The organism is Vallitalea maricola, from assembly GCF_036985595.1.
Taxonomy (GTDB): domain Bacteria; phylum Bacillota; class Clostridia; order Lachnospirales; family Vallitaleaceae; genus Vallitalea; species Vallitalea maricola.
Map to the genome: position 1 here is coordinate 1 of NZ_BTPU01000059.1, position 44,178 is coordinate 44,178.

A 44,178-nucleotide genomic window follows, 5' to 3' on the forward strand; every position below is an offset into this window, starting at 1 on the left:
ATATACAAAGGAGTGGAAAATATTTTTCTGTTTTTTTAGTGGTGTTTTGAGAGGGCTTTGGGGAGAAAATGGGTATATGAAAAGGCCTGCTGTTTTTATTTGTATTTTTTATCTTACAGGAATCCTAACAGGGTATTATGTAAAAGATTTATTATTGGTTATATTATTACTTGGTATAACAATCATATTATCTATCATTCTATATAAAACATATTCATGGAAGGGTGTATTTGTTTTTCCGTTGATATGCTTTTTGGCGTACATAAATATTTGTAATTATATACAATCAAGTAATAATGCAATAGATAAGATATTTGATGATGCGGTATCTTGTGTTGCAGAAGGATATATAGATAATATTACCAGCAAGGGAGATAAGACTCAACTAAATATTATTACCAAGAAAATTATTATAGAGGATAAAACCTATACAGATAAAGTTAATATCAAGGTTTATGGTACAGGTATTGATAATATAGATATAGGTTCATATATTAATATAAGTGGAGAGTTAAATAAACTGAGTAAACCGACCAATCAGGGGCAATTTGACGAAGTAAAATATTATAGGATAAGGGGAATAAAATATAAATTATTCTTGAAAGAATATAAAATAATAGATAATGAAAAAATGAATATTTTATCTAAGATTAAGTATTCTATGAATAAGAGATTATCATTTATTAGAAATAAATGGGTCAAGGTGTATGATAGTATTCTACCAGAAAATCAAGCAAACCTAATGAAAGCCATGATCTTAGGAGAAAAAACTTATTTATCTATTGATACAAAGAATAAGTATTCCGAATCTGGTATTTCTCATATTTTAGCTATATCAGGTTTGCATATAGCAATCCTTGGGTATGGTTTCTTTAGTTTGATATGTTTATTGATATCTAAAAAGAAGGGTGTAATATTCACTATATGCTTTTTGGTATTCTACTTAATTTTAACTGGAGCCAGTGTTTCCACAATTAGAGCTGTAATTATGCTTTCAATAATATTATTAGCATACTTCTTTGGAAGGACATATGATATATACTCATCTATCTGTACTGCTGCAATAATAATACTTATGATTAATCCTTATAATTTGTGGGATGCAGGGTTTCTATTATCTTTCTCAGCAGTTATAGGTATAATAGCAATAAAGCCAGCACTTGATGAATTATATAATAAAAGAGGTAATAAGATATTAGCAACCTTTAATGTTAGTTTAGCGGCTACACTTGGTACTATGCCTGTTATGCTTCTAACCTTTTATGAATTGCATATATATTCTGTGTTGGTCAACATCTTGGTAGTACCTCTTATGTCAATAATTGTTTTATTTGGATTTATTGGACTTGTTGTTGGTTCTATATCCATTTATTTTGGTAAATTAATTTCTGGAATCATATTTTATATACTTAACTTTTACGACTTGTGCTGTGAATCTGCAGGAAGTCTTCCATTTAGCACTATCACAATTGGAAAGCCCAAGCTTATTAATCTTATCTTGTTTATTATAATATTGATACTGATATCAATGTTAGCTTATGAAAAAGTAAATAAACAAGCATTTAAGAAGCGTATTACAATAGTTGCTTGTCTATTGGTAATATTGAATTTTGTGTTTTATATTAGTCCTAAACCCCTTAAAATAGTACATTTGGACATAGGGCAAGGAGATAGTGCAGTTGTAATTTCACCTGAGAGGAAAGTGTATGTTATTGATGGAGGAGGAAATCTCAAAAAGAAAACTACAGATAGAGACACAGGTTATTATATCATAAGACCTTATCTGAAATATAATGGTATAAGCAAAATTGACTGCCTAATAATGACTCATAGTGATAGAGATCATGTTGGAGGTTTAATTGAGTTAATAGATTATTTTGAGATAGATAACATTGTATTGCCGTATGCTTATAAAAACAAAGAGGAAAAAGATATTCTGCTAAAAGAGCTGATTGATAGGGCTACTAAGGAAAATATCAATATAGTATACCTGAATGAGAAAAATGTAATAAGGGACAAATATATTTCATTTGAAACTATATATCCTCTTAGAGAGACAACTGAGTTTCATAATAATAATGCTTATTCATTGGTATTAAAGCTAAAATATAAAGCTTATAATGAAATTTTTACTGGTGATATAGAGAAACAAGAAGAAGAAAAAATTAACAATAAATATACAGATTATTTAAACAGTGATATAATTAAAGTACCCCATCATGGTTCTAACAGTTCATCAACAAAGGAATTCATTGAATATGTTATGCCAAGATTAGCTGTAATAAGTTCTGGTAGGAACAATAGATTTGGACATCCTCATAAGGAAGTACTAGAGCGGTATTTGGACTATGATATACCCATATTCAATACATCAACAGATGGAGCGATTACCATTAAAACAGACGGGTATAATATGGGTATCAGTACATATTACAGTAAGAAACAGATTTTTTTGGGAATAAAATGAGTTTAGGAGCAAAAGATGAAAGGTTTAAAAAAACAACTACAAAACAATGAATATAACAATGTATATCTATTTTATGGAGAAGAAAAATATCTGTTAGATATATATCTAAAAAAGTTAATTGATGGGTTGTTGGCTGATACTGACCCTACTATGAATTATGATTATTTTGACAAAAGTAATATGAGTGTTGATAAGTTATTTGATGCAATTGAGACTTTGCCTTTTTTTGCAGAGAGAAGAGTTATTGTTGTCAGCTATGCTAAATTATTTAAAGGGAAGAACAATAATTCAAATACCATTGCTGATAGGATTTCAGATATACCAGAATCAACAACAGTAATCTTTTTGGAAGAGGAAATAGATAAAAGAAGTAAGTTATATAAACTAATAAATAAAAACGGTTATGTGGCTAGTTTTACTAAGATGTCTGAAAATGATTTGGTAAAATGGGTTGGACAGAAGTTGCATGGTTCAGGGAAAAAAATTGAAAAAAGTGTAGCTTTACATTTCCTAAAGACAGTTGGAACTGATATGGCTAGTATTAATAATGAATTAGAAAAAGTTGTTATGTACTGTAAAGATAAAGATATAGTGACAAAGGAAGTCATTGATGAAATATGTACAAGGAGTATAGAGAATAAGATTTTTGAATTGGTAAGTGCTATGGGGCAGAATAAAAGAGAAAGAGCAGTATTGTTATATCATGATATGATAATTGCCAAAGAGCCTCCAGGAAGAATATTATTTATGCTCATACGTCAATTCAGATTAATTCTACAAAGTAAGTTGTTGCAGGAAAAAGGATTGAGTGAGAGGGATATAGGGAGCAGGATTAAGCTTGCTCCGTTTATTGTTAGAGAATGTTTGAGACAGGGTAGAAATTTGACGGTAGATAATTTGAAAGAAGCTTTGAAGGATTGTTTGGAGACGGATAGTAATATTAAGATAGGTAAAATTGATGCTAGGATTGGTGTGGAAGTTGTTATAATGAAGTATAGCTGATTGGTTTTTAGCTTTATGGAGGAATGATGATTTATATCCGAAAAAGAGAGCGAAATTTAATTATTTCTGCTCTCTTTTTCGTTGCGGGGTTTTTTATTTTCCGATAGTCCTTTTTAAATGATAAATGAATATACTCATTTGTATTACCATATTTGACAATATTCTTCTCTAAAGACACCCTGTTCAACATTAGAATATTATGATAAAATATACATTATTCTGTAATAATATTAAAACTATAAGCGAATAGTGCAAAACAATAAAGGAGGCTAGCATGAAGGAGAAATTTGAAAATTTTATAGAAAAACATTGGAGAGCTGTAGTTATAGGGGTTGCTCTCATATATATTGGTACAGGCTTATTTCAGATTGTTACGGAGATAGAACTTGATCAAACCAAGACACGAAGTGTTGAAAGTGTTTTGATGGTAACTGCAATCGCTGCATTTTTTTATGGGAAACGTAAAGAGAAAGAACGTCTGGAAAATGAGAAACAAAAGCTTGAAGAAGATAATGAAGTAATAATTGTAGAAGATACAAGAGATGAGGATAGCAACTAGTTTTCTATCACAGGAAATATGTACTGCATAGAAAGCACTATTTCTTTAACATGCAAGGGGTTGTTGCATAATACTTTTTTGACAGCTCCTTTTATTTTCTTATGGGAAAGTTCTCTGAATTTAGCATATGATGGATAATTTTAATGATGTATAGATAGGAGGGTATTATGAATATATTTAAGAGTATTCGTACCAAACTTATTTTAGGGTGTATATGTCTAAGTATTATTCCGATATTTCTAATAACAAGTATGTTGTATCTACGATCTGTCAAAATTATTAATAAAACTACTGCTAATTCCACTCTACTTAACTTAAAAAGAAATAGTGAAAAAGTGGATGAGCTCTTTATGAACACTTATTATAATCTAGTCAATTTTACATTTAATAATCAGTTAAGAGAAGCTATTGGAGAAAAGGATGATGAAAAAATAAAGAAATTGTTACATAATCATGCTTTATTGGATACTTTTTTGGATAGTGTTTATTTATATTTACCTGATGAAAAGAAATTAATCTCTTCTTTTGATGAGCAAAGAAGTATATATATTGATAGTCTAGACAAGCTAGGAACACCACTTCCTAAGGTTGCTCAAAATAACTGGATTGAAACATTTGAATATAAAAATAATATTATAGAAAAAGATAAAAACTTATTTACTATTAAGAAGAAAATATATGATCCAAATGAAGATGAAGTCATTGGCATTGTCATAGCCAATGTGGACGAACGAAAAATATACTTTAGTTTATTAAATGATTTGAGTGCCCATCTTGAAGATGATGTATTATTATTAAATAGTGATAATATTATTGTGTCCACTAAGAAAAAAGATGAAATCGGTGAACACTTTACATTGGAAAAAAGTATGTTAGAAACATACAGTACAAAAGGTTTCAATATAATCGATGTAAATGGGGAAAATACGCTTATAGCCTATTATGTCAGTCGATTAACAAAATACAAAATGGTATATATGGTTCCTCAAAAAATAATTATATCCGATATAAAAGATATCAAATACGTTGCTCTCATCTCAACACTTATTGTGTTAGTCGCTGTAGGTGTATTATGGTATATACTTACTATGGATATTTATCGACCCATCTACAAAATGAAAAAATTAATGAAGGAAGTTGGACAAGGTAATTTTGATGTTCAAATACCTTCAGAGAGGAAGGATGAGTTGGGTGTTCTTATAAAAGGCTTTAATAGCATGACGGAACAAGTTAATCATCTATTCAATGAGGTCTATAAAACAAAATATCAAAAAAAGGAAGCAGAACTGAAAGCATTACAATCTCAGATAACACCTCATTTTTTATATAATACATTGACTTCAATACGTTGTGTAGCTATAATTCAAAGTTCAAAAACTGTAAGTAATATGCTAGGCTCCCTTATCGAATTACTTCAAGCCACAGCAGGTAAAAGAAATGTCTACGTAACATTAGATGAAGAGATTCATCAAGTTAATAATTATATCAAATTACAGCAGTTTCGATATAATGATGCCTTTATGATGGAATATGAAATTGATGAGGATGTAAAAGCATGTCTATTGCCAAAATTAATTTTACAACCTCTTGTAGAAAATAGTTTGCAGCATGGACTTGATTTGCGTCATAAACAAGGCAAAATTACTGTAAGAGCATATACTGAAGATCACGATCTTTTTGTTTATGTGATTGATAATGGAAGAGGGATAGCAAAGGAAACCGTTGAGAAAATTTTCACTGGAGAAATTGATAAATCTAGAAAATTCAGTGGTATCGGCGTTAATAATGTGGATGAAAGAATCAAACTGTATTTTGGAGAAGGTTATGGGTTAACGTATATATTAGACGAAAAACATGGTACGAAAGCTATGATTAAATTACCTCTGTTCAAGTCAGAAGAAGAATTGGAATAAGGGAGGGATAAGGATTGTATAAGGTTTTGCTGGTAGATGATGATTTTCCTGTAAGAGTCTTACTAAAGCAAATGATTAATTGGGAAGAAGCAGGTTTAGAGATTGTTGGTGAGGCAATTGATGGAGAAGAAGCTTTAGAGAAAATAAATGAATTAAACCCGGACATAGCTATAGTAGATATTGGTATGCCCATCAAAAATGGTGTGGATCTTATTAAAGAATTAAAAGAACAAAATAGTCGCTGTAAGGTCATTGTTTTAAGCTGTCATGATGATTTTCAATATGTGAAAGAAGCCTTAAAGTTTGGTGCTAAGGAATATATACTGAAGAATCTTGTCACCGAAGAGCGGTTACTAGTGGTATTGAATCAAATGAAAGTTGAGATAGACAAAGAAAAGGTTGAAATACAAGAAAGCCAACAGTTAAAAAGATGGGCAAATAGGGGAATGTGGGAGTTGAAGCAGGAATACCTTCAGCAGATACTTAGAGGTATCATCATTAATAAAAATAAAATTGAACAATTAATCGACGAATTATCCATTAATATTTCCCGGTATTCCAATGTCTTATTATTAGTTGAGATTGATAATTATGAAGATGTCATTAATAAAATAGCAGATAGACATAATAAAAAACTATTCAACTTTTCTGTTAGAAATGTCTTAGAAGAAGTTTTGTTGGGTATAGCCGAGGGTGAAGTTGTGGATTTAGGTGGTAAGCATATAGCCATTATTGTTAGTTTTGAAAATGAGAAAAGTGAGCTTGTTATAATCGAAAAGCTTAATACTCTTTCTCATAAAATAAGAGATAGTATTAATCGCTATTTTGATGTAAACATAAGTACTGTTATTACTGAAAAAACAAATAAGCTATTAGATTTATTTAATCTTTACGAAAAAGCCCTTATTACGATTCTTATTAAGTTTTATAATGGGGGTAATAAAATCTACTGGACAAGTGACAGTAAAACGATCACTAATAACAGTCAGTCAATCAATGTAAAAAACTTAGAAAAACTTATACGTAAGTATGTAAAAGAAAGCAATATGTTAAAGCTTGAAGAGCTTATCGATGGTATATTAGCCCAAGCTAAAACTAAAAGGATTTCTCCTAATAAAGTTATTAAATTTTGGCTAAAAATTCACATTATTTTAGAAAAAATATGTGAGAATTATGATATTGAAATGAAACAACTAACAGATGGATCTTTGACTAAAAAAATACAAAAAAGTGAAACGATCTTTGAACTAAAAGAGATAATCATGGTTGTTGTAAAAGACATTGCCCATTATTTTAAGTCAGAAACAAAAGAAACAACCATTTCTCATGAAATTGTTAAAGAAATTATAAATTATGTAAGTTGCAATTATATGAAGGACATTACCCTAAGTATGGTGGCAGAACGTGTGAATATGAACATGGCATACATTAGTCATCTTTTTAAACAAGAAGTAGGGGAATCTTTTGTGGACTTCTTAAAAACAACCCGTATCAAAAAAGCAAAATACTTACTAGAGCATACAGATGAAACAGTCAACAGCATAGCAAATAAAGTAGGCTTTACCGATAGAAAGTATTTTTCTAAAATATTTAAAAAAGTAGAAGGGGTAAATCCAACAGAATATAAAAAACGTATAGTTTAGCATACGTTGGCAGCGTACATGATTTTCTGTTCAGTGGTATCCAAGAAATGCAATAGCATAATAACGAGGGGGAAATTTTTTTGACCACAACATAAAAAATTTACCCCCTGTCTAAAAAATTAACCCCTTAAAATGGGGTTAATTTTACGGCATAATTTAACTAAACCATGAAAGAAGTGTTCCAAATGAGGATACTAAATTTATGTAAAAAAAGGGAGGTTTTATATTTATGAAAAAAATATTAACAATGGTGATTATTGGAGTTATGGTACTTAGTTCATTAGCTTTTGCAGGATGTGCTAAGAAAGAGAAAAAAATGACTATTGGTGTTTCTATTGCAAATTTTGATGATACGTTCTTAACTTACATGATGGATGGTATGAAAGAGTATGCTAAGAAGTTACAAGAAGATGGTATTGCACTTGAAGTTGAATATACAGATGCAAAAGAAGATATGGCAAAACAAATGGATCAAGTTGAAAACTTTGTTGTTCAGCAAAAAGATGCTATCGTAATTGTACCTGTTGATACAAGTGCTGCTGATCCACTTACTCAAGCAGCATTACAAGCTGAAATTCCAATTGTATATGTAAATAGAAATCCTGGAAACTTACCAGAAGGTGCTTACTATGTTGGTTCAGAAGAAATTAAAGCTGGTTTTATGCAAATGGAGCATTTAGCTGAGAAATTAGGCGGAAATGGAAAAATCGCTATCTTAATGGGTAAATTAGACAACGAAGGTGCTCTTAAGAGAACTGAAGGTGTTGAAGAAATAGCGGCTAAATATGATGGGATTGAAATTGTTGATAAACAAACCGGTTTATGGCAACGTAATGAAGGTATGATGAAGACTGAAGACTGGTTAAATCGCTTTGGTGCAGACCTTAAAGCTATTGCTTCTAATAATGATGATATGGCTCTAGGTGCTGTTCAAGCTCTTAAAGATGCTGGTAGAGATGATATCCTTGTAGTTGGTGTTGATGCAACACCTGATGGATTAAATGCTTTGAAAAATGGTGACTTATCCGCTACAGTATTCCAAGATGCTTCTGGTCAAGGTGGTGGATCTATAGAATTAGCTTATTCAGCTGCTAAAGGCGATAAACCAGAACAAGAAAAATGGATTCCTTTCAAATTAGTTACACCAGAGAATATAGATGAGTTTATTAAATAAACTTAATGTAAATGGAAGTGATTTAATTAGAGTGTCTTTATGATAGATACTCTAATTGAGTCCTGATTTGGAAAAAATAGATTGAATATTAGGTCTATTTAAATTATAAAAAGCAATAAATATTAGATTAAACTGACAAAATAAACACTAAGGGGGTAGTCATGTGAGTAAATATGTTTTGGAAATGAAGAATATCGTTAAAATATTTCCAGGTGTCAAAGCGTTGGCTGGTGTTGATTTTAAATTAAAACCGGGTCGTGTACATGCATTAATGGGCGAAAATGGCGCGGGAAAGTCAACTTTAATGAAATGTCTTATTGGAATTCACCCACCAACATCAGGTGAGATCGTATATAAAGGTAAAAAAGCAAATATCACAAATACCAATACTGCTCTTAATATGGGAATATCCATGATTCATCAAGAGTTAAGTCCAGTATTGCATCGAACAGTCATGGAAAACATTTGGTTAGGTAGAGAGCCTAAAAAAGGAATTTTCGTTGATCATAATAAAATGTACGAATTAACCAAAGATCTTTTGAACGATTTAGAACTAGAGCTAGATCCTAAAGAAAAGATGGTTAATCTAACCGTTGCAAAGATGCAGATGATTGAAATTGCAAAGGCTGTTTCATATAAGGCTGAAGTCGTTATTATGGATGAGCCTACATCTGCTTTAACAGATAGAGAAGTTGAACAATTATTTAAAATAATGGCGAAATTAAAAGATGAGGGAGCGGCAATTGTCTATATATCTCATAAGATGGATGAAATATTTAGAGTGTCTGATGATATTACTATTTTAAGAGATGGACAATACGTAGCAACTCATGAAGCAAAAGATCTTGATACAAATAAGCTGATAAGTTTAATGGTTGGTCGAGAGTTAGATAAAATGTTTCCTAAGATAAAATGTGAAATAAGTGAAGAAAAATTAAGAGTTGAAGGACTAACCGTAGAAGGAGTGTTTAATGATGTTTCCTTCAGTATAAGAAAAGGTGAAATTCTTGGAATCGCAGGTCTAGTAGGAGCAGGAAGAACAGAAGTTATTGAAACCATATTTGGTATTAGGAAAAAAACGTCTGGTCAAATATTCATCGATGGAAAAGAAGTTGATATTAAATCGCCTGAAGTAGCTATTGAAAATAAATTAGCACTTTTAACGGAAGATCGACGACAGACAGGAATTTTCCCTATGTTAAGTGTTAAGGATAATATGGTTATTGCTAATATGGATGACTATCTTTCACCTTTAAAATTCATACAACATAAAAAAATCGTTTGTGAATGTAAAGATTACAAAGAGAAAATTCGTATTAAAACACCTAACTTAAATCAACAGATTCAGAACCTTTCAGGTGGTAATCAACAAAAAGTACTAGTTGCAAGATGGCTATTAACTCAGCCAGAAATACTAATACTTGATGAGCCAACTAGAGGGATTGATGTTGGAGCTAAATCAGAAATTCACAGTTTGATTACACAGTTAGCAGGTCAAGGAAAATCTATTATTATGATTAGTTCCGAGTTACCAGAAATATTAGGTATGAGCGATAACATTGTTGTTATGCATGAAGGTAAAGTTACTGGAACAATTAATAGAGAAGATGCAGATCAAGAAAAAATAATGCAATATGCTACGGATAGTGTAGGGTAATAGAAGCACTAACTTATGTTATTAAGAAAGATTATATAGAGGGAGGACTTTTTATGCTTAAGAAGCAGAAAACAGAAACAGCACCAGGAAATGTTATTAATATTACAAAAAAGTCGACGAGTAATAAAAGTGTTGCAAAAGAGTTATTAGGAAAATACGGTATAGTTCTTGTGCTCGTATTGATGGTTATTATGATGAGCTTTTTATCACCAGTATTTTTAACGTCTAAGAACTTATTTAATGTTGTTCGTCAAATTTCAGTTATAGGTCTTATATCATTAGGTGTTACATTAGTTATTATATCAAAAGGTATTGACTTATCTTCAGGTTCTATATTGGCCGTTGCAGCTGTAGTAGCAGCTAGTTTAGGTCAAAGAGGTGATTGGCAAGCTAAGATGTTTCCTAATCTTCCTGAAATGAATGTAATCGTACCTATAGTTGCAGCATTATTAGTTGGTCTTATTGCAGGTATCATTAATGGAACGTTAATAGCTAAGACAGGAATACCACCATTTATAGCAACACTTGGTATGATGGTTTCAGCTAGAGGATTTGCTCAAATATACTCCAATGGTAGACCGGTATCTACTTTGACAGATGCTTACCAATGGTTTGGTCAAGAATATGTCTTCTCAATTGGAGGGTTTAGGGGAATTCCGGTTCCTGTAATTATCTATATCATCATGGTTATATTCACTTTTGTTATGCTGAATCATACACGTTTTGGTAAAAATATATTTGCCATTGGCGGAAATGTTCATGCGGCGGAAGTTTCAGGTATCAATGTAGATAGAAACTTAATTAAAATATATGCTTATGCAGGTTTACTAGCTGGTCTTGCAGGTTTTGTGCTTTCAGCAAGAGTTAACACGGGTCAGCCAGGTATGGGTGTATCCTATGAGCTTGATGCAATCGCAGCGACCACTATCGGTGGAACCTCTCACTCAGGTGGTATCGGTACAATATGGGGAGCTGTAGTTGGTGCATTGATACTGGGTATCTTGAATAACGGACTGAACCTGTTAGGTGTTAGTGGTTATTATCAACAGGTCTTAAAGGGTGTTATCATCGTTGGAGCCGTTGTCATCGATATGCGTAAAAATAAAAAGAAAAAATAATTATAGAAATATAAAATACGTTTGCATTAAGAATTAACTTAATATCAATCGTTATAATTTAAGGAGGTGAAAGTTGTTACGGTTAGGGCGATGTAAAAGATAATTTCTAGTAGTTTATAAATTAAGTAGAAATGAATATTTAAGCCGTACCCTACGTAACAGCATAGATGATGGAAAAAATAAAAATTGGAGCAATTGGTTTAGGAAGATTAGGTTATCAGCATGCAGAGAATATCGCTTTTAAAATTCCAGGTGCAGAACTTATAGCACTTTGTGACAAAAATGAAGAAAAATTAAATGAAACAGTAAAAGCATGGGGCATACCATATAGCTATACTGATTATGATGAAATGATTAAAAATGAAGAATTAGATGCGGTTGTGATTACATCTCCTTCCGCTCTTCATACAACTCAAATTGCAAATGCATTAGAAGCAGGATTACATGTATTTTCAGAAAAACCTCTAGGTACTTCTGTTGAAGAATGTAAAGTTGCTGAAGCAGCTGTTGAAAAGTATCCTGATTTAGTATTCATGCTTGGATTCATGAGACGTTATGACCCTTCTTATGCTTATGCAAGAGAGAAAATTAAAAATGGCGAAATTGGAAAAGTTGTGTTATTCAGAGGATATAGCCAAGATCCAGAGAGCTGTATTGAAGGTGCTATAGCTTATGCTGGTCACAGTGGTGGACAATTTATTGATATGGCAGTTCATGATATTGATTTAGCGCGTTGGATGCTTGATTCAGAGCCAAAGACTATTCATGCTATTGGTGGTTGCTATGCTCATGAAGAGTTTGGTAAATATAAGGATGGAGATAACGTTTCAGCTCTTATGCAAATGGAGAATGACGCTATGGTATTCTTATTTGCTGGAAGAACAGCACCTCATGGCTATAATGTTGAAACTGAAATAGTTGGAACTAAAGCAACACTTAGGATAGCAAGTGTACCACAGAAAAACATGGTTGAAATATTAGATGAACATGGTGTAAGAAGAGAGTGTTCACAAGATTTCTTAGAGAGATTTGAACAAGCGTATATTGAAGAAATCAATGAGTTTATAAGCTGTATTAGAGAAAACAGAAAACCAGAAGTAACTGTATACGATGGAACGAAAACAACTGAAATTGCATATCAGTGTAAGCAAGCTTTTGAAACAAACGAATTAATAAGACCATAGTATAAAACAATGCTACATCTAGTGCTAATTAACTGATTGAAATTACTTTCAACATGTCCTTAGTATTAATATGCAGCATTTCTATTCTACTTATTTATTGGTATATAAGGGTTTGATGCTGGATTTAATGTTTTCACGTCCTTTAACAAATTCGTAATTTCTATATCTATGTTGCAAGATAAAATAAATAGAAGGTTATATCAATGTTCTAAGCGACTATATTATACCTATTGATTCTTATCCACAGCAACTGCATGCTGCAACGATCTAATGGCTATTGGGGCTCTTGAGAAGTTAGAAGATATTAATATAAAGGTGCCAGAAGATATATCTGTAGCTGGTCTTGATAATATTATTTTTGAACCTAGTCTGATTATTAGAGATTCAGTAGCAAAAACCCAGTAATGGGTATTTTTTTGGGCGAGAGAAAACGTTTAACCATTATTGGTTTATGAGATAGATTAGTAGATTAACATAATTAGCAGCCATTAAATAGGTGAAAAGGAGAGAAGAAATTATGAATAACTTAGTTTTTCAAAAGGATAGGGAACTGGATTTAATTGCTGTGGGTCGTCTTGGTGTTGACCTTAATGCAAATGAAATTCATCGTCCAATGGAAGAAACTCTTACATTTACAAAATACTTAGGGGGTTCGCCAGCAAACATTGCAGTTGCTATATCAAGACTTGGGTTAAAAGCGGGTTTTATTGGGAGAGTAGCTGATGATCAGTTAGGACGTTTCATTACCAATTATCTTAAAGATAATAATATTGATTCATCAAGCGTTGTTATAGATAAGTCAGGAGCTAAGACAGGACTTGCTTTTACAGAGATTAAGTCTCCAACTGATTGCAGCATCTTAATGTACCGATCTGATGCAGTGGACTTAAGATTAGAAGTTGGTGATATCAAGGAAGAATATATCAAGAATTCCAAAGCCATACTTATTTCAGGTACAGCTCTTGCAGCTAGTCCATCTAGAGAAGCTTGTTTTGCAGCCGTAGAACTTGCTAGAAAGAATAAAACAGTTGTATTCTTTGATATTGATTACCGTCCGTACACATGGAAATCTGTTGAAGAGACAGCTATCTATTATAGTTTATTAGCAGAGAAATGTGATGTTATCATTGGTACTCGTGAAGAGTTTGATATGTTAGAAATGTTCTCAAATCCTGGTAATAAAGATGATTTTGTAACGGCTAAAAAATGGTTTGATTTTAATGCCAAGATCATGGTTATCAAACATGGAAAAGAAGGTTCTTATGCTTATACCCTAGAAAGGGATAAATTCACTGGTTCAGTATTCCCAGTTATTCCAGTTAAGACTTTTGGAGCAGGAGATTCTTATGCAGGTGGTTTTATCTATGGATTAATGCAAGGATACGATCCCGGAAAAGCTATGGAAATTGGAGCTGCCTCAGCATCCATCGTTGTTTCAAGCCACAGTTGTTCAGATGCTATGCCAGGTATTGATAAAATTAGGAGATTTATTGATCAATATGATGGTGAAAAAGCTTATGATGTAGAGAATATATAAGAATCGGCTTAAATATTAATTTGATGTTTTTTGCAAGATATCCCATTGGGTAAGGATTTAGCAAATGAATTACATGGATTTCTAATCAATTTAAAATAGGGAGGAATTAGATATGTCAGATGCAAAAACAATGGTAAGTGAATTTATTACTCGTGCTCGAGCAGCACAGGAAATAGCAGAAGGTTATTCACAAGAACGTGTCGATGAGTTAGTAAGAGCAATAGCTTGGGAGATTGTTCAACCAGATAAGGCGAAAGAAGTAGCAGCTTTAGCAATTGAAGAATCACAACTTGGTAATTACGAAGGTAAATACGGCAAATTAATGAAAAAAGTTCGTGGTGCTCTTAGAGATATGAAAGATTGTAAATCAGTTGGTGTCATTGAAAGAGTTCCAGAAAAAGGCCTTATCAAGTTTGCTAAACCAGTTGGTGTCATTGGAGCATTAGTACCTTGTACTAACCCAGAAGCTACACCAGTTATCAAAGCAATGAACGCTATCAAAGGAAGAAATGCAATCGTATTTGCACCACATCCTCGTACAAAGAAAACAAATAAATTAATTATTGATACAATGAGAGCAACCCTTAAAAAATATGATGCTCCAGAAGATTTAATCATTACAATCGAAGAACCATCACTTGATCTTAGTAACGAGCTTATGAAGCAATGTGATTTAGTTGTGGCTACAGGTGGTTCAGGAATGGTTAAAGCAGCTTATTCATCTGGTACTCCAGCATATGGTGTTGGAGCTGGTAACGCTGTAGTTATCGTTGATGAAACTGCTAATTTGAAAGATGCAGCACATAAAATCAAATTAAGTAAGACTTTTGATTTTGCAACAAGCTGTTCAGCTGAGAATGCATTAGTTATTGTAGAAAGCGTATACGATGAATTAGTAGCTAATTTAAAAGCAGAAGGTGGACACCTAGCATTAGGTGAAGAGAAAGAAAAATTACAAAATGCTATGTGGGAAGATGGACATTTAAGCCGCCATATCGTTGCTCAGCCTGCTAATAAAATAGCTGATCTTGCAGGTATTACAATTGAAGAAAATGAAGTATTCTTAATGGTTGAAGAAGAAGGGGTTGGACCTGACCACCCATTTTCAGGTGAGAAAATGTCCGTTGTTGTAACCTTATATAAAGTAAAAGATTTTGATGAAGCAGTAGCTAAAGTTAATGACATTACTGGAAACCAAGGTGCAGGACATTCATGCGGAATTCATACAACAGATGAAAGACGTGTTGAGGTATTAGGTAATAAAGTAAAGGTAAGCCGTATTATGGTAAGACAACCACAATGCTATGCCAATAGTGGTAACTGGGATAATGGTATGCCATTTACACTAACACTTGGTTGTGGTACTTGGGGCGGCAACGTAGCTTCTGAAAATATTACATGGAAACATTTCATCAATGTAACTTGGGTATCTTCACCAATCGCGGAAGTTATTCCTACAGATGAAGAGTTATTTGGAGATTTAGCTAAATAAAGAATAGTTGAATGATAGATATCTTGTAGTAGTAAATCGAAAATAACTTAAAGGTAGAAGGAGTGACAACATGCTAGTCAATATGGTAGAAATGGTGAAAGAAGCAGCTGGCGCCAAAAAAGCTATTCCAGGATTTAATGTTTTTGGTTATGAAGATGCTAAGATGGTCATTGAAATAGCTGAAGAATTAAATGCACCTGCTATCCTAATGTCCAATAAAGATGCAGTTGCCCATATGGATTTAAAATATCAAGCTGCTTTATATAGAGCTATGGGAGAAGATACACATGTACCTGTATGTATACATCTTGACCATGGTAAAGATTATGAATTATGTGCTAAAGCTATAAGTGCTGGGTATACGTCCGTTATGTATGACGGTTCCCAATTACCATTGGAAGAAAATATAGCCAATACCAAAGAAGTTGTACGTCTAGCTCATGCATGGAATGTATCAGTTGAAGCAGAAATAGGATCTGTAGGGTATAATGATCCAACAATTAAAGCAAAGGCAATTTATACAGAACCAAGTGAAGCGGAGAAGTTTGCTCGAGAAACCGGTGTAGATGCTTTAGCAGTTGCTGTTGGTACATTGCATAGAATGCAGATTCAAGATGCTAAGATTCAGTATGATCGTTTGGAAGCTATTCAAAATGTAACAGATGTACCTTTGGTTATACATGGTTCAACAGGACTTACTGATGAAGATTTAACAAAATTATCCACTTATCGTATAGGTAAGGTTAATATAGGAACAGCTCTTAGAATGGCATATGGTTATACATTACGTAATGAAATGAATGCTCATACAGAAGAGTTTGACAGAATTAAATTTTTCAAAAAGCCTATGGAAGAAATAAAAAAAGTTATTCGTGAGAAATATAAGCTTTTGGGATGGTAGGCTATTCTTAATGAAGGGAATGGATTAAATGGTAGTTCATCAAAATGAAGAATTTGAATACGGTTATAATTCAATTACTGAGTTAGATGGTAAGCACAGCGATATGGAGCTGGATGTTGGAATTATACGTGTAAGAGATGGTTTGGTATATGAGAATAAGGAGTCCAAAGAAAGAGCTATTTTACTTATTGAAGGTGAAGTAACTTTTGAATGGGCTGGAGAAAAGGAAACGGTTAAAAGAGAGAGCTGCTTTGATGAAAATCCAGTTTGTTTACATCTTCCAAAAGATGAAAAAGTAACGATTACTGGATTAGCAGAATCAGAGTTATGCTATGAGGCAGTATATAATGATAATGCTTTTGAAGCTAAGCTTTATAAGCAAGAAGATTGTGTAAGTGATGTGTTTGGAAAAGATGTAATGGATAATACATCCATGAGAACAGTAAGAACGATTATAGATGATGATATTGCTCCTTATTCCAATTTGGTAATTGGAGAGGTGATTAATCATCCTGGTAAATGGTCTTCCTATCCTCCTCATTACCATATACAACCAGAGGTATATCATTATCGTTTCTTACCAGAAACAGGTTTTGGTGTTAGTGTTATTGGGGAAGAAGCTTATAAAGTTCATCATAAGAGCACATCCTGTATAACAAGTGATGTGGTACATCCACAGTGTTCAGCACCAGGTTATGCTATGTATTATGTTTGGATGATTCCCCATATTAAAGTAAAACGTTGGTTAAAAGACCGTACTTTTGAGTCTAAGCATGAATGGTTGTTGGATGAGAATGCAGAGGTTTGGTCACAGAAATAATAAGTTTAGATATTAGCAGTTCTCGGAAGACATGTAAAAAAATGTTTTTTGAAAAAGAAGGTTAAGGAGGTAAGTGTAAATGGAAACAATCCGTTTAACCATGGCTCAGGCGTTAGTTAAGTTCCTTGATAATCAGTATGTAGAGTTTGATGGGAAAGAGCAAAAGTTTGTAAAGGGTATTTTTACAATATTTGGGCATGGTAATGTTGTTGGCCTAGGTCAGGCATTGGAGCAAGATAGTGGGGGTTTAATTGTCCATCAAGGACGTAATGAGCAGGGTATGGCACATGCAGCAATTGGTTATGCAAAACAGAAGCATAGAAAGCAGATATATGCGTGTACTTCATCAGTTGGGCCAGGTGCTGCTAACATGGTGACTGCAGCAGCTACAGCTACAGCTAATAGAATACCAGTTTTATTATTGCCTGGTGATACCTTTGCTACGAGACAACCTGATCCAGTGCTTCAACAGGTTGAGCAATTTAATGATTTAACATTGACAACTAATGATGCATATAGAGCGGTAAGCAAGTATTGGGACCGTATTAGTCGACCAGAGCAGTTAATGTTCTCTATGATTAATGCAATGCGTGTTCTTACAGATCCAGCTGAGACAGGGGCAGTTACAATAGCGCTTCCACAAGATGTTCAAGGTGAAGTTTATGATTATCCAGTAAGCTTTTTCAAGAAACGTGTGCATCGTATAGAAAGAAGAGTACCAACACGAGCCATGATTGATGATGCTGTAAATGTTATGAAAGGTAAGAAGAAGCCTTTCATCGTATGTGGTGGAGGTGTAAGATACTCCGAGGCAGCAGAAGCGTTAAAATCTTTTGCTGAGAAATTCAACATACCATTTGGTGAGACTCAAGCAGGAAAAAGTGCTGTCGTATGGGATCATGAACTAAATATGGGTGGTATTGGAACAACAGGTAACCTAGCATCCAATATTTTAGCGAAAGATGCAGATGTTGTTATTGGAATAGGTACCAGATACACTGATTTTACTACTGCTTCAAAATGGTTATTCCAAAATCCTGAAGTTGATTTTGTTAATATTAATGTAGCTTCCTTTGATGCTTATAAGTTAGATGCTGTTAAAGTTGTTGCAGATGCAAAAGCAACTTTAGAAGCTTTAGAAAGCCGATTAGAAGCCGAAGGCTACAAGTCAGCTTATAATAATGAAATTGCAGATGCAAAAGATAAGTGGAAAGCGGAACTTAATCGTTTGTTTAATATTAAGTATAATAATGATTTTGTACCAGAAGTAGCAGGTCATCTAGATGATAAAATGGAAGAATACAAAGAAATGTTGGGTTCTAGCTTAACACAAACAAGAGTTATAGGAATGCTTGATGAGTTATTGGATGACAGTGCTGTTGTTGTTGGAGCTTCTGGAAGTTTACCAGGTGACCTGCAAAGAGTATGGTGTCCAAAAGAGCCTAACACCTATCATATGGAATATGGATATTCCTGTATGGGTTATGAAGTGAATGCTGCTCTTGGTGTTAAATTAGCAGAACCAAAGAGAGAAGTCTATGCTATGGTTGGAGACGGTTCTTATATGATGCTTCACTCAGAGCTTGTAACTTCTATTCAAGAAAGGGCTAAGATTAACATTATCTTATTAGATAACATGGAGTTTGGTTGTATCAACAATCTTCAAATGGGTCATGGAATGGGAAGCTTTGGTACAGAAATGCGTCATCGAAACCCTAAGACAGGTCTTTTAGATGATAATCTTGTCAAAATTGATTTTGCAATGAATGCAGCAGCTTATGGATGTAAGACATACTCTGTAAGAACAGAGGAAGAGTTAGCAGCAGCTATTGCAGATGCTAAGAAGCAAGAGGTTTCCACTTTAATTGATATCAAAGTATTACCAAAAACAATGACCAATGGTTATGAGTCCTGGTGGCGTGTAGGCAATGCGGAGGTAGCAGAAAAAGAAAGTGTTGTAAACGCTACAAAAGAGCTTAAGGCTGAACTTGATAAGGCAAGAAGATATTAAAAAGATATATATGGAATTTACTAAACTAAACAGCGAAATGATTCAATTATAAACGCTTTTTAAAGGGAATAATTCTTAGAAAAAGTGATTTGGTCTTAAAAGTTTACAGGAAGATAGAAAGCAAGACTTTCTTATATCCTTAACATTATAATATAAACAAAATAATTGGAGAGAAGGTTGAAAGAAATGTTAGATAAGAACAAAGTCAAATTAGGTATTGCTCCTATTGCATGGACAAATGATGATTTACCAGAATTAGGTGGAGAAAACACTTTTGAACAATGTATTAGTGAGATGGCTTTATCAGGATTTACAGGAAGTGAAGTTGGAAATAAATATCCTAAAGATCCAGAAGTATTAAAACGTTACTTAGATCTTAGAGGTGTTCAGATTTGTAACGCATGGTTCTCTACACTTTTTACTTCAGAGCCAGAAGAAGTAACCATTGAAAACTTTATTAAGCACAGAGACTTCTTACATGCTGTAGGTTCTAAGATGATTGGCTGTTCTGAGCAAGGAAACAGTATTCAAGGTACAATGAAACCAGTGTTTGATGAAAAACCTGTTTACACCGAAGAAGAGTGGGTAAAAGTAACACAAGGTATGAACAAATTAGCAAAATTAGCTGCTGAAAAAGGTATGAAAGTATCTTTCCACCATCATATGGGAACAGGTGTACAAACACCAGAAGAAGTGGATAAATTCATGGAAATGACTAATGATGATGTTTACTTATTATTCGACTCTGGTCACTTAGCTTACTCAGAAGGTAATGCTGAAGTTGCTTATGAAGTTTTAAGAAAACATATTGACCGTGTTGCTCACGTTCATTTAAAAGATATTCGTCTTGATGTTGTGAATAAAGTTAAAGAAGATAAATTAAGCTTCTTAGAAGGCGTAAAAATGGGTGCATTTACAATCCCTGGCGATGGACTTATTGATTTCAAACCTATCTTCAAAATATTAGAAGATGCTAACTATGAAGGTTGGATGGTAGTAGAAGCTGAACAAGATCCAGCCATTGCAAATCCATTTGAATATGCATTAAAAGCAAGAGCTTATATTAGAGAAAATACAGGTCTTTAAGAACCACAGAGTTAACACAAAAGTTAAAACAAGCAGGAAATAGTAATATAATTCAAGCTATAGTAATTTTATTATAACTAGCACCTACCGAGGGATAATTCCACGGTAGGTGTACATAACACAACTATATGAATGTGTATAGAGGAGGAAAAATATTATGAAGAAAATGAACGTTGGTATTATCGGTGCGGGACGTATCGGACGTGTTCATGCACAAAGTATTTCTTATCATATTCCTAACGCAACAATCAAGGCAGTATCAGATGTTCGCTTAGATGGTGTAGAAGAGTGGGCAAAAGGATTAGGAATTGAGAATGTATATTCTCATTATCACAAAATCTTAGAAGATAAAGACATTGATGCAGTTCTTGTTTGTTCATCAACAGATACACATGCACAGATTTCTATTGAAGCTGCTGAAGCAGGAAAGCACATTTTCTGTGAAAAACCAATTGACTATGATTTAGATAGAATTAATAAAGTATTAGAAGCTGTAGAAAAAGCTGGTATTAAATTCCAAGTAGGATTTAACAGAAGATTTGACCACAACTTTAACAGAATTAACCAAGTAACAAAAGCTGGTGTTATTGGTGATCCACATATCATCAAAATTACATCTAGAGACCCAGAGCCACCACCAATTGAGTATGTAAAAGTATCTGGTGGAATCTTCTTTGATATGACTATCCATGATTTTGATATGGCTAGATTCCAAGCTGGTTGTGAGGCAACAGAAGTCTACGCAGTAGGTGATAGCCTTGTTGATCCAGAGATTGGCAAAGCTGGAGACGTTGATACAGCTGTTATTACCATTAAATTTGAAAATGGAGCTATTGTTGTTATCGATAATAGTAGAAAAGCAGCTTACGGATACGATCAAAGAGTTGAAGTATTTGGTTCAAAAGGGTCTATTGAAGCTAAAAATGATACTGAAACAAATACTATTCTTAGAACTGAAGAATCTGTAAAATTTGACAAACCACTTTATTTCTTTTTAGAGCGTTACATGGGCTCATTTGTAGAAGAAATGAAGCAATTCTTTGCAGCAATTGAAAACGATACTGAAACACCAGTTAAAGGTATTGATGGCTTAAATGCTGTTATTATAGCTATGGCTGCTAAGAAATCTCTTGATGAAGGAAGACCAGTTAAAATATCTGAAATTGGATAAGACATGAATTTTAATTTCTATATGATTTCAACTTTAATATATTGAACTTGATCTTTTAGTCAACTACATGGAGTGAGGATTAAATTAAGTTCGATATATTACCCTAATTTTATCAATTAAATTGCTAAAAAGATCACTTTATTATAGTTAAATTTAATCCAACGTATATTGGATTAGCCTATAATAAAAATATTTCCATTTCATTTATCGTAAAACATAATTACCTTGTAATTTTCACCAAAAGTTGGTAAATCTTTTATTACAAATGAATAAGTATTTTATATTTATAGAGTTAGGGAAACGTGTGCATAACATATAATATGTAAAAATACAAGAAATCATATAACGTGTAACTTGATATTTACTGCCAGGGAGGTGAAACAATGTCAAACATTAATAAGAGTATACAGGATATGTATGAACGTAAAAATAAATTATTACAAGGCGGCGGACAGGCAAGAATTGATCGACAGCATGCAGCAGGTAAAATGACAGCAAGAGAAAGGATTGATATGCTGCTTGATCCTAACAGTTTCGTTGAAGTAGGAGCCTATATGAAACATCGTTCAACGGATTTTGGACTTGATAAAGTAGAAGCCCCTGGAGATGGTGTTGTTACTGGATATGGTACTATTGATGGAAGCCTTGTATATGTTTATGCTCAAGATTTTACTGTAATGGGAGGTTCACTTGGTGAAATACATGCACAGAAAATATGTAAGGTAATGGACATGGCTATGAAAACCGGTGCCCCTATTATTGGAATCAACGATTCAGGTGGAGCCAGAGTACAAGAAGGTATTGATGCTCTTAGTGGCTTCGGTGAGATATTCTATCGTAATACAAAAGCTTCAGGAATTATTCCTCAGATATCAGTGATTATGGGACCTTGTGCAGGAGGGGCCGTTTATTCACCAGCCATTACAGACTTTATATTCATGGTGGATAATACCAGTCAAATGTTTATTACTGGACCTGAAGTTATCAAAACAGTTACTGGTGAAGAGATCACCAAAGAAGAATTAGGTGGCGCTTATGTCCATGCAAGTAAAAGTGGTGTAGCTCACTTCAATTATACAGATGAAGCAGAGTGTATAAAGGAAGTAAGAAGACTCATTAATTACTTACCATCTAATTATTTAGAAGAACCAATGGAGCTTGATATGCAAGATGACCCCAATAGAAAATCCTCAAGACTTGTAGACATCATGCCTGACACACCAAGTAAAGCCTATGATATGAGAAAAGTTATTAATGAGATAATTGATGCAAATAGCTTTATTGAAGTACATAAAGCCTATGCGCAAAATATCATTGTTGGTTTAGCTAAGATGAATAATGATACTGTTGGTATAGTTGCGAATCAACCTCAATTCTTAGCAGGTGCACTTGATGTTAATGCTTCTGATAAAGCTGCAAGATTTGTTCGATTCTGTGATAGTTTTAATATTCCTATTGTTACATTAACAGACGTACCAGGATACTTCCCTGGCGTAACCCAAGAGCACTCAGGAATCATTAGACATGGTGCAAAGCTCTTATATGCTTACTGTGAAGCAACAGTACCTAAGATCAATGTTATCCTAAGAAAAGCCTATGGTGGAGCCTATATCGCCATGAGTAGTAAACATCTTGGCTCTGATATAGTACTTGCTTGGCCTACTGCTGAGATTGCCGTAATGGGTGCACAAGGTGCAGCAAATATTATCTTTAGCAAAGATATTAAAAATGCTGATGACCCAGTTGCTATGCGTGAACAGAAAGTGAAAGAATACAGAGATAATTTCGCTAATCCATACGTTGCAGCAAGCAGAGGTTATGTGGATGTGGTTATAGAACCCATGATGACAAGACCATATATCATCTCAGCTCTACAATCTCTTAAAAGTAAGCGTGAGGAAGGTCCAAGTAAGAAGCATGGTAATATACCATTATAATAAGAATAGTGTTTGCTTATAGATTACAAGCTGATAAATACATCAGCTTTTTCTTTATGTTCCCCCAGCATGGACGTAGTCTAACAGGTTAAAGTCCTGAACATAGCCTAAGACAAGACATGCTAATTTGTCAAGTTATAGATTAAGAAAGTTTGATTATCTAATCCATAATTGGCGATTCTAATAGCATCTTTACGTTCAGCCTTTAGTTAAGAAGCATATTTTACATACAAGTGTTAGGATAAAAGAATTAATAGCCAACAGTGGATACTGCAGTGAAGCAGACTTTAAGGTATTTAGCTAGCGAAAACATAGAGCCGTATATTAAGCTACAGGAACATGAGAAGCAAATAGGAGCTATGAAAAAATAGAAAAAGAGCTGATGATTTATATAATGGCAAGGAATATCAACAAACTTGATCGATTTATACATCAAAAAATAGTATGAGTCATATTGCAGCGTCATAGATGAAAAGAAAAAGACTACTTAATGGATTATTTTCCAATTAAGTGGTCTTTCTAATGAAGAGGCTGTCAGAAATTACTCATTTTCCGACAGCCCCTTTAATTATGCGTTATTTACGGCTTTTGCTAAACGAGAAACTTTTCTTGCAGCAGTTTTTTTGTGATAAATACCTTTTGCTTTAGCTTTATCAATATAAGAAATTGCTACTAATAATTGTTTTTCAGCAGTTGTTTTATCTCCGGATTCAACAGCAGCTAAAACTTTTTTAGTTTCTGTTTTTACTCTTGATTTAATTGCTTTGTTTCTAGCAGTTTTTGTCTCTGTTACTTTAATTCTTTTTTTCGCTGATTTAATATTTGCCAATGAAATAACCTCCGATATTTTTTATAAATATTTTTGTTTCGCAGTGGGAATTAGGAAACTAAACATTTATTTATAGACCATTATTCGTGATCTTAAGTCTTTTTTGGACTTCAAATAAATATCGCACATAAACATACGCTCTAATTTTAATATATAATGCATAATAAGTCAATGAATATATATAAAATAATTGGAAAAAATATTTCCTAAACAGGGTGCAATAATTTTTTAGAAGGGAATTAATTTAGATGGATAACAATAGTCAAGAGAAATTAGAGCAAGTGGAACAGAAATACAACGTTAGAACCGACTTAGCGATTGAAGCTAGAGAAATGGTTGGGGAAGAAGATATTGAGATAAAAGGGGTAGAAGTAACAGTAGATAACATTAAAGATATTGAGTTATCTATAACAAAAGTAAATATTCTTGATGAACATGGAGCAAAAGCACTTAATAAACCTATAGGCAGTTACGTAACTATGGAATGCGACTTAATGAAGCAGAATGCGCCAGAAGCTCATGAGGAAATAGTGAGAGAGTTGGCAAAACAATTAGGTGATTTAGCTAAAGTTGATAAAGATATGACAGTTCTAGTTGTAGGGCTTGGAAATAGAGATGTAACACCGGACTCACTGGGACCTAGAGCAGTTTCTAATGTTTTGGTTACAAGGCATCTTTTTCAAGAATTTGGTGAACCTGAGGGTGAAGATGGATTTAATAAGGTTAGTGCAATCATACCTGGTGTTATGGGGCAAACGGGTATGGAGACTTTTGAGATAATTCAAGGGATTGTTAATAAGATAAAGCCTAGTTTAGTAATAGCTATTGATGCTTTGGCTTCCAGACGAACTACGAGGGTTAATTCTACTATTCAGATTGCGGATACAGGAGTTCATCCAGGTTCTGGTGTAGGTAACAGACGTCAGGGACTTACAGAGGAGTCATTAGGAGTTCCAGTAATAGCTATTGGTGTTCCTACAGTAGTTGATGCGGCGACTATAGTTAATGATACAATGGAAGAATTATTGATAGAGATGAAAAAGCAAGCAAAGGAAAATACTGAAATAGCGGATATGATTAATCGTTTCAATGAACAAGAGAAATATCAGCTGATAAAAGAGGTTCTTTATCCTTATATTGGTAATTTGTTTGTTACTCCAAAAGAGATTGATGCGGTTATTAAAAGATTGAGTAATATAATAGCTTCTTCTTTGAATATAATGTTGCAGCCTAATCTTGAGTTTGATGAGATTACTAAGTTTTTATCGTAGGGATACCTATATATTGTGTGAAAAATAAATTGTGTGCATATAAGTCAGTGTAAAGTGTTACAATCACTTGCCTTACCCTGAGAAGCGGTCGGTCTGCGTGATTGTAACACTTTACACTTCTTCATTTGAAATTATAGAGAGTAGATAAATATATTATAAGAGGGTAATATATTTTTATATTTATGATTCATAATAGTTTTTGTAATAAATCACCTTGTCCAAAAATATATTTTTATAAGATGTTAATTTAATGAGGACATGTTGAAAATGAGTAGGGCAATTATTTATTGTCTACTGTGAGGATAAGGGTGATTAGATGAATAAAGCGTATTTACTTAAGAAAAATAGGAAAGCTTCACTTGTTTATATGGCAGTTTTGATAGTGTTGTCTATTGTAATTATAATAAAATTATTTGGGTTATATTTTACTAATGAAATAATAAGTTTTAAGAATCTTGTTTTTTCAGATATTGATTCGTCTTTTTTTACTAATATAATTCATTCGGTTAATCCTTCAGTAGAGTATTATTTAGAGAGCAACAATAAGACTAAGCTGGATATAAGTAATTATAATAAGATTGAGGCATTGTATGGTTATAATATCCCTCTTATTTCATTTATAATGAACGAGAATGATTATTCTTATTGTACTGCTTCGGAAAACTATCCTAAGATCAATCAGAAAGATAAGTCGTTTGAAAATGATTTGGAACATTATGAGCATGATGAAAGTTTTTTTTCATCTCATACGTTGGAACAGCAGATTCCCGTAGTTAATATAACTAATTATACTATGGAACAGCTTAATAATTTTTCGTTTTTGAAATCTAATTTATATACTTTTGATCCTAGTATAAATCCCACACAAGATAAGTTTCCTATTGATAAATTCTTAAGTAAGGATATGTCAATAGATATGAGTGGTGATGGTCCGAAAGTATTGATATATCATACCCATTCCCAAGAAAGTTTTGTAGATAGTGTGAAAGGTAAGAAAGAAGATACTGTTGTAGGAGTAGGAGATGAATTAGCTCGTATACTTGAAGAGAAATATAATATTAAGGTTCTTCACCATCGGAAAGAGTATGATATCATCAATGGTAAGATTGATAGGGATGAAGCTTATCAGCGAATTGAAGCACCATTGAAAAATTTGATTAAGAAGAATCCTTCAATAGAAGTTATGATAGATATTCATAGGGATGGAGTTAGGGGTAATGTAAGGTTAGTGCATAATATTAATGGTAAACAAACAGCTAAGATTATGTTTTTTAATGGGCTAGCCCTATATCCTGTAATGCCTAACAAGTATGTTGTTGATAATATGGCGTTTAGTTTTCAGATGCAGTTGAAAGCTAATGAATTATATCCTAATTTCACTAGAAAAATATATCTTAGAGGGTATAGATACAATCTGCACCTAAAACCAAAATCATTATTAATTGAAGTTGGTGCTCAGACAAATACTGTCAGCGAAGCAATGAATGCTATGGAGCCTCTAGCGAAAATTTTATATGAGGTTATTAAATAATAATAAAAAATATATTTTGTTGCTAAATTATATATATATATGCTATAATAACCAACAGAAAATGGGCTAAGGAGGATGTTGGTCTGTGGCAGAATTTAAACAGGATAATATAAGAAATTTTTGTATAATTGCACATATCGATCATGGTAAGTCAACATTAGCAGATAGGATCATTCAATTAACAGGATTATTGACTGCTAGAGAAATGCAGGCTCAAGTTTTAGATAATATGGATCTAGAACGTGAGAGAGGTATAACAATAAAAGCTCAGGCAGTTAGACTAGTATATAAAGCCAAAAATGGTGAAGAATATATATTTAACCTTATTGATACACCTGGCCATGTGGATTTTAATTATGAAGTATCTAGAAGTTTAGCGGCATGTGAAGGAGCTGTTCTTGTAGTAGATGCAGCACAAGGAATTGAAGCTCAGACATTAGCTAATGTGTATCTAGCGCTGGAACATGACTTGGAGATAGTTACAGTAATAAATAAGATTGATTTACCAAGTGCGGAACCTGATAGGGTAAAAGCAGAGGTAGAGGATGTTATTGGATTAGATGCCGAAGATGCACCACTGATATCTGCAAAAGAAGGCATTAATATAGAAGATGTGCTTGAAAAAATAGTATCAGATATACCAGCACCAGTAGGAGATGTAAATGCACCTCTGAAAGCGCTTATATTTGATTCTCTATATGACCCTTATAGAGGTGTTATAGTATTCTGCAGGGTTAAAGAGGGAACCGTTAAAAAGGGCATGAAAATACGTATGATGGCTACTGAAAAACAATTTGAAGTAGTGGAAGTTGGGTATTTTGGTGCTGGACAATTCATACCGGCTGATTCTTTACAGGCAGGTACAGTTGGATACATTACAGCTAGTATCAAGAATGTTGGGGATACTAATGTGGGTGATACCATTACAGATGCTAGCAACCCAATAGATGAGCCTCTACCAGGGTATAAAAATGTTAATCCAATGGTTTTCTGTGGGTTATATCCAGCAGATGGGTCTAAGTATCAAGATTTACGTGATGCACTTGACAAATTAAAATTAAATGATGCAGCACTTAATTTTGAACCAGAAACATCAATAGCTCTTGGTTTCGGATTCAGATGTGGTTTCTTGGGATTGTTGCATCTAGAAATAATACAAGAGCGTTTGGAAAGAGAATATAATCTTGATTTGGTAACAACTGCACCAAGTGTTATATATAAAGTATATAAAACTAACGGTGAAGTTATTGATCTTGCGAACCCAACTGATTTACCTGATGTCTCAGAGATAAGAACTATGGAAGAACCAATAGTGAAAGCTGAGATTATGGTTCCGACAGATTATATTGGAACGGTAATGGAACTTTGTCAAGAAAGACGTGGAGAGTATTTCGGCATGGATTACATTGAAGAGACAAGAGCCATGTTGACTTATGAACTTCCACTTAATGAAATAATATATGATTTCTTTGATGCTCTAAAATCTAGGACAAGAGGTTATGCATCCTTTGATTATGAATTAGTTGGGTATAAAGAATCTGAATTAGTAAAACTTGATATATTAATTAACAAAGAAGTTGTAGATGCATTATCTTTTATCGTTCATGTTGATAAAGCATATGATAGAGGAAGAAAGATAGCAGAGAAATTGAAGACAGAAATACCTAGACACCTATTTGAAATACCAATACAAGCAGCTGTTGGTAATAAAATAATTGCTAGAGAAACTATTAAAGCCATGAGAAAAGATGTACTTGCTAAATGTTATGGTGGAGATATATCAAGAAAAAGAAAACTTCTTGAAAAACAGAAAAAAGGTAAGAAGAGAATGCGTCAAGTAGGTAATGTAGAAGTACCTCAACAAGCTTTTATGAGTGTGCTTAAGCTAGATGATTAGGTGTTAGAGATGAAAAATATCAGTTTATATATTCATATTCCTTTTTGCAAAAGTAAATGTAATTATTGCGATTTTCTATCTTTTGACAATAAAGATAGTGTCATGAAGGAATATGTAAATGCATTAATCAACGAGATAAAAAGTTATAGTGAACTTACAAAAGAATATAATATGAAAAGTATATTTATAGGCGGTGGTACACCGTCTATTCTGCCATGTTCTGATATAGAAAGAATCTTTGATACCCTAAAATCATATTATAATATTGATAGAGATGCCGAGATAACAATTGAAGCTAATCCAGGAACCCTTGATGAAGAGAAAATTGAAGTGCTTCTTTCATCAGGTGTAAATCGCATAAGCATGGGATTACAATCATGTAATAATAAATTATTAAAGAAACTAGGACGAATCCATACTTGGGATGAATTCCTATTAAATTATGATTTGATTAGAAATAATGGTTTTGAAAATATAAATATAGATTTGATGTTTGCTCTACCAAATCAAACTATCAGTGATATAGAGAATGACTTGAAAAAGATAATCAATCTTAGACCAGAACATATATCTTATTATTCCTTGATAATTGAAGAAGGAACTAAATTTTCTAGGTTATATGATGATAACAAGCTTGTTTTACCAGCTGAAGATGTAGAACGTCATATGTATTGGCTGATTCATGATACACTACAGAATAATGGTTATAAACACTATGAGATATCTAATTATGCTTTGGACAACAGAGAGTGCTATCATAATAAGATATATTGGAAAGAAGAAGAATATATAGGTATTGGGTTAGGGGCTTCCTCATACTTTGAGGGCTTTAGATATAAGAATATCAATAATCTGTTAAATTATATAGATATTAATGGAGATATTAGTAAGCTTAAGGAATGTACTGAGAAAATCAGTAAAAAGACTTCTATTGAAGAATATATGTTTTTAGGACTGAGATTATTAGAAGGTATAGATAAGATTGATTTTTATAATAGATGGGGACATGAAATAGAATATTATTATAAAGATGCTATACAAGAGCTTATAGAAAAAGGACTTATTATGGAAAATGGGTCTAGATTAAAATTAACTAAAAAAGGAGTTGACGTTAGTAATTTTGCATTATCCATGTTTTTGTTTGATTAATATGGCTATAATGGGCTTAAATACAGCTGGTAAAAGATGTTACAAATGTATTAAGCCTAAAAAAAATAATTAAATTTTGCAAAATTACTTGACAAATCTACCTGCAAGTGATATTTTTATTTCAAGCATTAGCACTCATTAGAGTAGAGTGCTAACAAAAAAATAAGCTAACAAAGGTGGTGCGATATGGAACTAAATGATAGAAAGATTAAAATTCTTAGGGCAATAATTTTAAATTACCTAGATACAGCTGAACCAGTAGGTTCAAGAACAATTTCAAAGAATTATGACTTAGGTATAAGTCCTGCTACTATAAGAAATGAAATGTCTGATCTAGAAGAATTAGGTCTTATATTGCAACCTCATACGTCTGCAGGTAGAATTCCATCTGACAAGGGGTATAGGCTATATGTTGATAGGCTTATGAATCTTCATCATGAAGAGATAAATAATGGTTTATATATAGAACAGCTGTTTCAACGTGTAGATAGGATAGAATCTTTGTTAAAAAATATTGCTAAGATGCTGGCAAATGAAACTAATTATGCTACGATTGTTTCATCACCACAGATTAATAAAGCTAAAATAAAAAATATACAATTAATAGGTGTACAGGAAAAAAGAATATTAGCGGTTATAGTAACAGATGGTAATATTATTAAGAATTATATGATCAATATTAATGAACCAGTACATCAAACAATGTTGAATAGATTGACTTTTGTTCTTAATGAACAGTTATATGGACTTACTCTTGAACAGATTAATTTACCACTTATTCAACAACTAAAAGATTTTGCTGGAAGTAACGCTGATATAATCAATAAAGTATTAGATGCCATTTTTGATACTATAAAATCTGTTGATGATACAGAGATCTATACATCTGGTGCAACTAATATATTAAGATTTCCAGAATTCAATGATATATCAAAAGCAACCAATCTAATACATAGACTTGAAGAAAAACAAGTTCTAAGAGATATGGTCTATACTGTATTAGAAGAAAATGGTGTTAATATAAAAGTTACTATTGGTAACGAAAATGTTATTGATGAAATGAAAGATTGTAGTTTGATAACTACTGCTTATAAGCTTGGTGGAGAGAATATTGGATTTATTGGTATCATTGGTCCTAAACGGATGGATTACGAAAATACAATAGGTTCTCTTTCAGGTTTAATGTCAAAAATGGAAGAAATTATTAATAAGTTAAAATAGGAAGGTGGTTATATAGTGGCTAAAGAAAAAGTTTCTGAAGAAAATATTTCAGAAGAAATTAAAGATGAAATAATTAATGAGCAAGAAGTTGAAGAAAAAGATTCAGAAGAAAACTTAGAAGAAGTGGAAGATGTAAAATTAGAAGAAGATTCTACTGGAGAAAATGATATGAATAAAAAACTGAAACAAAAAGAAAAGGAAGTTAACGAATACGTAGATAAATTACAAAGAACTATGGCAGAATTTGATAACTTTAGAAAAAGAACAATAAAAGAAAAGTCTATGATGTATGAAAATGGAGCAAAAGAAACATTAGAAAAATTATTACCTATTGTAGATAATTTTGAACGTGCTCTAGACAGTATTTCAGAAGAACAAAAAGAACTACCTTTTACACAAGGTGTTGAAATGATATTCAAACAGTTAATGAGTACTCTTAACGAACTTGGAGTAGAAGAAATAAAAGCTGAAGGGAATGAGTTTGATCCTAACTTCCATCATGCAGTTACACATGCTGATGACGAGTCATTAGGTGAAAATATAGTTGCAGAAGTATTCCAAAAAGGATATATGTACAACGATTCAGTTTTAAGACATAGCATGGTAAAAGTAGTAAACTAGTTTATCAAGAAAAAATTTAAAGAAATATAGAATGTATGATTATAATATTGTGCATCTTATATATATATTATTAATTACTTAAAAAATAATCTTCGTCGAATAAAATAAAATTATAAAAAACATTGACGAGTATATTGATATGAAGGAGGAAATAAAATGGGTAAAATAATTGGTATTGATTTAGGTACAACTAACTCATGTGTTGCAGTTATGGAAGGTGGAAAGCCAGTAGTAATTGCTAACGCAGAAGGTATTAGAACAACACCATCAGTTGTTGCTTTTACAAAAAATGGAGAAAGATTAGTAGGAGAACCTGCTAAGAGACAGGCGATTACTAATCCTGATAAAACAGTAGCTTCAATTAAGAGACATATGGGTACTGATTTTAGAGTAACTATTGATGATAAAAAATATTCTCCACAAGAAGTTTCAGCTATGATTCTTCAAAAATTAAAATCTGATGCAGAAAGCTATTTAGGTGAAAAGGTTACAGAAGCAGTTATTACAGTTCCTGCATACTTTACAGATAGTCAAAGACAAGCAACTAAGGATTCAGGAAAGATAGCTGGTCTTGAAGTTAAGAGAATTATCAACGAGCCTACAGCTGCAGCTTTAGCCTATGGTCTTGATAATGAAAATGAGCAAAGAATTATGGTTTATGACCTTGGTGGTGGAACATTTGATGTATCTATCATTGAAATCGGAGACGGTGTAATTGAAGTATTAGCTACAAGTGGTAACAACAAACTTGGTGGAGATGACTTTGATGACCGTGTTATGAATTACCTTATAAAAGAATTCAAAACTTCAGATGGTATAGATTTAACTAATGATAAGATGGCTGTTCAAAGATTGAAAGAAGCAGCAGAGAAAGCTAAAAAAGAATTATCATCAGCAACAACAACTAATATTAACTTGCCATTTATTACTGCTACACAAGAAGGACCAAAACATTTAGATATTACACTTACTAGAGCTAAATTTGATGAATTAACAGCTGACCTTGTTCAACAAACAATGGGTCCTGTAAACAATGCTTTAAGAGATTCAGGATTATCAGCAACTGAGCTTGATAAAGTATTATTGGTTGGTGGATCAACACGTATACCAGCTGTACAAGATGCAGTAAACAAATTAACAGGTAAAGAGCCATTCAAAGGTATTAACCCAGATGAATGTGTTGCTATAGGAGCATCCATTCAAGGTGGTAAATTATCAGGTGAAGCTGGAGCTGGAGATATATTACTTCTAGACGTAACACCATTATCACTTGGTATTGAAACATTAGGTGGTGTAGCTACTAAATTAATCGAAAGAAACACTACAATTCCTACTAAGAAGAGTCAAGTATTCTCAACTGCTGCAGATAATCAACCAGCTGTTGATATCCATGTAGTTCAAGGTGAAAGAGAATTTGCTAAGGACAATAAAACGCTTGGAAGATTCCAATTAGATGGAATTCCACCAGCACCAAGAGGAATCCCTCAAATTGAAGTTACTTTTGATATAGATGCTAACGGCATTGTTAATGTTACAGCTAAAGACCTTGGAACAGGTAAAACACAACATATTACAATTACAGCTAGTACAAACTTATCCGATGATGAAATCAACAAAGCTGTTGATGAAGCTCAAAACTTCGAAGAAGAAGATAAGAAGAGAAAAGAAGCTATTGATGTAAGAAATGAAGCTGATTCACTTGTATTCCAAACTGAAAAGACATTAAATGAATTAGGCGATAAAGTTGACGCTGCTGAAAAAGAAAAAGTAGAAGCTGAAGTTACTAAGTTAAAAGAAGTACTTGGTAAATCGACTATTGATAATATGACTGATGCTAATGTAGAGGAAATCAAAGTAGCAAAAGAAGCATTAATGACTGTTTTCGGAGAGCTTTCAACTAAATTATATCAACAAGCTGGAGCTGCCGGTGCAGCACCAGGAGCAGGGCCACAAGGTGCACCAGGAGCTGAACCAAATCAAGAACAACCAAATAATGATGATGATGTAGTTGACGCAGACTTCAAAGAAGTGTAAAATATAAAATTGTAAAAAAGCCAAAGACATTGGTCTTTGGCTTTCTTAAAGAATATATATATTATAGATGAAAATTTTTAATTATAATTATGAATGTGATATTTTGACCACAATATATAATGGTTAGGCTGTAATTAATAACACAATATATATTGTGGTGAATTTAATACTATTGACTCAACTTTCCCACTTCAATATTGTATGCAGGTAAGCTAATTAAAAACCTATAACCCTTAATTTACCTGTATTAAATTAAAGGTGGGAAAGTTGAGCTATTAAATATAAGTTGAATTAAATAATTCAAAATTAATCATAAAAAGAGGTAGGTGGGAATAATGGCAGATAAAAGAGATTATTATGAGGTATTAGGTGTTGGGAAAAGTGCTACTGACGCTGATATAAAGAAAGCATATAGAAAATTAGCTAAACAATATCATCCTGACATGAACCCAGGTGATGAATCTGCTGAACACAAATTTAAAGAAGCAACAGAAGCTTACGAGGTATTAAGTGATTCATCAAAAAGATCAAAATATGATCAATTAGGTCACGCTGCATTTAGTAATGGAGGCGGCGGAGCAGGAGGCTTTGATTTCTCAGATGTTGGAGATATATTTGGAGATATATTCGGAGATTTCTTTGGTGGTGGAGGCCGTAGAAGAAATGCTAATGCTCCAACGAAAGGTGCAAGCCTAAAAACTTCTGTTACACTTAATTTTAAAGAAGCCGTATTTGGTGTAGAAAAAGAAATTGATATGGTTATTTCTGAGACTTGTGAAGAATGTTCAGGTACTGGAGCTAAGAAAGGAACAACGCCAGAAACATGTCCTCATTGTAAAGGTTCTGGTCAAGTGAGATATAATCAACAGACTATGTTTGGTAATATAACAAGTGTTAAGACATGTAATAATTGTGGCGGAACAGGAAAAGTAATAAAAGAAAAATGTTCATCATGTAGAGGAACAGGATATGTTAGAAATAGAAAGAAAATAGCAGTGGATATTCCTGCTGGTATTGATAATGGTCAAAGCATAAGGTTAAGTGGAAAAGGTGAACCAGGTACTAATGGTGGACCAAGAGGAGATTTACTAGTAACTGTATATGTAAAACCTCATGAATTCTTTGAAAGACAAGGTGTTGATATTTACTATACTTTACCTATATCTTTTGCTCAAGCAGCACTTGGTGCAGAACTTGAAGTTCCTACCCTTGACGGAAATGTAAAATATGAAATAAAAGATGGAACGCAAACACATACTAGATTTAGGTTAAAAGGAAAAGGTGTACCTCATATAAGAAATTCCAAAATTAGAGGAGACCAATATGTTACTGTAGTTGTAGATGTTCCTAAAAAATTGAATGAAAAGCAAAAGGAATTGCTAAAAGAATTTTCTGCTACTTTTGGAGAGCAGGTAAAAGACTTCAAGGATGGTAAGAAAAAAAAATGGTATGATAAAGTCATGGATGCCTTTGATTAGATTGTAGGCTACATAAGTGAAAATATTATAGTATGCTAAAAGGATGTGTAATATATTGAAATGGACCCAATGTAAAGTCTATATCAATGACGAAGCCATAGAAGCAGTAAGCTATATGCTTACTGAACAGGGAATACAAGGTATAGAAGTAGTTGACAATACTCTATCAAATGAAGATATGGAAGAAATAATCGTAGATTATATTGAAGATGGAGTTATTGATAATAATAGAGATACTTTTATTAGATTTTATTTGTCAGAGCAAGAGAATGTTACTGAAAAAATAAATGAAATAAAAGCTAAAATCAAAGATATTGGTAAATATCTGGAAGTTGGTAAGACCAATATTGAATTAACTATCATAGATGATGAGGATTGGGCGAATAATTGGAAAAAATATTATAAGCCTTTTAAGATAGATAATAATATAATTATTAAACCAACTTGGGAAAAGTACACAAAGAAAACCCATGATGATGTTATAATAGAAATTGATCCAGGTATGGCATTTGGTTCAGGGACACATGAGACCACTTCCATGTGTGTCAGTATGATTAATAAATATTTATCTAAAGATGATCTAGTAATTGATGTAGGATGTGGAAGTGGGATATTAGGAATTACAGCAGCCAAATTAGGTGCTGGAGAAGTAACTTGTATCGATCTTGATAAGAACGCAGTTAAAGCCGCCAAAGAAAATGTTGTTACTAACAAGGTAGATGATAAAGTAAATGTACTTAACGGTGATTTACTGGAAATGGTTGACATTAAAGCTAATATGGTGGTAGCTAATATAATGGCAGATATAATAATGATATTAGCAAAAGACGTTGCTACATACTTAATTCCTAACGGTATTTTCATATCCTCTGGAATTATATTGGATAGAGTAGAAGATGTTAAGGATGCGTTACTGGCTAATGGATTTGAGATAGTAGAGATTAAGAGAATGGGAGAATGGGCTGCCATTGTTTCTCGACCCATTTCATAAAAGTACTTTTGAAAGGATAGAGGTTTTATATGCATAGATTTTTTGTAGAGCCTAACCAAATTATTGAAGATGAGATTCGTATTGTTGGTGATGATGTAAAACATATCAAAAATGTACTTAGAATGAATAAAAATGACGAAATTATAATTTGTGATGGACATAGTAATGATTATTATTGTATAATTAATAGTATTGAAGGTGACTACATAAATACAAAAATTGTCACTAAAAAACAATCAGTTACTGAGCTAAATACAAAAATTTACCTTTTTCAAGCTTTGCCAAAACAAGCTAAAATGGAATTAATTGTGCAGAAAGCAGTAGAGCTGGGGGTATATGAGATAATTCCTGTTATTACTGAAAGAAGCGTTGTTAAAATAAATAAACAAAATGGGACGAAAAAATTAGCTAGATGGAATAAGGTAGCTGAGTCTGCAGCCAAGCAGTCAAAAAGAGGTATTATTCCAGTAGTAAATGAAATAATGAATTTTGAAGAAGCAATAGAATATTCTAAGCAACTGGATACAATTATTGTCCCTTACGAAAATGCTAAAAATATAACAGAAACTAAAGAATTTATCAACAATCTAGATTGTAAGAGGATTGGAGTATTTATAGGTCCTGAGGGAGGATTTAGCCTAAATGAGATAGAAGAGGCTAAAAGTAGTGAGGCTAATATCATAACACTAGGAAAAAGAATACTAAGGACAGAAACAGCAGGTTTAGCTATATTATCATTACTAATGTTTCAACTTGAGGAGGAATAGTATGGCATTAAGAGTATTAATCGTTGATGATGCAATTTTCATGAGAACTGTTTTAAAGAAAATGTTATCAGAAGAAGATTATGATATTTGTGGAGAAGCTAATAACGGAAAAGAGGCAATAACGAAGGCAAAAGAATTACAACCAGATGTAATTACTCTTGACATCACAATGCCTGAAATGGATGGAGTAACTGCACTTCCTGAAATACTTAAGGCAAGTCCTAATTCAAAAGTAATTATGTGTTCAGCTATGGGTCAGCAACCTATGGTTATAGAAGCGATCAAAAATGGAGCAAAAGATTTCATTGTGAAACCTTTCCAGAAATCACGAGTAGTACAAGCTATAGAAAATGTTGTTAAAAAGTAATAAAGACTATAGTCTAGGAGTTGTTTTGGGCAAGATATATTATATTAAGCACTAAGTTTAATATAGTATATCTTTCTTAAATTTTTATATTACAAATAATTTCATATAAAATAGACTATTATTTGAAAGGATGCCTTAGAATGGAAATATATTTGGACAACGGGGCTACTACAAAACCCTTTGAAGTTGTCATAGAAGAAATGTGTAAAGTCTTTAGAGAAGATTATGGCAATCCTTCGTCTTTACACAAAAAAGGATTTGAAGCTGAAAAATATATTATTAAGTCAAAAGATATATTTTCGAAAATATTGAAAGTAAATCAAAAGGAAATTTATTTTACATCTGGTGGAACAGAATCCAATAATCTAGCAATACTTGGTGTAGCAAATGCGTATAAAAGATCAGGTAAGCACATAATAACTACAGCAATAGAACATTCCTCTGTTAAGAATACAATAAATTATCTAGGGGATAATGACTATGAGATAACAGTTTTACCAGTTGATAGTAATGGACTTATTGATTTGGACCAATTACGAGACAGCATACGTGAAGATACTATTCTAGTATCAATAATGCATGTTAATAATGAAATCAGTACAATAATGCCTATAGATGAGATTGGAAAGGTAATCAAAGAGAAGAATAAAAATACTATTTTTCATGTAGATGCTATACAATCTTTTGGAAAATTGAATATATATCCTAAAAAATGGAATATTGATTTAGTAAGTATAAGTGGACATAAATTCCATGCTCCAAAGGGAATAGGAGTTATTTATATCAATGATAATATTAAGATAAATCCTATTATATATGGAGGTTTTCAGCAAAATGGTATAAGATCTGGCACAGAGAATGTACCAGGAATTGCAGCCATTGGTCTTGCTGCAAAGATGATGTATGATAACTTAGATTCCAATGTAGAACATTTATATAGATTAAAAAGATATTTAGCAGGTAGAATCATTAACGAAATAGCAGATACGGTTATCAACGGAATAGATGTAGATAAGGGTGCACCACATATCTTAAGTATAAGATTCAATAAAGTAAGAGGAGAAGTATTACTTCATAGCCTTGAAGAAAAAGATATATTTGTGTCCACAGGTTCTGCATGTTCATCTAATAAGCCTTCTAAGTTAGGTCCTTTACAGGGAATAGGATTAAATAGTGAAGAAGCACTATCCACAGTCAGATTTAGTTTTTGTATTAACAATACTATAGAAGAATTGGATAAGTGCGTAGATGAATTAAAGAACATAGTACCATTATTAAGGAAGTTTGTTAGACATTAGTTGAATGATGTTAAAGATAACGTATTTTTGGAAGGATTGGATTATATAATGAGTAATTTAAAAAAAGCTTTTCTAGTTAAATATGGTGAAATTGCAATCAAAGGTAAAAATAGGTATATATTCGAAAATATTCTTGCAGACCATATCCGTAGAGCCCTTAAACCATGTGGCGATTTTAAAGTTAGTAAAGAGCAAGGAAGAATTTTTATTGAACCATTTTCTGATTATGATTACGATGAAGTAGTTGAAAGATTATCAAGGATATTTGGTCTTGTTGGAATTTGTCCAGTAATTGTTCTTGAGGATATGGATTTTGAAGCAGTAAAACAAGCAACACTAATGTATATGAAAGATGAATATGAAGACTTGAATTTTACTTTTAAAGTTGAATCAAGAAGGGCTGATAAGAGATATCCTCTTAATTCAATGGAAATAGCTTGTGAAGTTGGTGCATATTTACTTGACCATATACCTGAGTTGAAAGTTGATGTGAAAAAACCAGACGTAAAAGTATGGGTTGAAATAAGAAGTAGAGCATATATCTATTCTAAAATCATTAAAGGTTTAGGTGGTATGCCAGTTGGTTCTAATGGTAAAGCTATGCTTATGTTATCAGGAGGGATTGATTCACCTGTAGCAGGTTATTTAGTAGCTAAAAGAGGAGTTAAGTTAGACGCAGTATATTATCATAGCCATCCATATACTAGTGAACGTGCTAAGCAGAAAGTAATTGATTTAGCGAAGATTGTTTCAAGATATTCAGGAAGAATTAATCTCAATGTTGTGCCGTTTACAGATATTCAACTGTATATCTATGAGCAATGTCCTCATGAACAACTAACAATAATTATGCGTAGAATAATGATGATCATAGCTGAAAGATTAGCAGAAAAATATGGAGCACTTGCATTGGTTACAGGTGAAAGTATAGGACAAGTAGCGTCACAAACAATTCAAAGTCTTAATGCTACTAATTCTGTTTGTAATATGCCAGTATTCAGACCTCTTATAGGTTTTGATAAGCAAGAAATAGTTGAGATAAGTGAAAAGATTGATACTTATGAAACTTCAATACTACCATATGAAGATTGTTGTACTATATTTGTTGCTAAACATCCAGTTACAAAACCTTCATTAAAATCGATTATCAGATCTGAAAGAAGATTAGAAAAAATAGATGAAATGATTGAAGAGGCGATTAACAACGTAGAACTTGTTAAAATTAAGCCAGATGAGGAAGAATAAGGATAGTTAGAAATTATAGATAGGATTATAACAAAAATCCACTGACAAGTGGATTTTTATAATATGGGTTAGTCCATATTAGTATTTCATAAACATGAAATTGATAATTATTCAACGATAAATTCTTTTAAAGTGCCAGCAACTTCATTGAATGCATTATCATCATGTACTGTTAATTCAATTGGTTTACTTAAGTCTAAACTAAAGATACCCATGATTGATTTTGCATCAATAACGTAGCGACCAGAAACTAAATCAAAATCAGAATCAAATTTACTGATTGCATTTACAAAATTTTTAACTTTATCGATTGAATTTAATGTTACTTTAACTGTTTTCATGTAATTGACCCCCTTAAAAGTGTTTTTTAATATTTGAATACATGAATATACTAACCTTTTATAGGAAATAAGTCAATAACTAAAATTACCAAAAAAAGTAAACTATATTAGGTGCTTTTTGTTAAACTACTGAAATAATATACAAAAAAATAAATAATTATTGTGAGGTATTAATATGAAAAAAGTTGCTTTCCATACGTTAGGTTGTAAAGTTAATCAGTATGAAACTGAAGCTATGGAAGAATTGTTTGAAAAATCCGGATATCAAATAGTAGATTTTAGAGATAATGCTGATATATATGTTATTAATACGTGTACCGTTACTAATGTTGCTGATAAAAAATCAAGACAAATGCTATCAAAGGCAAAACATAATAATGAAGAAGCTATTATTGTAGCAGTAGGATGCTATGCTCAGATAGCAAAAGACAAGTTGATAAAAGATAATAATATAGATTTAGTAATTGGTAGTAATAATAAAAATAAAATAGTTGATTTAGTAGAAGAATATATACACGAGGGCAATAAAATAAATGTAGTTGAAGATATCGGAAAAACAACTGAATACGAGGATATCCTGATTACAAAGGTTAATGATAAAACAAGAGCCTATATTAAGATACAAGATGGCTGTAACCAATTTTGCTCTTATTGTATTATTCCATATACAAGAGGAAGAGTAAGAAGCAGAGAGATGAGTAGCGTTATAAAAGAGGTTAATACTTTAGCAAGCAAAGGATATCATGAAATTGTCTTAACAGGTATACACATTGCTTCATATGGAAAAGACTTAACTAACACTTCATTAATAGAACTTCTGATAAGGTTGAATAAGATTGATGGAATATTAAGGATTAGACTAGGATCATTAGAACCTAGTTTAATTACAGAGGAATTTATTTCCCAGCTATCAAAATTAAATAAAATATGTCCACATTTCCATTTGTCACTACAAAGTGGCTGTAATGCTACTTTAAAAAGGATGAATAGGAAGTATACGACTGAGGTTTTCAATAACAAAGTAGAGATTATAAGAAAAGCTTATACCAAGCCTTCGATAACAACTGATATAATAGTTGGTTTTCCAGGGGAGACAGATGAGGAATTTAACGCTACACTAGATTTTGTTAGAAAGATAAGGTTTAGTGGAATACATGTTTTTAAATACTCTATGAGACAAGGTACTCCAGCTGCTACTAGAGATGATCAAATAGACCCTAGAATAAAAACTGAGAGAAGTCATATCTTGATTAATGTTCAAAGTAGAATAAGAGAAGAATTTTTAAATAGCTTTATAAATAAAGAGATTGATGTACTGTTTGAAGAAGAATCCATAATAGATGGCAAAAAATGTTACTATGGATTCACGGATAATTATATAAAAGTAAAAGTTTTTAGTGACAATAATATTAGAAATTTACAGTTAGCAACAAAGATTATCAAAATCCAAAATGATAATCTAGTTGGAAGCATATAATGAATTTACATTAAAATAATATTACAAAGCAAATTTTAATTGTATTTTAATTACATATATATTAATATATAGTAAAAGGAATATAAAACCAAAAGGCTAGATTCGAAAGAATTGTTTAAGTGAGGATGTGATATGGGTGAAAAACATTAATAGTACTCAATTTTTTAAGAAATTCGAAAAAGAACCAGAAGATGCAAAAGAAATTTTAGTAAGTGTATATGAAGCCCTTACAGAGAAAGGATATAACCCTATTTATCAAATTGTAGGGTACATTTTATCTGGTGATCCTACTTATATCACTAGCCATAAAAATGCTAGAAGTCTAATAAGTAAAGTTGAAAGAGATGAACTATTAGAAGAATTGGTAAAAAATTATATAGACAATAACTGCAAGTAGTCGTATAATATAAAAGTTAAATTAAATAGTTGGGTATACTATTCAATGATGAAAAGTGTGCAGATGCACACTTTTATTATCCTACAGAAAAGTTATTCTATAGAAAACAAAAGTTGGATGTGATTAAATGCGTATTTTAGGTTTAGATTATGGGAGTAAAACATTAGGTGTAGCAGTTAGTGACCCATTTGGTTGGACTGCTCAAGGGATAGAAACTATAAATAGAAAAGATGAAAATAATCTAAAATCAACAATTACAAGATTAGGTGATATTATAAATGAGTATAATATAGAAAAGATAGTATTAGGACTCCCTAAAAATATGAATAATACATCTGGGGAAAGAGTAGATAGAACCTTATATTTTAAAGATAGATTAATGCGGGAATTTTCAATTCCAGTAGAAACTTGGGATGAAAGATTAAGCACAATAGGAGCTAAAAGATCACTTTTGGAAGCTGATTTAAGTAGAAAAAAACAAAGTAAAGTCATAGATAAAATGGCAGCTGTTTTTATTTTACAAGGATATCTTGACAATTTACAAAGAAACTAATAAAATACTTTTTGTGAATTGATCTTAATATTATTAATAAACAATGAATTAAAATAAGTTAACATATATATTATAAACTAATAAAAAATTGGTAATAATTTGAAAGGTGGATTTTTTAGTGGAAACAATTGTATTTACGTTTGAAGAGACTGGTGAAGATGTGGAATTTGCAATTTTAAGTTCTTTAGAATATGATGAAGAGACATATTTATTGGCTGTTGAAAAGGAAGAGTTAGAACTTGATGATATGACAGCTTATGTATTAAAAGCAATTAGCCTAGATGGCGAAGATGTAATTTATGAAATAGTTGACGATGATGATGAGCTTCTACCAGTTAGTGAAAAACTAATGGATTTAGTAGAAGATATTGATATAGATATGTAAGTGCCAAATTTGACAAAATGTTATTAGCGATTTATAATTAAGTTATCTATATTTTACATTAATAGTGATTTTAAACTAATAAATAACTACTATTATACTATTGAAATATATATGCTTAATGAAAAGATATATAAAATGAAGTATATTAAAAAGTATGGGGGAATATACGTGTCTGTTAGCAGTGAAGATTTTAAAAGAATGTTAAAAGAAAAAGGATTTAAACTTACTACTCAGAGAAGAACTGTATTAGATGTACTTCAAAATAATGAAGGAGATCATTTAACAGCTGAGGAGATTTATGAGATAGTAAGGAAGAAGTGCCCTGAAATCGGACTAGCTACGGTATATAGGACTATACAACTCTTGCATGAGTTAAAATTAATAGATAAATTAAACTTAGACGATGGATTTATAAGGTATGAAATTGGCAAGTTTAATGATGATAATCACCATCACCATCACCATCATTTAATCTGTGAAAGTTGTGGTAAAGTAATTGAAGTAGAGGACGATTTAATGGAATCTATTGAAGAAGGCTTTGAAGCAAAATACGATTTTAAAGTTACTGACCACAAAGTAAAATTTTATGGTATTTGTAAAAACTGTAAATAATTATCAATGTACGGGATGATAAAATTTATTAAAGATATATTT

General features: G+C 32.2%; 37 protein-coding genes and 1 pseudogene. 36 read left to right on the forward strand and 2 right to left on the reverse strand.

The window, feature by feature from the left end; all coding sequences use genetic code 11:
- Positions 1–76 precede the first annotated feature (76 nt).
- The 18 genes and pseudogenes from AACQ14_RS16260 to AACQ14_RS16345 all read left to right on the forward strand — a co-directional run bounded on the left by AACQ14_RS16260 (position 77) and on the right by AACQ14_RS16345 (position 23,672).
- Complete coding sequence (locus AACQ14_RS16260) at positions 77–2,467, forward strand: DNA internalization-related competence protein ComEC/Rec2 (protein ID WP_339364645.1); 2,391 nt, start codon at positions 77–79, stop codon at positions 2,465–2,467.
- Positions 2,468–2,482: 15 nt separating this feature from the next.
- Positions 2,483–3,469 (forward strand): DNA polymerase III subunit delta, encoded by a 987-nt coding sequence (gene holA / locus AACQ14_RS16265; protein WP_339364646.1) that lies wholly within the window; start codon positions 2,483–2,485, stop codon positions 3,467–3,469.
- Between the two features lie 274 nt (positions 3,470–3,743).
- A complete protein-coding gene (locus tag AACQ14_RS16270; protein WP_339364647.1) occupies positions 3,744–4,028 on the forward strand; it encodes a hypothetical protein in 285 nt (94 codons plus the stop codon).
- 167 nt (positions 4,029–4,195) lie between these two features.
- Positions 4,196–5,941 carry a sensor histidine kinase gene (locus AACQ14_RS16275; protein ID WP_339364648.1) on the forward strand — a complete coding sequence of 582 codons (1,746 nt, stop codon included), beginning with the start codon at positions 4,196–4,198 and terminating at the stop codon, positions 5,939–5,941.
- Positions 5,942–5,955: 14 nt separating this feature from the next.
- The gene (locus AACQ14_RS16280; RefSeq protein WP_339364649.1) at positions 5,956–7,584 is read left to right on the forward strand and encodes a response regulator transcription factor; all 1,629 of its coding nucleotides are present in this window, start codon (positions 5,956–5,958) and stop codon (positions 7,582–7,584) included.
- Between the two features lie 229 nt (positions 7,585–7,813).
- On the forward strand, positions 7,814–8,758 hold the full coding sequence (locus AACQ14_RS16285) for a sugar ABC transporter substrate-binding protein (protein ID WP_339364650.1): 945 nt from the start codon (positions 7,814–7,816) through the stop codon (positions 8,756–8,758).
- 163 nt (positions 8,759–8,921) lie between these two features.
- Complete coding sequence (locus AACQ14_RS16290) at positions 8,922–10,415, forward strand: sugar ABC transporter ATP-binding protein (RefSeq protein WP_339364651.1); 1,494 nt, start codon at positions 8,922–8,924, stop codon at positions 10,413–10,415.
- Between the two features lie 53 nt (positions 10,416–10,468).
- The gene (locus tag AACQ14_RS16295) at positions 10,469–11,533 is read left to right on the forward strand and encodes an ABC transporter permease (protein ID WP_339364652.1); all 1,065 of its coding nucleotides are present in this window, start codon (positions 10,469–10,471) and stop codon (positions 11,531–11,533) included.
- Positions 11,534–11,700: 167 nt separating this feature from the next.
- On the forward strand, positions 11,701–12,717 hold the full coding sequence (gene iolG / locus AACQ14_RS16300; protein ID WP_339364653.1) for an inositol 2-dehydrogenase: 1,017 nt from the start codon (positions 11,701–11,703) through the stop codon (positions 12,715–12,717).
- A 255-nt stretch (positions 12,718–12,972) separates the two neighbouring features.
- Positions 12,973–13,122 (forward strand): annotated as a pseudogene (locus tag AACQ14_RS16305) (substrate-binding domain-containing protein); the annotation flags it as partial.
- Positions 13,123–13,234: 112 nt separating this feature from the next.
- Positions 13,235–14,254: a 5-dehydro-2-deoxygluconokinase gene (iolC, locus tag AACQ14_RS16310; protein ID WP_339364654.1), complete on the forward strand. Its 1,020-nt coding sequence runs from the start codon at positions 13,235–13,237 to the stop codon at positions 14,252–14,254.
- Between the two features lie 112 nt (positions 14,255–14,366).
- The gene (locus tag AACQ14_RS16315) at positions 14,367–15,746 is read left to right on the forward strand and encodes an aldehyde dehydrogenase family protein (RefSeq protein ID WP_339364655.1); all 1,380 of its coding nucleotides are present in this window, start codon (positions 14,367–14,369) and stop codon (positions 15,744–15,746) included.
- 70 nt (positions 15,747–15,816) lie between these two features.
- The gene (locus AACQ14_RS16320) at positions 15,817–16,647 is read left to right on the forward strand and encodes a class II fructose-bisphosphate aldolase (protein WP_339364656.1); all 831 of its coding nucleotides are present in this window, start codon (positions 15,817–15,819) and stop codon (positions 16,645–16,647) included.
- Between the two features lie 28 nt (positions 16,648–16,675).
- Entirely contained in the window at positions 16,676–17,467 is a 792-nt protein-coding gene (locus AACQ14_RS16325; protein ID WP_339364657.1) for a 5-deoxy-glucuronate isomerase, read from the forward strand.
- A 79-nt stretch (positions 17,468–17,546) separates the two neighbouring features.
- The gene (gene iolD, locus AACQ14_RS16330; RefSeq protein ID WP_339364658.1) at positions 17,547–19,478 is read left to right on the forward strand and encodes a 3D-(3,5/4)-trihydroxycyclohexane-1,2-dione acylhydrolase (decyclizing); all 1,932 of its coding nucleotides are present in this window, start codon (positions 17,547–17,549) and stop codon (positions 19,476–19,478) included.
- Between the two features lie 186 nt (positions 19,479–19,664).
- Positions 19,665–20,564, forward strand: coding sequence for a myo-inosose-2 dehydratase (gene iolE, locus AACQ14_RS16335; protein WP_339364659.1), 900 nt, complete (start codon positions 19,665–19,667; stop codon positions 20,562–20,564).
- Between the two features lie 157 nt (positions 20,565–20,721).
- Positions 20,722–21,735, forward strand: a complete 1,014-nt coding sequence (gene iolG / locus AACQ14_RS16340) for an inositol 2-dehydrogenase (protein ID WP_339364660.1) — start codon at positions 20,722–20,724, stop codon at positions 21,733–21,735.
- Between the two features lie 383 nt (positions 21,736–22,118).
- Entirely contained in the window at positions 22,119–23,672 is a 1,554-nt protein-coding gene (locus AACQ14_RS16345) for an acyl-CoA carboxylase subunit beta (protein WP_339364661.1), read from the forward strand.
- A gap of 568 nt (positions 23,673–24,240) precedes the next feature.
- On the opposite strand, the gene rpsT is transcribed toward AACQ14_RS16345, so the two are convergent.
- Positions 24,241–24,501 carry a 30S ribosomal protein S20 gene (gene rpsT / locus AACQ14_RS16350; protein WP_339364662.1) on the reverse strand — a complete coding sequence of 87 codons (261 nt, stop codon included), beginning with the start codon at positions 24,499–24,501 and terminating at the stop codon, positions 24,241–24,243.
- Positions 24,502–24,749: 248 nt separating this feature from the next.
- Between rpsT and gpr the strand changes: the two genes are divergently transcribed.
- The 13 genes from gpr to thiI all read left to right on the forward strand — a co-directional run bounded on the left by gpr (position 24,750) and on the right by thiI (position 40,371).
- A complete protein-coding gene (gene gpr, locus AACQ14_RS16355; protein ID WP_339364663.1) occupies positions 24,750–25,772 on the forward strand; it encodes a GPR endopeptidase in 1,023 nt (340 codons plus the stop codon).
- Positions 25,773–26,088: 316 nt separating this feature from the next.
- Positions 26,089–27,303, forward strand: coding sequence for a stage II sporulation protein P (gene spoIIP / locus AACQ14_RS16360; protein ID WP_339364664.1), 1,215 nt, complete (start codon positions 26,089–26,091; stop codon positions 27,301–27,303).
- Between the two features lie 85 nt (positions 27,304–27,388).
- A complete protein-coding gene (lepA, locus tag AACQ14_RS16365) occupies positions 27,389–29,200 on the forward strand; it encodes a translation elongation factor 4 (protein ID WP_339364665.1) in 1,812 nt (603 codons plus the stop codon).
- Positions 29,201–29,209: 9 nt separating this feature from the next.
- Entirely contained in the window at positions 29,210–30,349 is a 1,140-nt protein-coding gene (gene hemW, locus AACQ14_RS16370; protein WP_339364666.1) for a radical SAM family heme chaperone HemW, read from the forward strand.
- Positions 30,350–30,535: 186 nt separating this feature from the next.
- On the forward strand, positions 30,536–31,570 hold the full coding sequence (gene hrcA, locus AACQ14_RS16375) for a heat-inducible transcriptional repressor HrcA (protein ID WP_339364667.1): 1,035 nt from the start codon (positions 30,536–30,538) through the stop codon (positions 31,568–31,570).
- Positions 31,571–31,585: 15 nt separating this feature from the next.
- Entirely contained in the window at positions 31,586–32,191 is a 606-nt protein-coding gene (gene grpE, locus AACQ14_RS16380; RefSeq protein ID WP_423248000.1) for a nucleotide exchange factor GrpE, read from the forward strand.
- A 156-nt stretch (positions 32,192–32,347) separates the two neighbouring features.
- Positions 32,348–34,225, forward strand: coding sequence for a molecular chaperone DnaK (gene dnaK, locus AACQ14_RS16385; RefSeq protein ID WP_339364668.1), 1,878 nt, complete (start codon positions 32,348–32,350; stop codon positions 34,223–34,225).
- A gap of 335 nt (positions 34,226–34,560) precedes the next feature.
- On the forward strand, positions 34,561–35,703 hold the full coding sequence (gene dnaJ / locus AACQ14_RS16390; RefSeq protein ID WP_339364669.1) for a molecular chaperone DnaJ: 1,143 nt from the start codon (positions 34,561–34,563) through the stop codon (positions 35,701–35,703).
- 55 nt (positions 35,704–35,758) lie between these two features.
- Positions 35,759–36,694: a 50S ribosomal protein L11 methyltransferase gene (prmA, locus tag AACQ14_RS16395; RefSeq protein ID WP_339364670.1), complete on the forward strand. Its 936-nt coding sequence runs from the start codon at positions 35,759–35,761 to the stop codon at positions 36,692–36,694.
- Positions 36,695–36,723: 29 nt separating this feature from the next.
- Entirely contained in the window at positions 36,724–37,461 is a 738-nt protein-coding gene (locus AACQ14_RS16400; protein ID WP_339364671.1) for a 16S rRNA (uracil(1498)-N(3))-methyltransferase, read from the forward strand.
- 1 nt (position 37,462) lies between these two features.
- Positions 37,463–37,828 carry a response regulator gene (locus AACQ14_RS16405; RefSeq protein WP_339364672.1) on the forward strand — a complete coding sequence of 122 codons (366 nt, stop codon included), beginning with the start codon at positions 37,463–37,465 and terminating at the stop codon, positions 37,826–37,828.
- Between the two features lie 140 nt (positions 37,829–37,968).
- Positions 37,969–39,126, forward strand: a complete 1,158-nt coding sequence (locus AACQ14_RS16410) for a cysteine desulfurase family protein (RefSeq protein WP_339364673.1) — start codon at positions 37,969–37,971, stop codon at positions 39,124–39,126.
- 48 nt (positions 39,127–39,174) lie between these two features.
- A complete protein-coding gene (gene thiI / locus AACQ14_RS16415) occupies positions 39,175–40,371 on the forward strand; it encodes a tRNA uracil 4-sulfurtransferase ThiI (protein ID WP_339364674.1) in 1,197 nt (398 codons plus the stop codon).
- A 107-nt stretch (positions 40,372–40,478) separates the two neighbouring features.
- Here the strand turns inward: thiI and AACQ14_RS16420 are convergent, their stop codons facing one another.
- Positions 40,479–40,712 carry an HPr family phosphocarrier protein gene (locus tag AACQ14_RS16420; protein WP_339364675.1) on the reverse strand — a complete coding sequence of 78 codons (234 nt, stop codon included), beginning with the start codon at positions 40,710–40,712 and terminating at the stop codon, positions 40,479–40,481.
- 175 nt (positions 40,713–40,887) lie between these two features.
- Between AACQ14_RS16420 and mtaB the strand changes: the two genes are divergently transcribed.
- From mtaB to AACQ14_RS16445, 5 genes are all read left to right on the forward strand, one after another.
- The gene (gene mtaB, locus AACQ14_RS16425; protein WP_339364676.1) at positions 40,888–42,189 is read left to right on the forward strand and encodes a tRNA (N(6)-L-threonylcarbamoyladenosine(37)-C(2))-methylthiotransferase MtaB; all 1,302 of its coding nucleotides are present in this window, start codon (positions 40,888–40,890) and stop codon (positions 42,187–42,189) included.
- A 136-nt stretch (positions 42,190–42,325) separates the two neighbouring features.
- A complete protein-coding gene (locus AACQ14_RS16430) occupies positions 42,326–42,586 on the forward strand; it encodes an IreB family regulatory phosphoprotein (protein ID WP_293754993.1) in 261 nt (86 codons plus the stop codon).
- Between the two features lie 127 nt (positions 42,587–42,713).
- A complete protein-coding gene (gene ruvX, locus AACQ14_RS16435; protein WP_339364677.1) occupies positions 42,714–43,139 on the forward strand; it encodes a Holliday junction resolvase RuvX in 426 nt (141 codons plus the stop codon).
- A gap of 118 nt (positions 43,140–43,257) precedes the next feature.
- Entirely contained in the window at positions 43,258–43,524 is a 267-nt protein-coding gene (locus AACQ14_RS16440) for a DUF1292 domain-containing protein (RefSeq protein WP_339364678.1), read from the forward strand.
- A 168-nt stretch (positions 43,525–43,692) separates the two neighbouring features.
- Positions 43,693–44,136, forward strand: a complete 444-nt coding sequence (locus tag AACQ14_RS16445) for a Fur family transcriptional regulator (protein WP_339364679.1) — start codon at positions 43,693–43,695, stop codon at positions 44,134–44,136.
- The last annotated feature ends 42 nt before the right edge of the window (positions 44,137–44,178 follow it).

What these genes read in the sequence shown, in the direction of transcription:
- AACQ14_RS16260 (WP_339364645.1), top strand. Translation starts at nt 77, where the DNA reads ATGAAAAGGCCTGCTGTTTTTATTTGTATTTTTTATCTTACAGGAATC.
- holA (WP_339364646.1), top strand. Translation starts at nt 2,483, where the DNA reads ATGAAAGGTTTAAAAAAACAACTACAAAACAATGAATATAACAATGTA.
- AACQ14_RS16270 (WP_339364647.1), top strand. Translation starts at nt 3,744, where the DNA reads ATGAAGGAGAAATTTGAAAATTTTATAGAAAAACATTGGAGAGCTGTA.
- AACQ14_RS16275 (WP_339364648.1), top strand. Translation starts at nt 4,196, where the DNA reads ATGAATATATTTAAGAGTATTCGTACCAAACTTATTTTAGGGTGTATA.
- AACQ14_RS16285 (WP_339364650.1), top strand. Translation starts at nt 7,814, where the DNA reads ATGAAAAAAATATTAACAATGGTGATTATTGGAGTTATGGTACTTAGT.
- AACQ14_RS16295 (WP_339364652.1), top strand. Translation starts at nt 10,469, where the DNA reads ATGCTTAAGAAGCAGAAAACAGAAACAGCACCAGGAAATGTTATTAAT.
- iolG (WP_339364653.1), top strand. Translation starts at nt 11,701, where the DNA reads ATGATGGAAAAAATAAAAATTGGAGCAATTGGTTTAGGAAGATTAGGT.
- iolC (WP_339364654.1), top strand. Translation starts at nt 13,235, where the DNA reads ATGAATAACTTAGTTTTTCAAAAGGATAGGGAACTGGATTTAATTGCT.
- AACQ14_RS16315 (WP_339364655.1), top strand. Translation starts at nt 14,367, where the DNA reads ATGTCAGATGCAAAAACAATGGTAAGTGAATTTATTACTCGTGCTCGA.
- AACQ14_RS16320 (WP_339364656.1), top strand. Translation starts at nt 15,817, where the DNA reads ATGCTAGTCAATATGGTAGAAATGGTGAAAGAAGCAGCTGGCGCCAAA.
- AACQ14_RS16325 (WP_339364657.1), top strand. Translation starts at nt 16,676, where the DNA reads ATGGTAGTTCATCAAAATGAAGAATTTGAATACGGTTATAATTCAATT.
- iolD (WP_339364658.1), top strand. Translation starts at nt 17,547, where the DNA reads ATGGAAACAATCCGTTTAACCATGGCTCAGGCGTTAGTTAAGTTCCTT.
- iolE (WP_339364659.1), top strand. Translation starts at nt 19,665, where the DNA reads ATGTTAGATAAGAACAAAGTCAAATTAGGTATTGCTCCTATTGCATGG.
- iolG (WP_339364660.1), top strand. Translation starts at nt 20,722, where the DNA reads ATGAAGAAAATGAACGTTGGTATTATCGGTGCGGGACGTATCGGACGT.
- AACQ14_RS16345 (WP_339364661.1), top strand. Translation starts at nt 22,119, where the DNA reads ATGTCAAACATTAATAAGAGTATACAGGATATGTATGAACGTAAAAAT.
- gpr (WP_339364663.1), top strand. Translation starts at nt 24,750, where the DNA reads ATGGATAACAATAGTCAAGAGAAATTAGAGCAAGTGGAACAGAAATAC.
- spoIIP (WP_339364664.1), top strand. Translation starts at nt 26,089, where the DNA reads ATGAATAAAGCGTATTTACTTAAGAAAAATAGGAAAGCTTCACTTGTT.
- hemW (WP_339364666.1), top strand. Translation starts at nt 29,210, where the DNA reads ATGAAAAATATCAGTTTATATATTCATATTCCTTTTTGCAAAAGTAAA.
- hrcA (WP_339364667.1), top strand. Translation starts at nt 30,536, where the DNA reads ATGGAACTAAATGATAGAAAGATTAAAATTCTTAGGGCAATAATTTTA.
- dnaK (WP_339364668.1), top strand. Translation starts at nt 32,348, where the DNA reads ATGGGTAAAATAATTGGTATTGATTTAGGTACAACTAACTCATGTGTT.
- dnaJ (WP_339364669.1), top strand. Translation starts at nt 34,561, where the DNA reads ATGGCAGATAAAAGAGATTATTATGAGGTATTAGGTGTTGGGAAAAGT.
- AACQ14_RS16400 (WP_339364671.1), top strand. Translation starts at nt 36,724, where the DNA reads ATGCATAGATTTTTTGTAGAGCCTAACCAAATTATTGAAGATGAGATT.
- AACQ14_RS16405 (WP_339364672.1), top strand. Translation starts at nt 37,463, where the DNA reads ATGGCATTAAGAGTATTAATCGTTGATGATGCAATTTTCATGAGAACT.
- AACQ14_RS16410 (WP_339364673.1), top strand. Translation starts at nt 37,969, where the DNA reads ATGGAAATATATTTGGACAACGGGGCTACTACAAAACCCTTTGAAGTT.
- thiI (WP_339364674.1), top strand. Translation starts at nt 39,175, where the DNA reads ATGAGTAATTTAAAAAAAGCTTTTCTAGTTAAATATGGTGAAATTGCA.
- AACQ14_RS16420 (WP_339364675.1), bottom strand. Translation starts at nt 40,712, where the DNA reads ATGAAAACAGTTAAAGTAACATTAAATTCAATCGATAAAGTTAAAAAT.
- mtaB (WP_339364676.1), top strand. Translation starts at nt 40,888, where the DNA reads ATGAAAAAAGTTGCTTTCCATACGTTAGGTTGTAAAGTTAATCAGTAT.
- ruvX (WP_339364677.1), top strand. Translation starts at nt 42,714, where the DNA reads ATGCGTATTTTAGGTTTAGATTATGGGAGTAAAACATTAGGTGTAGCA.